We start from the raw sequence: 55,350 nt of genomic DNA on the forward strand, positions 1-55,350 counted from the left end.
CTGGCAGAACAGAACGAGGTCTGGCAGGAGCGGAAATACCTGGATATGGATGAATTCAACGAATGGGCAGCAGCCAGAAAAAACCCGCCCGAAGATAGCAAGGTAATTGCGATCAACGGGTGAGAGGAAGCGGATTTACTGAATCGAATTTACAGCAAATTTTGGACTTGACCATGGCAAGCCGCTACGCCGAACAGAACACATCCCGCATCAACCCCACCATTTTCAAGATTCTGGCGTCGCCAATACGGTAATAAACGTGGTTGGCTTCCTTTTGCGCAATCAGGATTCCCTTTGCGCGCAAAATACCCAGGTGCTGCGAAATATTGCTCTGCGTCGTGCCGACTTGCTCGACGATATCCTGCACGCTCAATGCCCCGGCAGACAACACGCACAGGATCTTCAGGCGCAACGGATGGGCGATGGCCTTCATCGAGGCGGCGGCAATGACAATATCTTCTGCTCTTTCAATTGGCTGTCTGGACATCTATTGACTCCCGGCGCACAGGCAAGGCGCATCCCTGTCGCGCAAAATCGGCTAAAATCACGCACCCGCTGAATCAGCAACGGCTGATATTCTGACAGCTTATCGAGAAACCCGGTATGACCCAAACTGCCCCACACCCGACCCACCCCGTTCTATTGCTCATCCTCGACGGCTTCGGCTATCGCGAAGACCCCGACTTCAACGCCGTCGCCCAAGCCCGCAAACCCAATTGGGACCGGCTGTGGCGCGAATACCCGCACACGCTGATCAAGACCTCCGCACTGGATGTCGGCCTGCCGCACGGGCAAATGGGCAATTCCGAGGTGGGCCACCTCAACATCGGCGCAGGACGCGTGGTGTACCAGGATCTGACCAAGATTGACCTGGCCATCGAGAACGGCAGTTTCTTCAAGAATCCCACCTTGTTGGCTGCCGCACAAACCGCGCTGGCACAAGGCTCGGCGCTGCACATCATGGGCCTGCTCTCGCCCGGCGGCGTGCACAGCCACGAGGCGCATATTCAGGCGATGCTGGAACTGGCCGCCGGTGTCGGTCTGAAAAAAGTCTTTCTGCACGCCTTCCTCGACGGGCGCGACACACCGCCGCGCAGTGCCGCCCAATCGCTGCAGGCCTTGCAGGACAAATGCGCACAACTCGGCACGGGGCGCATCGCCACGCTGGTCGGACGTTTTTATGTGATGGACCGCGACAACCGCTGGGGACGGGTGCAGGTTGCATATGACCTGCTGACCCAGGGCGCGGCACCCTTTGCCGCGGCCGATGCACTGCAAGGACTGGAGGCGGCTTATGCACGCGGCGAGAACGACGAGTTCGTGCAGGCGACGGTGATCGGCGATCCCGCCCCGATGCGCGATGGCGATGTCGTGGTATTCATGAACTTCCGTGCTGACCGCGCGCGCGAAATCACCCGCGCCCTGACCGACGAGAATTTCGCCGGTTTCACCCGCACCCGCTTCCCTAAATTGGCAAACTACACGACCCTGAGCAGCTATGGCGACGATTTCCATCTGCCCTGCGCCTACACCGCCGACGCCATCCACAACGGCTTTGGCGAATATCTTTCCAATCTGGGCTTGAAGCAGTTGCGCATCGCCGAGACGGAGAAATACGCGCATGTCACCTACTTCATGAACGGCGGCCGGGAACTGCCCTATCCCGGCGAAGACCGCACGCTCGTCCCTTCGCCCAAGGTGGCCACCTATGACCTGAAACCGGAAATGAGCGCGTTCGAGGTGACCGACAAGCTTGAGGCTGCGATTCGCAGCGGCCAGTACGCGGCGATCCTGTGCAATTACGCCAACGGCGACATGGTGGGACACAGCGGCATCATGGCAGCGGCGGTCAAAGCGGTCGAAGCGCTCGACACCTGCATCGGCCGCGTGGTAAGTACGATGCTGGCGTGCGGCGGCGAAGTCCTGATCACCGCCGATCACGGCAACGCGGAGCAGATGCTGGACCGCACCACGCAGCAGGCGCACACCGCGCACACCCTGAACCTCGTGCCGTTCCTGTATGTGGGGCGCAAGGCCACCATCGCCGCGCCGGGCACGGGCGCGCTGCAGGACGTCGCGCCGACCCTGCTGGCGATGATGGGACTGCCGCAACCCGCGGAAATGACCGGTAAACCGCTGGTTCGCTTCGAGTGACGGGAATGATGCGGACGCTGTTGCTGGCGCTGTGCTGTTTGGCCTGCAATGCGTTCGCTGCCGATCAGACCGATCTGGAAAAACTGCGCCAACGCATCCTCGCACTGCAGCACGACTTCGACAAATCAGCGGAATCAAAATCCGATGCGGCCGACGCCCTGCGCGATTCCGAGCGCGCGATCAGCGACCGCAATCGCGCCCTGGCCCGTCTGGAACAGCAGCAGCAGGCCGGCCGGCAGGTCTTGCAACGTTTGCAACGCAAAGGCGACCAGGCCCGGGAAAACGTCCGGCTGCAACAATCCCGCCTGGGCAAGCTGCTCTACCGGCAATACCTCAGCCGCACCGAAGAGGACTACCTCAAGCTGCTGCTCGGCGACGACGACCCGAACCGGCTTGCGCGCAATCTGCACTATCTCGGCTACATCGCGCGCGAACGCGGCCATGCCCTGCGCGCGCAGCAGGATGCCTTGAGCGCGTTGAAACAGGCGACCCGCGAAACCGAGGCACAGCAGGCCGAACTGGACGAACTACGCACGGCAGAACGCGCCGAATTGACGCAGCTGAAACGCGAGCAGGCCAATCACCAGCAAACCCTGCGCAGGATTTCGCTTCAGCTCAAACAGCAGCGGCGCGAGATCGGACGCCTGCAACGCAACGAGGCACGCCTGTCGCGCCTGTTGCAGGAGTTGTCCGGCGCCCTGCCCGAGACGGGCGGGGATGCTTTTCGCCGGGACAAGGGACACCTGCCGCTGCCGGTCGATGGCAAGGTATCGAACCAGTTCGGCAGCCGGCGCCCCGACAGCACCCTCTCCTGGACCGGCTGGTTCATCCGCGCCCGCGACCGGCAACCGGTGCAAACGATTGCGGCGGGCCGGGTGGTCTATGCCGACTGGCTGCGCGGCTTTGGCAATCTGCTCATCGTCGATCACGGCCAGGGTTACATGAGCCTGTATGGCAACAACCAGACCCTGTACAAACAAGTGGGCGACACCCTGCGCACCGGCGAACTGATTGCCGCCGTCGGCAACAGCGGCGGCAATGAGGATTCGGGTTTATACTTTGAACTGCGCTACAAGGGTCAGCCGCTCAACCCGACTAGCTGGATCAAACACCCTTGAGGAAAATCGAGATGAATCGTCGTATCAAAGAATTTAGCCTGATCGCCATCGGCCTGGCTGCCGGGGTCATGCTCAGCCTGAACTTTTCCGCGGTCGCGGAAAAGGAAGTTGCCCTGCCCCTGCCGGTCGAGGAATTGCGCGCATTTGCCGATGTGTTCGGGCGCATCAAGAGCGACTACGTGGAGCCGGTGAGCGACAAGAAACTCATCACGGAAGCGATCAACGGCATGCTGAGCGGGCTTGATCCGCATTCCGCCTATCTCGATGCCGAAGGGTTCAAGGAACTCCAGGTTGGCACACAGGGGGAGTTTGGCGGCCTCGGAATCGAGGTCGGCATGGAAGACGGCTTGGTCAAGGTCATTTCGCCGATCGAGGACACCCCCGCATTCAAGGCCGGCATCCAGAGCGGCGATCTCATCATCAAACTGGACGACACGCTGGTGAAGGGGCTCAGCCTGAATGATGCGGTGAAACAGATGCGCGGCAAACCGGGCAGCAGCATTCTGCTCACCGTGATCCGCAAGAATGCGCCGCAACCCCTGCAAATCCGCATCGTGCGCGCCGTCATCAAGGTGCAAAGCGTCAAGTCGAAACTGGCCGAACCGGGTTACGGCTTCGTGCGCATCACGCAATTCCAGGAACACACGGGCGAAAATCTGGCCACCGCACTGGCCAACCTGCGCAAGCAAAACAAGGAACCGCTGCAAGGCCTGGTGCTGGATCTGCGCAACGATCCGGGCGGTCTGCTCACCGGCGCCGTCGGCGTTGCGGCGGCCTTCCTGCCCAGGGATGCGCTGGTGGTCTATACCGAAGGGCGCACCGAAGATGCGAAGATGCGCCTGTTGGCCAGCCCCGAATATTATCTGCGCGGCAGCAAGGACGACTATCTGCACGGCCTTTCCGATGAATTCACCCGCGTGCCGATGGTGGTGCTGGTGAACGGCGGTTCCGCCTCCGCCTCCGAGATCGTGGCCGGCGCGTTGCAGGACCACAAGCGGGCAGTCATCCTCGGCACCCAGACGTTCGGCAAGGGTTCGGTGCAGACCATTCTGCCGCTCGGCAACAACACGGCGATCAAGCTCACCACCGCCCGCTATTACACGCCAAGCGGACGCTCCATCCAGGCCAAGGGCATCGTGCCCGACATCGTGGTGGAAGATCCGGCGACGGCTGCCATCGACAGTTCGCTGCGTTTGCGCGAAGCCGATCTGGCCAAACACCTGACCAACGGACAAACCGATACGGCGGACGACCAAAGCAGAAAACCGTTGCGCAAAACGCCGCCGCAAGAAAAGAATGGCAATGAAGACAAGCCTGAACTGGCCGAATTCGGCGCCAAAAACGATTACCAACTGAACCAGGCTTTGAATCTGTTGAAGGGAATGAGTATCTTGCGGGGGAATTGAGCGATGAATCCATTTGAACTGCACAAAACGCGCATTCTGAAGTTCATCTCGCCGGAGCAGGCCGAGCAGGCCCGCCAACTTCTGGTCGGACTAAACGATTTCACCGTCGAGTCGGGCCCCGAGGCCCATTGCCTGCGCATCCGCTACAGCGTCGAACAGTATTCTCTGGAGGGATTGCAAAAGGCGCTGACGCGGGAAGGTTTCACCCTTGAAACCAGCCCGTTCGACCGGATGAAACATGCGCTTTACCACTACTGCGAGGATGTGCAATATCACAACCTGAAAACGCCGGAGCCGCGCACCAAGAACAATTCACAGGAAGTGTTCATCAAGGCTTACGGCCAACAACAACATGGCGACCAAGTCGATGCCGCTGCGCTGAACGGGGAAGTCAAACCGTAGTTGGTTTCAGTCGGGCAGGGCGATCCGGTTGTCGGTGCTGAATTGGTAATCGCGGAAGATGTGTTCCGCACTCAACAGCTGGTAGCTGCCGTCTGGCAGTTTGCGCGAGGTGTCTTTCAGGCGGTAAGTGTACTGGCCGCAGGTCCAGCATTTGAAGTTGCGCATGTGGGTACACAGACAGGTTTTGTCGTACACCGCAATTTTCTTTTCGCCGGGATGCGCCGCCACTTCGCGGTTGTAGGCGTCGATGTAGTCGCAGCGACCGCTCGCATCCAGCAGGTACCCATACGATTCGCAACCCGGACGGATGCCGGAGCCGATGGAAGGGCTGTTCTTCAGCATGCGCATCGGGTAACCCGTGGGCGAGGTGCCGTTCACCTCAATGTCGCTCTCGCCGGCCTTGAAATATTCCTGCTGCACCTCGGGTGGCAGGCCGCATTCCTTGCTCACGGTGAAACGCGTCGCCACCTGCACCGCAGCCGCGCCCTCCTGCAAAAACGAAACCGCATCGCTGCCGGTAAAGATGCCGCCGGCGGGAATCACCGGAATGTCGAGTTTTTCTGCGCGCAGAAAAGCATGGACCTCGTTGACGATGGTGCGCAAGTCGTACTGCGCCCAGTCCATGCCAAAACCCAGATGCCCGCCCGCCAACGGCCCTTCCACCACCACGTAATCCGGCAAACGGCCGGTTTTCAGGTTCTTGCGCAGGAACAATTGCAACGCGCGCAGGGAAGACACAATGATGCCCAGCTTGGCATCGCGGAAACGCGGATGGTCTTCCATCAAGGCAAACGAACCCAGATGCAAGCCGGCCGCCAGCGTAATGCCGTCGATGCCGGCGCTGAGCGCCGCATGCATGCGCACGCGCAAGGTATCGCGCGGCGAATTCATGGTGAGCTTTTCCATGATGTTGATGAAAATCATGCCGGCGCCCTGCTTGCGCTCCATGGTCCGGCTGACGTGCAGACGGGTGGACTCGGCAATCTGGTCGAGGTCGAACTTGACGCTCGACTTGTCGGAATTGTCGATATTGGCCTTGTACTGCAACAGCTTGTCTTTGACGAAGTCGGTGTCATAGCGGCGATCGGACACGGTGGGCAACATCGCATCGGAAACGTGGCCGACCCCCCCCAGACGCGCCGCCTCCAGCGCCAGCTCGGCGGTGGAAATATCCACGCCCATGCCGCCGATCATGATCGGAACCAGTTCCTGCTTGCCCAGTTTCAGGCGAAAATCGTCAACTTTTTTTGTCATCTGCGCCCCTGCATGCGGGGTCTCCTCCTGAATGCACGCACCACCGCCCGGTAGGCGAATTCGGCAATATCGAGCTTCTATATTACCTTAGAGTAGCGCGCATGCTCCTGCTTTGTGCGCAGATACTTGTCGAAGACCATGCATATATTGCGGATTAGCATGCGTCCCTTCGGGGTCACCGTGATCCACTGCGGCGACAGTTCAAGCAGTCCTTCCCGCGCGTAATCTTCCAGTTCCGGCATTTCAGCGGCGAAGTACTGGTCGAAATCGATCAGATAGGCAATGTTGAACGATTGTTTGGACAGCTCGAAGTGACACATCAGGGCCTGGATGATCGCGCGCCGCACCAGGTCGTCCGCATTCAGCTCCAACCCGCGCATGATAGGCAGTTCGTTCCGTTCCAGCGCGTCATAGTAGTTTTCCAGGTCGCGATAATTCTGGCTATAGGTCGGCCCGATCTTGCCGATGGCACTGACGCCGAGCGCGACCAGATCGCAATCCGAGTGCGTCGAATACCCCTGGAAATTGCGGTGCAGCCGACCCTGCCGCTGCGCCACCGCCAGTTCGTCTTCCGGCTTGGCAAAGTGGTCCATGCCGATATAAACATAACCGGCGCCCGTCAGTTTGTTCACCGCCATGTTGAGGATGTCCAGCTTGACCTGCGGCGCGGGCAAGTCCTCCTCGTGGATCCGCCGTTGCGGCTTGAATACGGTCGGCATGTGCGCATAGTTGTAAATCGACAGCCGATCCGGATCGGCAGCGATCACGCGGTCGAGCGTGGTGCCGAACCCCTCCAGCGTCTGTTTCGGCAGCCCGTAGATCAGGTCGATGCTGATCGATTTGAAGCCGTTGACGCGCGCGGCGCGCATGACGCGCACCGTCTCCTCTTCGCTCTGGATGCGGTTCACCGCCCGCTGCACGGTGTCGTCAAAGTCCTGCACCCCGAGACTGATACGATTGAAACCGAGCTGCCCGAGCAGGGCAATGGTGTCGTCGGTCACCTTGCGCGGATCGATCTCGATGGAATACTCGCCGTCGTCGATGAGTTTGAAATGGCTGTGAATGGCCGCCATCACCTGGCGCAGCTCGTCGTCGCTCAAAAAAGTCGGGGTGCCGCCACCGAAGTGCAACTGCTCCACGACCTGCTGCGGCCCCAGCAACGCGGCCTGCATGGCCATTTCCTTGAGCAGATAGCGCACATATTCCGCCGATTTGCTGCGGTCTTTGGTGATGACCTTGTTGCAGGCACAGTAAAAGCACAGGGTATTGCAAAAAGGGATATGGATATACAGCGACAACGGGCGGCTGACCCCGCCAATCTCGCGCTTGGCCACCCAGTTCGCATAGCTTTCCGCATTGAAGGCTTCGACGAAACGATCTGCGGTCGGATACGAGGTGTAACGCGGCCCGTTCTTGTCCAGTCTGCGGATCAACTCCAGATCGACTTCGATATGTTTGCTCGTTTCGTTCATCCTGCTCTCCTTGAATACCCGCGCACTATGCCATTGCACTGCCGGACCAGCTTGATTTATGTCAAAATGATTCCAATCAACCCCAGAACCCATATGGCCTTGAACGATATCACGACCGCTGCGCCAGCCGCCTCCCTCTTCAGGGTGGCGTGCTCCAGTTGTAATCTGCGCGAACTTTGCCTGCCGGTGGATCTGTCGGACGCTGAAATGCACCGGCTGGAGTTGCTGAGCCATCGCAAACGCAACTACGCCTCCGGCGACTATCTGTATCGCAGCGGCGACTCTTTCAAGTCACTGTATGCGATCCGCAGCGGTTCCTTCAAGACCCGAATTCTGCACGAAGACGGGCGCGAACAAGTGACCGGATTCGTCATGCCGGGCGAAATCATTGGCCTGGAGGCGATCAGTACCGATATCCATACCTGCGAGGCGGTCGCGATGGAAACCGGCGAAGTCTGCGAGCTGCCTTTTTCCAAGCTGGAGGAACTCGGCCGCGAGATCCCCAGCCTGCAGCGCCATCTGCACAAAATCATGAGCCGCGAGATCGTGCGCGACCAGGGCATCATGCTGTTGTTGGGATCGATGCGCGCCGAAGAGCGCCTGGCCGCGTTTCTCCTCAATCTGTCCCAGCGCAATGCGGCCCACGGCATGTCCTCCACGCAACTCACCCTGCGCATGTCGCGCTTGGACATCGGCAGTTATCTCGGCCTGAAGCTGGAAACGGTCAGCCGCGCCTTCTCGCGTTTTCAGGATGACGGTCTGATTCGCGTCAAGGCGCGCTCCATCGAAATTCTCGCCTTGCCGCGTTTGCGCGAAATGATGGGGAAGACCTGACCCATTCCCTTCCCGCCGCAGAATCGGTATCCTGCGCCCCGCGTTTCGCCAATCACCCGGAGTCACACCCCCATGACACGATCCTATAACGCCACCCCGGACGAGATCACGCGCGCCAAGTGGCCGCATGAAATTTTCCTGATCAATCTGGTGTTCAACCACATCCTGGTGTTCGCCTCGACTTTCGGGGTTTTCAGCACCTTCCCGCTGATGGTGCTGATCGTGCCGATCCTGTCATTCGCCATCACCGGCTATATCGCCATCAAGGCGAGAAAGATCGCCGCCGGCAACGAAATCGCGTTCGTCAAGGCGCACTGGGTCGTCGCCGACAAACGCAACCAGCACTTCATGTGGCTGCTGGTCATCACCTGTATCGTAATCGGCGGCGGACTCATGCTGTCCAAGATGATGGGCTGGTCGAAAATCGCCACCCTTGCCCTGCTGGGCGGGGTCGGGCTGCTGCCGTTCATGGTGTCCTTGCTGATCCTGATCGTGCTGGGCAACGACTCGATGTATCAGGCGCGCCACAGCAAAATGCCCAAAGGCGCACCGCTTCCCCCACAAACCACCGTATAACCAAGATGACCACTGAAAGCAAAATCTATTGGGGCGTCGGCCTCATCTCCGTCACCCTTCTGCTGGGCGCTTTTCTCATCCCCGGCGACCGCCCGGACAAGACCGATCTTCCCTGGCATATCGAACATCCGAGCGCCGATTCGGTCAACGTCTTCGGCCTGACCCTGGGGGTTTCGACGCCGGCCGAAGCGGAACAGCGCTTCAAGGAACAGGCGGTTCCGAGCCTGTTCAAATCGCCGGCGGGAGAATTGACGGCGGAAGTCTTCTTCGAACAGGTCAACCTCGCCGGGCTGCGTTCGCGCGTGGTGGTGACGGTGGACATTGCGGCAGAGGATATTCGCAGAATGTACGAGCGCGGACTGCGCATTGCGGGGACGGGCAGCGGCAAGAAGATCACCCTGACGGCGGACGATGTGGCACAGGTCATGGCCACCCCGATCAGCAGCCTGACCTACCTGCCGGGCGTGCAGGTTGATGAGGCGCTATTCCTCAAGCGCTTCGGCAAGCCGAACCAGATCATCCGGGAAAACAAAAGCGGCGCCATGCACTGGCTCTACCCGCAGAACGGACTGGACATCACGTTGAGCGCGTCAGAAAAACCGTTGCTACAATACGTTCCACCGACCGAGTTTGACAAGCTGGTCAAGCCGTTGCTGGCAAACGGCGAAATCGTTACTCGGTAGTCTTTTCGCCCGCCTCCGGTTTTTTCGCCGGATGCGGCATCATCTCGTCATCGTCATCCATCAGGATGCGCTGGCCGCCGCCTTCCATGTCTTCGTACTGCCCCTTCTTGACCGCGATGATCAGGACGATCACGAACAGGATGCCGAAAAACATCATGCCGGGAATCAGACTGTAGATTACTTCCATGTTTTTCTCACTTGTTGAATAAGGTGCGGATCCGCGCCGCGTTGCCGATCACGATCAACGAGCTGATCGGCATGGTGATCGCCGCCACCAGCGGGCTCACTCTGGCCATCATCGCCAGCGGTACCATGATAAGGTTATACACGAAGGAAAGGCCGATATTCTGTTTGATGGTGCGCAGCGTCCGCCGCGAAAGTCGGGTCGCCTGCAGCACTTTCAGCAATTCGTTGTGCATCAGCACGATATCCGCGCTTTCCACCGACACATCCGTGCCGGAACCGAGGGCGATACCGACATCGGCACGAATCAGCGCCGGCGCGTCGTTCACACCGTCCCCCACCATCGCGACCACTTTGCCCTGCCGCTGCAGTTGCTGGATGACGCTGTCCTTGTCCTGCGGCATCACTTCCGCGATCACCTCCATCCCGCCCAACTGCCTGCCAATGGCTTCCGCCACCGGACGGCGGTCGCCGCTGAGCAGGGTCATGCCGATGCCGGCCGCGCGCAGGGCGTCCACCAGTGGCTGCGCATCCGCACGCAGGCAGTCGGAGATGCCGATGACCGCGACATGTTTTGCGTCCCGGGCGACATACACGCAACTGATCCCCTGCGCCTCCCACTGCCCGGCTTGCTGCTGCAACCCCTGATCCAGAACGATCCCGCCCTGGCGCAACCACTCCGCGCTGCCCAGACGCACCGCCTGCCCGGACACGCTGGCGGCGACGCCCAGCCCGGCCGTCGCCTCGAAATTATCCACCCGCAGCGCGCGGAATGCCTGCTGTTGCGCCTCGGCATACCCAACGATGGCGCGCGCCACGCCATGCTCGCTGAAACGCTCCGCTGCCGCGGCCACGCGCAGCACTTCTGCCGGGTCAGCCTGCGCCGCACAGTGCATCCCGGCCACGCCCAACTTGCCTTCGGTCAGCGTGCCGGTCTTGTCGAACACGAAGTGCGTCACCTTGGACAACGTCTCCAGCACCAGACCGTTCTTGACCAGGATGCCGTGCCTGGCCCCGAGGCCGGAGGCGACTGCAATCGACATCGGAGTCGCCATGCCCAGGGCACAGGGGCAGGTGATGATCAGCACCGAGGTTGCCGCCAGCAGGGCGATCTCGAAATCCTGCTGATTCCAGAAAATGAAGGTGGCGCTGGCGCACAACAGCGTGACCAGCACGAACCACGGCACGATGGTATCGGCCAGGCGCTGGATCGGCGCTTTGGAGGACTGCGCCTCCTCGACCAGCCGGATGATCTTCGACAGGGTCGTCTCCTGCAATTGCGCCCGCACCTCGACCAGCAGCGCACCCGTGGTATTGACGGTCCCAGCCGACACGGCAGACCCCGTCTCTTTGCCAACCGGCGCTGACTCTCCGCTCAACATGGACTCGTCCACCGCGCTGCGCCCTTCCAGCACCACGCCGTCAACCGGCACTGTATGCCCCGGCTTGACCAGCACCTGGTCGCCAGGCTTCACGCCGCGGATTGGCGTCAACTGTTCGACCCCATCGCGCACGACCAGGGCGACACGCGGCTGCAATTCCAGCAAGCGCTGGGTGGCCGACACCGCCTGATGGCGAAACATCCCTTCGAGATAGCGTCCGATCAGGATGACGAAGGTTAGATTGGTGACCGTATCAAAATAGACCTCGCCCTGCTGGTTGTTGGACAGCGTCACATAGAGCGAATAGGCGTAGGTCACGCTCAAGCCGAGCGCAATCGGCAAATCCATGGTGAGGTGGCCGGCACGCAGCCCGCCAGCCGCACCGCGGAAAAATGGATACGCCGAATACAGCAGGGTCGGAGTCGCCAGCACCAGGCCGATCCAGTGAAAGAACCCGCGAAACTCGTCCTGGTTCGCCCCGCTATAGAGCGCGATGGCGATCCACATCATGTTCATCGCGGCAAACCCGGCAAAGAACAGGCGGAACAGCAGGGCGCGGTTGGTCTTCTTGATCGCGCCTTCCGCGCTTTCGGGATCATAGGGCACTGCCGAATAGCCGATGCGTGCCAGCGCCTTGATCAGATCAGACAGTTTGTTCTTGCGGTTATCCCAGCGCAGGTGCAGGCGCTTGCCCGACAGGTTGACTTCGGCCGCCACAACGCCGGGGGTACGCTGCAGCCCGCGTTCGATCAGCCAGACACAGGCCGCACAATGGATACCCTCCACCAGCAGATTGATGTCGCGTATGTCGCCGGAACAGGTGGTGAACTCCTGCTGGACTTCGTCGAAATCGTAGATCTCGATATCCTTGGGCGGTTCCGGCGGCGGTGCCAGTAGCACTCCCTCCGGAGTACGCTGGTAATAACCCTGCAAGCCGGCTTCGTAGATTGCCGCACAGACGGACTGGCAGCCGAAACAGCAGAAACTGCGCGGCTGACCGTCAAGAGTCAGGTGAAAGTCGGTATCCGCCGGAATCGGCAGACCGCAATGGAAACAACCTGCTGAAGCGTGACTGCGGCTATGCGCCATTGCTGCCACGGATCATTGGGCTTCCAGCACCTTGAACCGGTCGGTATTCACCGAAAATTCGTCCGTGCCGCGCTGCAGGTGGATGTGCAGTTCCCAATAACCCTTGAGCGGAAACGTCACATAACCCTGGTAGTTTCCCGCCGACACTTCCTTGAACGGCGTGACGAAATCCAGATTCGCATCCGATGCCCGGTAGGCTTCGACCTCCATTTCGCCGCTGACCGGCTGATTGCTCCGGTCGGCCACACTGATCTGATACAGGGTCGGCTTGCCCTGCACCAGTTCCTTTGGCTTGTTGAGGGTCGTCTGCCAAGCCAGAGCCTGTTGCCGCCCCAGCTCACTCAACATTTGCGTATTGGTTTTGCGATCCTTGGTTTTGTATTCACGATCGACCAGGGTTGACTGGTGATGCGTGGCAAACCAGATGAATGACGCGTTGACACTCAACACCAGCAGGATCAGCACGAGCAATCCAAGTAACCACGGATTGCGCAGACCGGTTTTCTGATTTTGTGAAATCATGCCGATTCCTTACCGGTTGGGACCGTAGAATTTGCTGGTGTATTCAGCAAACACGTTGGGATCTTCGGCACTTTCGACGCGGAACTGGATCGGCACCACGTCCTTGGTGATGCTCTTGGCCGGTGCCTTGACGAAAATGGTAAAGGAAGTGCCCCTGCCGTGATGCGTGATGGGCTGGTTCTCCGCGCCGATGATGAGCTGGCCCGCGACGCCGCCTTCAGCGCTTACTTTGACATGCAGGTCATGATCGGTCTTGTTGAGTACCTTGAAATCGTATTTGTTCTGCACCGAGCCGTCACTCATTTGCACGAACAGCGGTTGCCGCTCATGCACGACTTTCAGTGTCATCGCACCCATATGTGTCAGCCCCCACACGATGCCGCCCAAGGCCAGCAGGATGATTGCGATATAAACCAGTGTGCGCGGATGCTGATACATCTCTTTTTTGGGCTTGCCCGATAGTTCATCCAGCGAAGCGTAACGAATCAACCCGCGCGGCTTGCCGATCTTGTCCATGACCACGTCGCAGGCATCGATGCACAAGCCGCAAGTGATGCAACCAAGTTGCTGCCCGTTACGAATGTCCACTCCGGTCGGGCATACCTGCACGCACTGGAAACAATCGATGCAATCGCCTTGAGGCGCCACAACCTCACCGCCGCGGCGGATCTTGCCGCGCGGCTCGCCGCGCGTGTAATCGTAGGTCGGCAGGATGGTTTGCGTATCGGTCATCACCCCCTGGATGCGGGCGTAGGGACACAACCAGAAACAGACCTGTTCGCGCATGAATCCGGCCAGGATATAAGTGCCCAGGAAGAACATAAGCAACACAACCCAGCCGACCAGCGGCAGTTGCAAATGCAGCAACTGGTTCCAGTAATCGAACGCATCCACAAACCAGATCGAGAAACTGATGCCGGTCAGCACGGCGATCAGCATCCAGATCAGGTGCTTCAACACTTTTTTCTTGAGTTTGTCGAAACTCCAGGGCGCTTCATCCAGTTTGCGGCGGGCGGTCGGGTTACCCTCGATCCTGTTCTCCAGCCAGGTGAACCAGTCGGTCCAGGCCGTCTGGAAACAGAAGTAGCCGCACCAGACGCGCGATGCCACCGAAGTTGCGGCGAACAGGGTCATCGCGGCCACCAGCAAGACCAGCGACAGCATCCAGATGTCCTGCGGCAGGACGGTCAGGTTAAAAAAATGGAACTGCCGGTGTTCGATGTCAAACAGGATTGCCTGCTTGTCATTCCACCGCAGATAGGGCAGAAAAAAGAAAGGCAGCCACAGCGCCAACTGTGCGCGGTCCTTGAAGGTACGGAAAAACCCGGGCATGCGCTTGGCGTGGATCGTCTGTCCGCCGGTATTGACGGTCCAGGTTTCGAATTCGTGGTAGAGGGTGGTAACTTCACCCATCTCTTTTTTTTCGCTTTGCTGATTCATCCTGCTCCCCCAATTGAACGCTGACTGTCGTTGCTTGAACTCTTCGACCGCCGAAGTTGTAATTCTAGCGCCTCGTAATGCGTTCTTCCGTGATTTTATGCACAAAAGAAAAGGAGGAGAGCAACGCTCCCCTCCCCTCGAACATACTTGCCGCTTATTTCTTGTCTTTATCCTTGGTTGCGTTACGGAAGGCCATGAACAGCAGCCACGCAATTACCAGGAACGCACCCACGACGCAGATGATCACGCCCCACAGCACCATATCATTATTCAAACTGTTCATCTTTGTTCTCCTCGCCTGAATTAGAGACACTGCACGCGGCATAGTGCCGCGCGCAGACAGACTGAATCAATTCGCTGCCCGGCCACCGCCAAACTTGTACACATACACGGCCAGCTTCTTGATCTGGGCATCGCTCAATTTTCCGGCAGCCTTGAAGGACGGCATCACGGCCACGCGGGTTTGCGGATCACCCGAGTTCACGCCGTATTTGATGGTCTTCTTGATGCCTTCAATCGAGCTGTCGAAACGCCATACGCTGTCGGTCAGGTTGGCAGAACCCATGGCCTGCATGCCCTTGCCGTCATCACCGTGGCAGCCGGTACAACCCTTCTCGGCGAACAGCGGGGTCGAGGTCGGCTTGCCTGCCGCAACGGCATTGGCCAGCGTGTCGATCTCGGCTTCGGACAGCATGTCCTTGTGTGCCAGCATCATGCCCTGACGCCCGCCCACGATGGTTTCGTGGATGGTGTCGATGGTGCCGCCATACAGCCAGTCATCGTCGTTCAGGATCGGCGCGAACAGCCCTTCCTTGTCATGCGTCCCCACCCCATTGGTTCCGTGGCACGCGGCGCAGTTGTCGCCGAACAGCACTTTACCGGAGCGCGTGACATATTCGGTCAGTTCGCTGTCGGCCAGAATGGCTGCCGGCGTCATGTCCTTCAGCTTGGCTTCATACTTGCCGCGCACTTCGTCCACGACGCTCTTGTCGGCTTCCATTTCAGCGATCGCCGTCCAGCCACCAATCCCTTTGAAGAAGGAACCGGTCGTGGAGAGCGGAATGGACGGATACCAGAGCCAGTACACCACCACCCAGATCGCGCTGACGGTCAGGCCCAGCATCCACCATTTCGGCGGCTGGTTGATAAAGTCGCCCAGATCGTCGTCCCAAACGTGCCCGGTAGTCGGCACGTCACCTGCATTGTGTTTGTCACTCATTATTTATCTCCCAATTTTAGGGTCATCGTCGTCCAGCGCCATGCGGCGCTGGGCCTCGAACTTTTCCTTGTTGGACGGCCGGAACACCATGACATAGGTGGCCACCATGCCCAGCGCCGCGACCAGCACGAAAAACACCCCGAGCCAGTCATTGAGCGTCATGGCCTGCACATCCATGCCAACGTATTCCAGCAGCTTAGTCACGGTAGTTCACGCCTTCCTCGAACTTGACATGATTGCCCAGTCCTTGCAGGTAAGTGATCAACGCGTCCATATCGCTCTTGCCTTCCAGCTCGGCCGCCGCACCGGCGATGTACGCGTCGGTATAGATCGTCTTCGGCACCGGGTTGAACGGCATCATGGTCATGACCTTCAGCGTCTGCACGGTCTTTTCCACGTTGACCGGCTTTTGCTCCAGCCAGAAGAAGTTCGGCATGACGGATTCGGGCACCACGTCGCGCGGATAGCGCAGGTGGCGGCGATGCCACTCATCCGAATACTTGCCGCCGACACGCGCCAGATCGGGACCGGTACGCTTGGAACCCCATTGGTAGGTGTGGTCGTACATCGACTCTTCCGCGATGGAGTAGTGACCGTAGCGATCCTTCTCGTCCCGGAACGGGCGGATCATCTGCGAGTGGCAGAGGAAGCAGCCTTCGCGGATGAATACGGCACGACCGGCAGTTTCCAGCGCGGTGTAAGGACGAACGCCATCACCCGGCTGCCAGTCCGCCAGGGTCTTGTGTGCCGAAGTGGCCGGATTCCAGATGATCTTGTCCATCGGGATGACATTGCCCTGCAGATCCTTGTGCTGCGTGTTGTTGCAGGTGGGATCGTTCTGGCACATCGCCGTGTTCGGCAGATAGAACAGCGGCACGATTTCGACGATACCGCCGATCGCCACGGCGATCGCTGTCAGGACAAACATCAGCAGGGTGCTGCGTTCAGCCTTGTCCTGAAATTTGGTCGAATAAAATTTGTCGTGATGATCTGACATGTTATTCACTCCCCTTATGCATTAGCCGCGACTGCGTTCGAGCTGCGCAGCGCGCTGGCAGTACGAACGGTCATCACGGTGTTGTAGAGACAGACCCAGGCACCCAGATTGAAGATCGCGCCGCCGATCGCACGCATCACATAGTACGGATGCATCGCGGAAACCGATTCAACAAAGGTGTAGGTCAGGGTGCCGAACTCGTCATAGTCGCGCCACATCAGGCCCTGCATGATGCCGGAGACCCACATCGCCACGACATAAACCACGGTGCCGATGGTGGCCAGCCAGAAGTGCACGTTCACCAGACCCTCGGAGTACATCTTCTCCACGCCCCACAGTTTTTTGACCATGTGGTACATCGCGCCGAAGGAAACCATGGCCATCCAGCCCAACGCGCCGGAGTGCACGTGACCCACTGTCCAGTCGGTGTAGTGCGACAAGGCATTCACGGTCTTGATCGACATCACCGGGCCTTCGAAGGTGGACATCGCGTAGAACGCGAGGGACACCACCAGAAAGCGCAGGACATAGTCGGTCCGCAACTTGTCCCAAGCCCCGGACAAGGTCATCATGCCGTTCATTGCACCGCCCCAGGACGGGATGATCATCGCCAGCGAAATCGCAGCGCCCAGCGAACCGGTCCAGTCAGGCAAAGCGGTGTATTGCAGGTGGTGCGCGCCGAGCCAGACGTAACCGAACGTCAGCGACCAGAAGTGCAGCACGGACAGACGGTAGGAGAACACCGGACGCTGTGCCTGTTTCGGCACGAAGTAATACATGATGCCGAGGAAGCCTGCGGTCAGGTAGAAGCCCACCGCGTTATGTCCCCACCACCATTGCACCATGGCATCCTGCACGCCGGAGAAGATGGAATAGGAAGTCGCCCAATCCACCGGAATGGCCAGGCTGTTCACCACATGCAGGTAGGTGATCATGATGATCATGCCCATGGTGAACCAGTTCGACACGTAGATGTGCGAGGTCTTGCGGATGCCGATGGTCATGATGTAGTTGAAGCCGTACATCAGCCACACCACCGCAATCGCGATATCCACCCACCAGGGCAATTCGGCGTATTCCTTGCCTTGAGACAGGCCCAGCGGCAGGGTAATGACGGCGGAAACGATGATCAGGTTCCAGCCGATGAAGGTTGCCCAGGCGAGACCGTTGCTCCACAGCTTGGTCGCACCCGTGCGTTGCACGATGTAGTAACCGGTTCCAAACAGCACGGAACCGCCAAATGCGAAGATCACCGCATTGGTATGCAGCGGACGCAGACGACCGAAGGTGATTTCGGGAATGTCAAAGTTTAAAAACGGGAACGCCAGTTCCGATGCCACATACACACCGATCAGCGTACCCACCACTGCATAGATGGCGGCGGCGATGGTGAACCAGCGCACAACCTCCATATCGTACTTTACTGCTGTCGCTTGATTAGCTTCCACAGTAGTCTCCTCCCCAGAGCGAAGTTAAAATCAATGCGCCGGTCACAACCAGGGAATCGGTCGTGTCAGGCGCACCCTATTTGCTACCCATTCCTAAAGCGCGGCAAATTGTCGCAGTGCGGCCGCGACAAGTAAAGCCTGAATTCGTTCCAATCGGCCCTATACCTTACTATTCCACTCGGAAAGAGTCCGTCAAAACGGTGGCGATACTAGGAAATAAAGTCCGGCTTTAATTTGACCTAGGTCAAATTAGCCGGTTAGCGGGGGGAAAACTCAAGGTGCGGGATGAACGGGTGGAGCGGGTGAAGGGGATCGAACCCTCGTCACTTGCTTGGGAAGCAAGAGCTCTACCATTGAGCTACACCCGCTTGGTGTAAAATGCGGCGCGCATTCTAACACGGACAAACGAATTGATAACGGTCAGCATCAACGGCGAGCCCCGCCAATTTCCGCAAGCCATCAGTGTTGCGGCTTTTATCGAGATGATGGGCTATGGCGGCAAGCGCATCGCCCTTGAACGCAATGGCGAGATCGTTCCGCGCAGCACCTTCGCCACGGCGCAACTGAACGATGGCGACAAACTCGAGATCGTGGTCGCGGTCGGCGGCGGTTAACAATTCATCAATGTGGGCCGGGTTACCCCGCAGGGGTTCTTGCACCCTTGGGGTAAAGCTGGCCCACAAATAATTCAGGAAAATTGGACATGAACGACAAACTCATCATCGCAGGTAAAAGCTACTCCTCCCGACTGCTGGTCGGCACCGGCAAATATAAAGACTTCGACGAAACGCGCGCCGCGCTGGATGCCAGCGGCGCGGAAATCGTCACGGTGGCGATCCGCCGCACCAATCTGGGCCAGAATCCGAATGAACCCAGCCTGCTCGATTCCGTACCGCCATCCAAGTTCACCTATCTGCCCAACACCGCAGGTTGCTATACCGCCGAAGATGCGGTGCGCACCCTGCGGCTGGCGCGCGAACTGCTGGACGGGCACAGCCTGGTGAAACTGGAAGTGCTGGGCGACCCGCAATCGCTGTATCCCAACGTGATCGAAACCCTCGCCGCCGCAAAAACCCTGGTAGCGGACGGTTTTCAGGTGATGGTCTATACCTCGGACGATCCCATCGTCGCCAAGCAACTGGAAGACATCGGCTGCGTCGCCATCATGCCGCTGGCCTCGCTGATCGGCTCCGGCATGGGCATCCTCAACCCGTGGAACCTGCAACTTGTCATGGAGCGTGTGAAAGTGCCGGTAATCGTCGATGCCGGCGTGGGCACAGCTTCGGATGCCGCCATCGCCATGGAACTTGGCTGCGACGGCGTGCTGATGAATACCGCCATCGCCGGCGCGCAGAATCCGGTACTGATGGCTTCGGCCATGAAGAAAGGCGTGGAAGCAGGACGCGAGGCCTTCCTTGCCGGACGCATGCCGAAGAAACTGTACAGCGCCAGCCCCAGTTCGCCGAGCACAGGGATCATCGCCCCGACGCGCAGATGATGAACGAGGCCGAAGACTTCAGCCAGCGGCATATCCGTAGCTTCGTGCTGCGCGCTGGCCGCGTTTCGGTCGCGCAACAGCGCGCCATCGACACCTGGTTGCCGCGCTACGGCATTCCTTATATTGCGCGTCCGCTCGATCTTGACCTGACTTTCGGGCGCAGTGCGCCCAAGATCCTCGAGATCGGCTTCGGCATGGGCGACAGCACCGCCACCATCGCCCAGGCTCATCCGGAAAACGACTATCTCGCACTGGAGGTGCATACGCCCGGCGTGGGCAATCTGCTCAAGCTGATCGACTCGGAAAATTTGAAGAATATCCGCATCATGCAGCACGACGCCGTGGAAGTGCTACGCGACATGATCGCGGACAACTCACTGGACGGCGTGCACATCTTCTTCCCGGACCCTTGGCACAAGGCGCGCCACAACAAGCGCCGCCTGATCCAGGCGCCGTTCATCGCAAGGCTGGTGCAGAAACTCAAGCCGGGCGGCTATCTCCACGCCGCCACAGATTGGCAGGACTATGCCGAGCAGGTGCTGCGTGTATTGAGCGAAGAACCGCTGCTGGCGAACACCGCCGCCGATTACGCGCCTCGCCCCGACTACCGCCCGCTGACCAAGTTCGAACAGCGCGGCTTGCGACTGGGACACGGCGTGTGGGATCTAGTCTTCCGGCGCAAGAAAGATTTGTAGCAGATCGTTGAGGAAGCGCCGGCCCATCTCGGTCGGCGCGATGTGCCCAGATCCCCGCGACAGCAACCCTTTCCGTTCCGCCTCTTCCAGTTCGCGCCGGATCAGCAGCAACGGCAAGCTGGTGCGCTCCTGAAACAGCGCCTCGTCGAAGCCGCCGTTCAGACGCAGCGCATTCATCATGAATTCGAACGCAAGATCGTCCTTGCCTAGTTGCTGTTCGCTCTGCACTGAAGCGCCTTTTCCAGCATGCTCCATGTAGGCCTGCGGCTGCTTGTAACGCGCCTGCCGGATGACCCGATTGTGGAAGCTCAACTTGCTGTGCGCACCCGCGCCGATGCCGAGGTAATCGCCGAACTGCCAGTAATTAAGGTTGTGGCGCGACCGTTTCTGCGGCTGCGCAAAGGCGGAAGTCTCGTAGTGCTCGTAGCCGTGCGCGGCCAGCATCTCCTCGATGTACTGCTGCATCTCGAAGCTCGCATCGTCGTCGGGCACTTGCGGCGGCTGGCGGGCGAACAGCGTGTTCGGCTCCAGCGTCAGATGGTAACAGGAAAGGTGCTGCGGCTTGAATTGCAGCGCGCTCTGCACATCCCGCACCGCCTGCTCCAGCGTCTGCTGCGGCAACGCATACATCAGATCGAGGTTGACGTTATCGAAGTGCCGCTGCGCGATATCAATGGCGCGTCTGGCTTCGTCAGCAGTATGGATGCGCCCCAGCGCTCGCAAGTGCGCATCGTTGAAGCTCTGGATGCCCAGCGACAGCCGGTTCACGCCTGCATCACGGAATGCGGCGAACTTGTCCGCCTCGACCGTGCCGGGATTAGCCTCCAGCGTGATCTCGGCATTGTGTTCAAGCGGCAGCAGCATGCGCACCTGGCGCAGGACTTCCGTGATGCCGTCGCCGCTCAGCAGGCTGGGCGTGCCGCCGCCAAAAAACACCGAATGGATTTTGCGGCCCCATATTTGCGGCAGCGACAGTTCGAGATCGCGCGCCAGCGCATCAATATATTCGCGCTCGGGCAACGTGCCGCGTGCTTCGTGCGAATTGAAGTCGCAATACGGACATTTGCGCACGCACCAGGGGATATGGATATAGAGAACAAGCGGCGGCGGCACCCGGAAAGCAACGGGCTGCTGATGCAGGCCGACGGGATGAAGCGGGTGGGTGCTCATGCGCCGGAGCGTGGACGGAGCTTTTGCAGCAGCGATTTCATCGCCTTGCCGCGATGGCTGATAGCGTGTTTTTCCTCGTGCGTCAGTTCTGCCGCCGTCTTGCCAAACTGCGGCAGCCAGAACATCGGATCGTAGCCAAAGCCGCCGGCGCCGCGTTCCTCCCGGAATACCTCGCCATGCCATTCGCCCTCGGCGATCAGCGGTTGCGGATCGTCGGCCGAACGCACCAGCACCAGCACGCAGTAATAGTGCGCACTGCGGTCGGTCACGCCCTGCATCTCGCGCAGCAGCTTTTCATTGTTGCGCGCATCCGATTTCGGGCTGTCGCCCGCGTAGCGCGCCGATTGCACCCCGGGCGCGCCGCCCAGCGCTTCGACGCAAATGCCGGAGTCGTCCGCCAGCGCGGGCAATCCGCTCTCGCGGCTGACATGGCGCGCCTTGGCCAGCGCGTTTTCGACGAAGGTGCAGTGCGGTTCCTCGGCCTCGCCGATGCCCAGCTGCGATTGCGTAAGCACTTCGATGCCGAGCGGCGCCAGCATCTGCTGAAACTCGCGCAGCTTGCCGGGATTGTTTGATGCAATAACCAGTTTCTTCATTCAAAACCTTGGGTGCTTTAGCCATTCAAGGCCGCGTGCTGTTTTTCGATCAGCTGCGCGATGCCGTTCTTCGCCAGTTCCAGCAGCGCATCCATCTCCTCGCGCGAAAAAGGATGACCTTCCGCCGTGCCCTGTACTTCGACGAAATGGCCGCTGCCCAGCATCACCACGTTCATGTCAGTATCGCAGGCGGAGTCTTCGAGATAATCGAGATCGAGTACCGGGGTGCCCTCAAAGATGCCGACCGAAATCGCGGCGACGGAATCGCGCAGGGGATTCTCTTTCACCAGTCCTTTTTGCATCAGCACGCCCACGGCGTCGTGCAGCGCGACGAAGGCCCCGGTGATGCTGGCGGTACGGGTGCCGCCGTCGGCCTGGATCACGTCGCAATCGAGCTGGATCGTGCGCTCGCCGAGCTTTTGCAAGTCCACCACGGCGCGCAGGCTGCGCCCGATCAGGCGCTGAATTTCCTGGGTGCGACCGGACTGCTTGCCCTTGGCCGCTTCGCGCGACATGCGGCTGCCGGTCGAACGCGGCAACATGCCGTATTCCGCGGTGACCCAGCCTTCGCCGCTGCCCTTCTTGTGCGGCGGCACTCGCTCTTCGACGCTGGCGGTGCAGATCACTTTCGTGTCGCCGCACTCGATCAGCACCGATCCTTCGGCGTGTTTGGTGTAATGGCGGGTGATGCGAATGGGGCGAAGCTGGTCTGGCTGACGCTGGCTGGGGCGCATGACGGGGATCTCGGGACGGTTCGAAAGGGACGCGATTATAACGCCGCTAGTCAATCGCCAGCGGCACACAAACCGGAATATCAGTGGAATGGGACAGTTCTGTCGCGCCCAGGCGTGCAGCGACGACGGTCGTATTGTCCGCACGCCCGGCCTCGCGCCGGACCGCCACGCCGATGAGTTCGTTCACGCCGTGCGCCAGGGAGGGTGCAGTGCGCAGCTTGATCAGCTCCGCTTCATCGAGCGGGCTCCAGAAGCCATCGCTGCAAAGCAACAGGGTATCGCCATCGCGCACCTCGGCGCTGGGCGAGACTTCCGCATAGAACATGTCCTCCACCCCACCCAGGCAGTTGGTAATCTTGTTGCGGTCCGGGTGGGTCTTCATCTCCTCCGGGCTGATGACTCCCCAGTCGGCCCATTGTTGCACCACGGAATGATCATGGCTGACCCTGGCGACCTTGCCATCCCGCAACTGGTAAAAACGCGAATCGCCCGCATGGGCGACCCAGACCAGGCCATCCTGCACCAGCGCCGCAACACAGGTCGTGCCGGGATTCCCGCCCAGTTTCTGTTCCAGCGCGTATTCGATGATCGCATCATGCGCGGCGCGCATGGTGGCGCGCAGGAATACCTCGGGCTCTTGCACGCGCCCCGCTTCCAGCCGGCTGAATGCGCGCATGAACGTGTAGATGGTCATTTGCGCGGCGAGCTCGCCATGCAGGTGACCGCCCATGCCGTCAGCCAGCAACAGCAACAACGCATCGTTGGTATAGGCATACCCGGCGCGGTCCTGGTTGTACTTGCGCGCGCCGATATGATTGGCCTGGTGGATGGTAAACTTCATTCTATTTTATTTTTTCTGCCGTATGCCGCGGTGCGCACCGCGGGTTCCCAGAGAAGACTGGCGCAATCGTAATATAATGCGCGCCGTTCAGCCCGTGTTTTTCAGCCCCATGGAGATTCGATGATTTACAGCATGACCGGTTATGCCGTGGCGGAGACCGAGCGCGATGTCGGTTCGCTCACCCTGGAATTGCGTGCGGTCAATCATCGCTATCTCGACCTGCAAATGCGCCTGCCGGACGAGTTGCGCAGCCATGAACCGGCGCTGCGCGAGGCCATCAGCGCCCAAATCACCCGCGGCAAAGTGGAGTGCCGGGTCAGCTACACCGCGCGCCAGTCGGCGCAACATCCGGCTCAGCTCAACCTGGATGTGGTACGTCAGCTGGGCGCATGGAATGCACAAATACGCACAATTCTGCCTGCTGCGGCTGAAATTGCAGTCATTGATGTGCTGCGCTGGAACGGCACCCTGGCAAGCCAGACCGCCAGCGGCGATACCCTGCGGGACGACCTGCTGGCTTTGTTGCAGCGGGTGTTGCGGGAATTCGCCGCCGCGCGCCAGCGCGAAGGGGAAAAACTCGCCGCTTTCCTGGAGCAACGGATCGCGCAGATCGAAACGCTACGCAGCACCGTCGCCCCGCGCATTCCGGGTGCCATCGCCGCCTACGAAGCAAAGTTGCGCAGCCGCCTGGAGGATGCGCTGGGCAGCGCGGATGACGAACGGGTGCGCCAGGAGATCACGCTGTACGCCAGCAAGATCGACGTCGATGAAGAACTTTCACGCCTCGCCGCCCATCTGGCCGAGGTCCGGCGCACGCTGGCACGCGGCGGCACCGTCGGCAAGCGACTCGACTTCCTGATGCAGGAATTGCATCGCGAGGCCAATACCCTCGGGGCGAAGTCGGTGGATGCCGAGGTCTCGCAATGCGCCATGGAAATCAAGCTGCTGATCGAACAGATGCGCGAGCAAGTGCAAAACATAGAATAGGAGAGAAAATGTCGGGCAGCCTTTTCGTCATCAGCGCACCTTCTGGCGCAGGCAAGACCAGCTTGGTCCGCGCCCTGCTCCAGACCAACCCACAGATCGACCTGTCGGTGTCCTACACCACCCGGCCACCGCGCGCGGGCGAGATCGACGGCAAGGATTACCATTTCGTCAGCCGAGAACACTTTCAGGCAATGTCCGCGCGCGGCGAATTCCTGGAGAGCGCCGAGGTGTACGGCAATCTTTACGGCACCTCCCGCGTCTGGATCGAGCAGGAAAATGCGCGCGACCGCGATATTCTGCTGGAGATCGACTGGCAGGGCGCAGCGCAGGTGCGCAAACTGTTCCCGGAATGCGTGTGCATTTTCATCCTGCCGCCCTCGCTGGAAAGCCTTGCGCAACGCCTGCAGGGACGCGGCAAGGATGCGCCGGAAATCATCGCCACCCGCTTGGCGGCAGCACGGGAGGACGTCTCTCATCTGGCCGATTTTGATTATGTTATTATCAACGCCGACCTTGATGAGGCGGCGCGTGAATTGAGTTGCATCGTGCTGGCCGCGCGTTTGCGCTGCGAAAAACAGAAGGTTCGCCAGCGCAGCCTCATCCACCAAATTCTGAATCCGGAGAAATAAATCATGGCACGCATTACCGTAGAAGATTGCATGGCGAACATTCCGAACCGTTTCGAGCTGACGCTGGCTGCGGCCTACCGCGCCCGCCAGTTGGCCAACGGCGCCAGTCACCTGGTCGAAATCAGCAAGGACAAGCCCACGGTGGTCGCCTTGCGCGAAATCAGCGAAGGCAAGGTCGGCGTGGAAATCCTCAATCGCGGCATGGCCTGAACCCCCGCATCGGCCCAACGCAACCTGGCGCGCGAAAGTTAGCCCATGTCGCAAGCCGATGCCGATGCTCTGCTACAGGAAGTTTCCGCGTATCTCAAACCGGAAGACGTGGCGCAAGTCAGGGCGGCCCTTGAGTTCAGCCGCGCCGCCCACGCCGGGCAGTTGCGCCAGTCGGGCGCTCCCTACGTTACCCATCCCATCGCCGTCGCGCGCATCCTCACCCCGCTGCATCTGGATGTGCACGCGATCAATGCCGCCCTGTTGCACGATGTCGTCGAAGACACCCCGGTCACCCTCGAACAAATAGCCGAACCCTTTGGCGCCACCGTAGCCGAGTTGGTGGAAGGCCTGAGCAAGATCGACAAGCTTGAGTTCGAAACCCAGGAAGATGCCCAGGCCGAGAATTTCCGCAAGATGCTGCTGGCCATGGCGCGCGATGTGCGCGTCATCCTGATCAAGCTCGCCGATCGGCTGCACAATGCACGCACGCTGGATTCGCTTCCCGCCGAGAAGAGTGCGCGCATCGCGCGCGAAACGATGGATATCTATGCCCCCATCGCCAACCGCCTCGGCCTGAACAATATCTATCAGGAACTGCAAGACCTCAGTTTCAAGTATCTTCACCCAAACCGCTACGCGGTATTGTCGAAGGCGCTCAAAGTGGCGCGCGGCAACCGGCGCGAAGTCGTGAGCAAGATTCTGGAAGCCATCAGCAAGCGTCTGGAATCCCACCAGATCAGGGCGGAAGTCAAAGGCAGGGAAAAACATCTGTACGGCATCTACCAGAAGATGCAGGCCAAATCCCTGGCCTTTGCGCAAGTACTGGACATCTACGGCTTCCGCATTCTGGTGGACGATGTTGCATCCTGCTACCTCGCACTGGGCGCATTGCACGGTCTGTACAAGCCCTTTCCCGGGAAATTCAAGGATTACATCGCTATCCCCAAAGCCAACGGCTACCAGTCCCTGCACACCACGCTGTTCGGCCCCTTCGGCACGCCCATCGAGGTTCAGATCCGCACGCACGAGATGAACAAATTGGCGGAAAGTGGCGTGGCTTCGCATTGGTTATACAAGGCTTCCGATGCCCAGATCAGCGACTTGCAGCAAAAGACCCACCAATGGCTGCAAGGCCTGCTCGGGAGTCTGGCGCAGAGCGGTGATTCGGCCGAGTTCCTCGAACATCTGAAAATCGACTTGTTCCCCGATGAAGTCTATGTCTTCTCGCCCAAAGGCAAGATATTCGCGCTGCCGCGCGGCGCGACCACGGTTGATTTCGCCTACTCCGTGCATACCGACATTGGCAACCGCTGTGTCGCCGCCAAGGTCAACGATGAATTGGTGCCGTTGCGCACGGAGTTGCGCAACGGGGACCGGGTCGAGATTGTCACTGCGGTGCAAATGCACCCCAACCCCGCCTGGCTGGGCTACGTTGCCACCAGCAAGGCGCGCGCCGAGATTCGCCATTCGCTGCGCACCCTGCACCTCAACGAGTCCGCACGACTTGGCGAACGACTGCTGGCACAGGCGCTCACTGCCATGGGCCTGCGTTTGCAAGACATGGATGAAGCCCACTGGGAAAAATTGCTGCGCGAAACCGGCGTCAAATCGCGTCAGGACATCTATGCCGATATTGGTCTCGGGCGGCGCCTGAATATGGTGGTTGCCAAACAACTCGCCCGTCAGGGCGACACCATTTCCAGCGATGCGCTGGGCAACGCCGTGGTCACGATCCAGGGCACCGAAGGCATGGCGGTCGAGTTTGCCAAGTGTTGCCGGCCGATTCCCGGCGACCCCATCATTGGCATCATCAAGAGCGGCCAGGGACTGGTGGTGCACACCCACGACTGTCCCACGCTCCGCCATGGTCGTGGCAACGAGCAATGGCTGGACGTCGTCTGGGACAAGAACATCACCCGCCTGTTCGAGGTCAGCCTGAAACTGGTCGTCGCCAACCAGCGCGGTGTTCTGGCCAAGGTCGCCGCTGCCATTGCCGATGCCGACTCCAATATCGAGAACGTGAACTTCAGCAGTGAAGGCGAATATACGGCAACCTATTTCACCCTTCAGGTCAGCAATCGTCTCCACCTGGCGACAATCATGCGCAATCTCCGCAAGATTCCAGAGGTCGTCCGCATCACCCGCCTGAAGAATTCGGGGTCGTAAAGTCGCCCTGCACTGCAGGGGCCGCATTCACGCTGCGAGTGTCCCGCCAAATCGCCGCAGCAGTGCCAGCATCGCGCTCGCCTTGTCTTTCGTTTCCTGATATTCGTCTTCGCAGCGCGAATCGGCAACGATTCCGCCTCCCGCCCAGCCGCGGATTTCGTCGCGCGCATAGACCAGGGTGCGGATGGCGATGTTGGTTTCCATGCAGCCGTCGTGACCGACATAACCGATGGCGCCGCAGTAGATTCCTCGTCGCTGCGGTTCCAGTTGTTCAATGATTTCCATCGCGCGCTGCTTGGGTGCGCCCGTGATCGACCCGCCGGGAAAACAATCGCGCAACAGATCCAGCGCGTGCCGGTCCGGGCGCAACTTTCCTGCCACCGTACTGACCAGATGATGCACGTTGGAAAAGCTCTCCACTGCAAACAGTTTGGGGGCATGCACCGAACCCGTGATGCAGTTTTTCCCCAGATCGTTGCGGAGAAGATCGACAATCATCAGATTCTCCGCCTGATCCTTGCCGTGTTCGCGCAGTTGCTGTGCCAAACTGCCGTCTTCCGCGGCATCATCGCTGCGCGGGCGCGTCCCTTTGATCGGCCGCGTCTCCACGCTGCCCTGCGTGACCTTCAAAAACAGTTCAGGTGAAACACACAGTACTTGCAACTGTGGCCAATCAAGGAATGCGGCGTAGGGGGCGGGACTCCTGCGGCGCAGATCAAGATACGCCGCAAATGCATCGCCGCTTGCCTGGGCAGCGTAGCGTTGGGCCAGGTTGACCTGATAGCAATCGCCCGCGTGCAGATAGTTGCGGATGGCCTCGAATGCCCTGCCATATTCTTCCGGATTCAGATTCGTCTTGATATCGCCGTGCACCCGGAATTCGTTTGCAATCTGTGTTTTCGCTCCAGCGCCACGAAGTCGTTGCAGAATCTGTGGTAGAACGCCTGCGGTCTGAGCATGGCGCTGGCGGGATAGCAGGCGCGCGGTGCATTTGCGGTGGTCGATAACGACTGCCCAATCGTAGATTCCCACCGCCATCTCCGGCACTTTTTCCGTATCTCGCGCGATTTGCGGAAGTTGCATGTACCGCCGTGCTAGGTCGTAGCCCCAGTACCCCAGTGCACCTCCGGCAAACGGGATTTCGGGGATCGGTGTTGCAAGCGCGCCCAGTTGCTCGCGTATCAGTTGCAACGGATCTTCCTCACTGCTCCAGTGCTTCGCCCCCTCCGCAATCACCGTTTCTTCACCTCGCGTCACCAGGGTGGCCACCGGCTGTGCAACCAGCACATCGTAGCGTCCGCGCCCGCCGCTATCCAACCATGCCGCCCAGGGCAAATCGCGCAGGGAAGCATAGTAAGTGCCAGCATCGGGATGATAGGGAAGCGAAGCCTGATACAGCATGAATGATAAAATCCGGCCTGATTAATTTGGAGCGTTACGCATGACCACCATCGTCGCCGTGAAAAAGAACGGCATCGTCGCCATCGCCGCTGACACACTCACCACGTTTGGCAATACGCGGCTGCCGGCTGAAAAAGATGCCTCGCATGACAAGATTTTACAGGTTGGCTTAAGTTATGTCGGTGTTTGCGGCAGCGCAGCGCATCATTTGGTCTTGTCCAGTCTGTTCGCCAAAATTCCCAACGTCCGCCTTGACAGCAAGGAGGCCATCTTTGAAACCTTTCGCAAACTGCATCCCGTTCTGAAGGAAGAATGTTTTCTGAACCCAAAGGAGGATGAGGAAGATCCTTATGAATCGAGCCAGATCACCGCGCTGATTGCGAATGCGAGTGGAATCTATGGCATCTACTCGATGCGCGAAGTGTTTGAATATACCCAGTACTGGGCAATCGGCTCCGGTCAGGAGTTCGCACTCGGCGCCATGCATCAGCGTTATCCCGCTCTCGACGATGCAGAAGAGATCGCGCGCGCCGGTGTTGCAACCGGGATTGCCTTCGACAAGAACAGCGCCTTGCCCATCACCGTGTACACGGTGAAATTGCTGAAAGGCAACGTCTGATCGCTGGCAGAATCTGGAAATTGGGGGCTTCACGCCAGGAACAAATTCTCTCGTGACGACAGCACCTCTGGCCTCTTCGCACCAGAATCAATTCCTTTGGCAAAGTGTGCCACTCGTCGAGCCGGAAACGTTATGACCAGCTCAAATATTTTTGAGTGAACAAAGCACCTTACCCTGATCGGGCATTGAAAAAACTGCCTGCCACCCAGCGATGTGAATCAGCCCCTACCTGCTTGCGACGAGATCGGGGCCGTTTTCACAGCCTCTCGCCAGCTTAATTCGGCTTGCTGATCCCAGGAGTCGGGAACGGCCAAGTCGCAGCCGGACGAATAGGCGCCGGAGCCGAAGGTGCAACCGCAGTCGGCGTTGCAGCCGGCTTGGTTACAACTGCCGGCTTGGCTACTGCCTTTTTCGCTACGGGTTTCTTCGCAACGGCCTTCTTGGCAGCCGGTTTCTTGGCTACTGCCTTTTTCGCTGCGGGTTTCTTCGCAACGGCCTTCTTGGCAGCCGGTTTCTTGGCTACTGCCTTTTTCGCTGCGGGTTTCTTCGCAACAGCCTTCTTGGCAGCCGGTTTCTTGGCTACTGCCTTTTTCGCTACGGGTTTCTTCGCAACGGCCTTCTTGGCAGCCGGCTTCTTGGCTACCGCCTTTTTCGCTACGGGTTTCTTCGCAACGGCCTTCTTGGCAGCCGGTTTCTTGGCTACTGCCTTCTTTGCTGCGGGTTTCTTGGCTACTGCCTTCTTTGCTGCGGGTTTCTTGGCTACTGCCTTCTTTGCTGCGGGTTTAGCTTTCTTTGCTGCGACCATTTCAACCTCCTTGTATGAAAGTTAATGAAGAACAACATCTACTACACCTCCAGCATACCCAGCGGCAGCATGCATGAAGCCCTTGCGAAAAAGGCTGCGAAAGCAGCCTTCTTCTAAACCTTTAATCCCACGATAACGCTCCCCCCGTTTGATACTCGGTTACCCGCGTCTCGAAGAAATTCTTTTCTTTCTTCAAATCGATCATTTCGGCCATCCACGGGAATGGATTCGTCGCGCCCGCGTAGAGTACATCAATCCCGATTTGTTGACAGCGACGATTCGCAATGAACCGTAAATATTCCTTGAACATACCGGCATTCAGACCGAGCACGCCGCGCGGCATGGTGTCCTCGGCATAGCGATACTCCAGCTCCACGCCCTTCTGGATCAGGCCGCGGATCTCTTCGCGGAATGCCGCCGTCCACAGCTGCGGATTCTCGTTCTTGATGGTATTGATGACATCCACGCCGAAGTTCAGGTGCATGGACTCGTCGCGCAGGATGTACTGGTATTGTTCGGCGGCACCGGTCATCTTGTTCTGGCGTCCCAGCGCCAGAATTTGCACAAAGCCGACATAGAAGAACAGGCCCTCCATGATGCAGGCAAACACGATCAGGCTGCGCAGCAGCTTCTGGTCGTTCTCCGGCGTGCCGGTCTTGAAATCCGGATTGGTCAGCACGTCAATGAAGGGCAGCAGAAACTCGTCCTTGGCGCGAATGCTGGGCACTTCGTGGTACATGTTGAAAATCTCGCCCTCGTCCAGCCCGAGACTTTCCACGATGTACTGGTAGGCATGCGTGTGGATCGCCTCCTCAAATGCCTGACGCAATAAATATTGGCGGCACTCCGGATTGGTGATGTGGCGATAAGTGCCCAGCGCGATATTGTTCGCAGCCAGACTGTCGGCGGTGGTAAAGAAACCCAGATTGCGCATCACCAGGCGACGCTCGTCTTCGTTCAGTCCGTTCGGATTCTTCCACAGGGCGATGTCGGCAGACATATTCACTTCTTGCGGCATCCAGTGGTTGGCACAGGCGGCCAGATACTTTTCCCACGCCCACTTGTACTTGAACGGCACCAGCTGGTTCACGTCGGCACTGCTGTTGATGATGCGCTTGTCCTCGACGCGGATCCGTCCGCTGGACGTCGAAGCGACGGTGTAAGCCTGTTGACTGACCGCAGCGGGCGGCAAGCCGCCCACAGGAGGGATGCACCCTGCCGGGGAAGTCGAGCCGGATGCAATTTCGTTTTCAAAGTTCAACATAAGAATTCCCTTTATTCAATGAGCGGAGCGGCATGCACATGGCAGCCGCCGCGTTCTTTCCACTTACTGGCAAGCTTCACACTCCGGGTTGTCAATGGAACAGAACTTTGTCTCTTCCACCACCGGAGCGGACATCTCGCCCACGTTGCCGTTATTCGACACCGCGTTCAGCGAACCGGCGCGCGAGGTCGATTTCTCGGCCGAGGTCGCCCCCAGGGTACGCAGGTAATAGGTGGTCTTGAGCCCCCGCAACCAAGCCAGCTTGTAAGTTTCGTCCAGCTTGCGCCCGGACACGCCGGACATATAAATGTTCAGCGACTGCGCCTGGTCGATCCATTTCTGGCGGCGCGCAGCCGCTTCGATCAGCCACTGCGGCTCGACCTCGAACGCGGTCGCATACAGATTGCGCAGTTCGACCGGAATGCGGTCGATCCTGGACAGGCTGCCGTCAAAATACTTGAGATCTGCAATCATCACCTCATCCCACAAGCCGAGCCGCTTCAGATCCATCACCAGATGCTCGTTGATCACGGTGAATTCGCCGGACAGGTTGGATTTGACGAAGAGGTTCTGGTAGGTCGGCTCGATACAGGCTGAAACCCCGATGATGTTGGAGATGGTCGCAGTCGGTGCGATCGCCACACAGTTCGAGTTGCGCATGCCGTGCAGGCGGATGCGCTCGCGTAGCGCGTCCCAATCCATGCTGGCCGACGTATCCACCTCGACATAGCCGCCGCGCTGCTCGCGCAACAGGTTCAGACTGTCCTGCGGCAGGATGCCCTGGTCCCACAAACTGCCACGATAGGAAGCATAGCGGCCACGTTCCTGCGCCAGTTCGGTGGAAGCCCAGTAGGCGTAGTAGCACACCGCCTCCATGGAGCGGTCGGCGAACTCGACCGCCGCCTCGGTGGCATACGGAATACGCAGGGTATGCAGGCAGTCCTGGAAACCCATGATGCCGAGACCGACCGGACGGTGCTTCAGATTGGCGTTACGCGCCTTGGCAACGGCGTAGTAGTTGATGTCGATCACGTTATCCAGCATGCGCATGGCAATGCTCACCGTGCGCTTCAACTTGTCGTGGTCAATCTGGCCATCGGCGGTCAGGTGCGCCGCCAGATTGACGGAACCGAGGTTGCACACGGCGATCTCATCTGCGGAGGTATTCAGCGTGATCTCGGTGCACAGGTTGGAGCTGTGCACCACGCCCACATGTTGCTGCGGCGAACGGATGTTGCAGGGATCCTTGAACGTGACCCAAGGGTGGCCAGTCTCGAACAGCATGGTCAGCATCTTGCGCCACAGGGTTTGCGCCGGAATCTTCCTGAACAGTTTAAGTTCGCCGCTGGCAACCTTGGCCTCGTAGCCCAGATACGCTTGTTCAAACTCCACGCCAAACTTGTCATGCAGATCGGGACAGGTCGAGGGCGAGAACAGCGTCCACTCGCCGCCTTCCATCACGCGCTTCATGAACAGATCCGGAATCCAGTTGGACGTGTTCATGTCGTGGGTACGGCGACGATCGTCGCCGGTGTTCTTGCGCAGTTCGAGGAACTCCTCGATGTCGAGGTGCCAGGTTTCCAGATAGGCGCACACCGCGCCCTTACGCTTGCCACCCTGGTTCACCGCCACGGCCGTATCGTTCACCACCTTGAGGAACGGCACCACGCCCTGCGACTTGCCGTTGGTGCCCTTGATGTGCGAACCCAGCGCGCGCACGTTGGTCCAGTCGTTGCCCAGACCGCCTGCGAACTTCGACAACAGCGCGTTTTCCTTCAGCGCCTCGTAGATGCCGTCCAGATCGTCCGCCACGGTGGTCAGGTAGCACGACGACAGTTGCGAACGGCGCGTGCCGGAATTGAACAGCGTCGGCGTCGAACTCATGAAATCGAAGCTGGACAACAGGCGGTAGAACTCGATGGCGCGCTCTTCGCGGTTGATCTCGTTCAGCGCCAGCCCCATGGCCACGCGCATGAAAAAGGCCTGCGGCAATTCGATGCGCCGGTCTTCCACATGCAGAAAATAGCGGTCATACAACGTTTGCAGGCCGAGATAGTTGAATTGCAGGTCGCGTTCTGCCTCCAGCGCCGCAGCCAGCCGCGGCAGATCGAAGTGTCCCAGCCGCTCGTCCAGCAATTCGGCTTCGATGCCGCGCTTGATGAATTTCGGGAAATACTCGGCATAGCGCGTCGCCATGTCCGCCTGGCTCACGCTTTCGCCCAGAATCTCGCAACAGATGTTGTTCAACAGCAGGCGTGCGGTCACGAAACTGTAGGCCGGATCCTGTTCGATCAGCGAACGCGCCGCAAGGATGGCGCATTTCCGCACCTCTTCGATCGCCACGCCGTCATACAGATCCTTCAGGGTGCCCTGCAGGATCTTGTCCGCATCCACCGCATCGCCCAACCCGGCACAGGCGGCGCGAATCTTCCCGGACAAGTCGGACACGTCCAGCGGGCGCGCGACGCCCGCTTCCGTCACATTCAACACAGGCGCCGCGACCGATGTGGTTTTCACGCGCTCGCGATTGCGCTGCTCACGGTACAACACATAGGCTCGCGCCACGTCGTGCTCGCCCGAACGCATCAAGGCCAGCTCGACCTGATCCTGGATGTCCTCGATGTGGAAAGTTCCACCATGCGGCTGACGGCGCAGCAGCGCGCCCACCACCTGTTCGGTCAGTTGCTCCACCAGCTCGCGCACGCGCGCGGACGCCGCCCCCTGTCCTCCATTGACCGCAATGAAGGCCTTGGTCAGGGCGATGGAAATTTTCGACGGCTCGAACGCTGCCACTGCGCCATTGCGGCGAATGATCTTGTATTGATCGAGCGATAAACCGGCAGGAGATGAGGAGGCGACAGACCCGGATGCGGCGCGGGCAACAACAGACAAAGACATAGCGGACGAACCTTCTTGCGCAGCATGCAGCATGCAATACCCCCTTTAATTTCAGGCGTTGCCGCGATTCCGCATCTCGGCAACTCAAAACAAAAACTACTACCTATAGTAGTTCGACGGCTGATTAGGGGCTAATTCTAGTAGGAGAAGAAATTTATGCAAGCAAAATTTTGGCCTATATATTTATAGTTGCTGGGAGCCCCCCCAACCCCAAATTTAAAACCCTCAAGAGAATTTTTCTGGAAATTACACCCTCAACTTACCAACTTCCATTTCATCTTTTCCCTTGCCCGCAGCGGCACGATTTGATGCTCTCCGAATCCAATCGTCGCAGGCACTTGCCACGCTTCCTTGCGCAAGATGATGGTTTCTTTGTTGCGCGGCAGGCCGTAGTAATCCGCACCGTAGAAACTGGCGAAGGCTTCCAGCTTGTCCAGCGCGCCCGCTGCTTCGAACGCTTCGGCATACAGCTCGATGGCGCTGTGCGCGGTGTAGCAGCCGGCGCAGCCGCAGGCGTTTTCTTTGGTGTGTTGCACATGCGGAGCGCTGTCGGTGCCGAGGAAGAATTTCTGGTTGCCGCTGGTGGCGGCTTGCACCAAGGCTGCGCGGTGCGTCTCGCGCTTGAGGATGGGCAGGCAGTAGAAGTGCGGGCGGATGCCGCCGGCCAGCATGGCGTTGCGGTTGTAGAGCAGGTGTTGCGGGGTGAGGGTGGCGGCAATAGTGTCGGGCGCGCTGATGACGAATTGTGCGGCATCCTGGGTGGTGATGTGTTCGAACACCACGCGCAGGTTCGGCAGGTCTTTCAGCAGCGGCTGCATCACGCGTTCGATAAACACGGCTTCGCGGTCAAAGATGTCGATGTCGGCGCTGGTCACTTCGCCGTGCACCAGCAGCGGCATTCCCAGCTTTTGCATTTCTTCCAGCGCGGTATAGGTGAGGCGCAAGTCGGTCACGCCCGCGTCGGAGTTGGTGGTCACCCCCGCCGGATACAGTTTCACCGCGTGGACAACGCCGCTGGCCTTGGCCTTTTTGATCTCGTCGGCAGAAGTGTTGTCGGTGAGGTACAGCGTCATCAGCGGTCCGAACTTCATGCCTTGCGGCAATGCTTGCAAGATGCGTTCGCGGTAGGCTGCGGCCTGCGCGGTGGTGGTGACGGGCGGGCGCAGGTTCGGCATGACGATGGCACGCGCGAATTGTCTGGCGGTGTCGGGCAATACGGATGCCATCAGGTCGCCATCGCGCAGATGCAGATGCCAGTCGTCGGGGCGGGTTAGGGTGAGTTGTTGCATGAAAGAATTCCGGCTGTGTGCTCAAGCGGAATTGTAACGTGCTTTTGTGGGTCGGGTTTTAACCCGACACTGGCAGCCAACATTCACGGCGCATTTGTCGGGATACCTCCCACGACACCCCGTTTCACTCGGCGTGCTTGCGCGCCTGTCCCGGAAAGAACCGACGCACCACCACAAAGAACACCGGTACCAGGAACAGGGCAAACACGGTGGCAGCCAGCATGCCGCCGATGACGCCGGTGCCAATGGCGCGACGACTTTCCGCGCCCGCGCCGGTGGAGATGGCCAGCGGTAACACACCGGCGATGAACGTGATGGAGGTCATCAGAATCGGACGCAGGCGCAGGCGGCAGGCTTCCAGCACCGCTGCCAGCCGTTCCCGCCCGTCGTCTTCGAGACGGCGCGCAAATTCGACGATCAGGATGGCATTCTTGGCGGCGAGCCCGATGATGGCGATCAGACCGACCTTGAAATACACGTCGTTGGGCAAGTCGCGCAGTTCCACCGCGAGCAGCGCGCCGAAGGCCCCCAGCGGCACCGCCAGCATCACCGCAAGCGGCACCGACCAGCTCTCATACAGCGCGGCCAGCACCAGAAACACCACCAGCAGCGACACCCCGAACAACAGCGGGGCCTGCCGGCTGGAGATTTTTTCCTCGGATGAGATGCCGGACCACTCGAAGCCGATTCCCGGCGGCAAATTGTGCGCGATGGTTTCCATCGCGTCGAGCGCCTCGCCGCTGGATACCCCCGGCGCGGTCGCACCGGAAATTTTCATGGCGGCCAATCCATTGTAGCGGTCGAGCTTGGCCGTGCCCGCCACCCATTTGACACGCACAAATTCGGACAGGCGCACCATCCGCCCGGCGCGGTTGCGTACCGCCGTGCGCAGCAATTCAGCCTCGCCCTTGCGCGTGGTTTCTTCCGCCTGCATTTGTACGCGCAGGACACGTCCCTGGCGCACAAAATCGTTGATATAGGACACCCCAAACAGGGCCTGCAAGGTGTCATTGAGGTCGGCCGTGCTCACCCCGAGAATCTCCAACTTGTCGCGGTCAATGTCGAGGAACAGTTGCGGCGCCGGCTCCTGGCCTTCCGGACGTACGGCCGTCAGCCGTGGATCGGCCATCGCCATGCCCAGCACCTGGTTGCGCGCGTCGAGCAACTTGTCGCGCCCCACGCCGCCGCGATCCTGCAGGCGAAAATCGAAGCCGCCAGCCGAGGCGAGCTCCGGAATCGGCGGCGGACTGATGGCAAACAGCATCGCCTGCTTCATCCTGGAAAACTGCATGTTGGCCTGGCGCACCAAGGTTTGTGCGGAATTTTCCGTGCCCGTTCGCCGCTCCCAGTCCTGCAGCCGGACGAAAGCGAGCGCCATGTTTTGGCCGCGGCCAAAAAAAGAAAATCCGAGCACGCCGACGACCTTGTCCACCTGTGGCTGCTGCAAAAAATACTGTTCCACCGACTCCAGCACCGCCTGCGTCCGTTCGCGCGTCGCGGCGGGCGGCAACTGAATGGCGGTAATGAGATAGCCCTGGTCTTCCTGTGGCAGGAAACTGCCCGGCAACTTGAGATAGGTCCAGACAGCGGCGGCCACAATCACGGCATAAATGAGCAGAGAGCGCAGCACGCGGCGCGTGGCATGCCCGACCCCGCCGACATACGCGGCGTTCAGGCGCTCAAACCAGCGATTGAACCGTCCATGCAGGCCGCGCTCCAGTCCGGTCGCGTCGTGTTTGAGCAGGCTGGCGCACAGAGCGGGCGTCAGCGACAGCGCGAAGAACGCGGAGAATGCCATGGTCACCACCAAGGTCACGGCAAACTGGCGGTAGATCGCGCCAGTGGAACCGTCGAAAAATGCCATCGGCACGAACACCGCCATCAGCACCAGCGTAATCGCCACGATGGCGCCGGTGATCTCGTCCATTGCCACCCGCGTTGCCTCGCGCGGCGACAGGTGGTTGCTGCGCAGGTTGCGCTCGACGTTTTCCACCACCACGATGGCATCATCCACCACGGTGCCGATCGCCAGCACCATCGCAAACAGCGTGAGCACGTTGATCGAAAATCCGAACACATACAGTCCGATCAAGCCGCCCATCAGTGATACCGGCACCACAATGGCGGGAATCAGGGTGGTGCGCCAGTTGCCGAGAAAAATGTACATGACCAGCACCACCAGGAGCCCCGCCTCCAGCAGGGTCTTCGCCACTTCGCGGATTGACAGCTCAATGAAGCGCGTCGTGTCGTAAGGCACCAGCCATTCCATGCCCTGCGGGAAATAGCGCGCCAGTTCCTGCATTTTGGCGCGCACGCCTTGCGCCGTCGCCAGGGCATTCGCCCCCGGCGTGGTGCGGATCGCCATGCCGGCAATGGGCTTGCTGTTGAGACGCGCGCTGCGGTCGTAATCCTGCGCGCCCAGTTCGATGCGGGCGATGTCCTTGAGACGCACGGTCGAGCCGTCCGGATTCGCGCGCAACACCACCTCGCCGAAGGCATCGGGCGTGTTGAGACGCCCGCGCGTCGTAATCACCGCATTGATTTCCTGACCGGGGGGCGCCGGCAACTGCCCCACCTCGCCCAGCGCCAGCAGGGTATTCTGCGCCCGCACCGCGCGGCTGACATCGGCCGGGGTGAGCGCATAGGCTTCCAGTTGCGCGGGCTTGAGCCAGATGCGCATCGAGTATTCGGTACCGAACAGCAGCACCTCACCCACACCCGGCACGCGCAACAGGGGCTCAAGCACGCTGGCGGTGGCATAGCTGCCCAGATCGACCGCGTTCAAGGCTTCGTCAGGCGAGGTCAGCGCCACCACCATGATGAAGTTGCGTCCGGCGCGGGTGACGGTGACACCGAGCCGCCGCACTTCATCCGGCAGGCGCGCCTCGACGCGCTTGATGCGATTCTGCGCCTCGACCGAGGCGAACTGGATGTCGGTGCCGGGACGGAAGGTCAGCGAGACCTGGCCGGAGCCGGTCTGCGAGCTGGAGCTCATGTAAAGCAGATTCTCGATACCGTTCATCTCCTGCTCGATGAGCTGCACCGCGCTCTGCTCCACCACTTGCGCCGACGCGCCGGGATAGGCGACGTTGACGTCCAGCGAGGGCGGCGCCACCGAAGGGTATTGCGCCACCGGCAGGGCGCGCAGCGCCAGCACCCCGGCGGCAGTGACGAGAATGGCAATGACCCAGGCGAAAATTGGGCGGTCAATAAAGAAACGCGACATGTTCAATTCCCCGGTTTCCGCTCGCCTTCCGGCGGCGGCGTGCTGCCTGCGGGTTTGGCCACGACCCGCGCGCCGGGACGCGCCTTTTGCAGGCCGCCCACGATGACCTGTTCGCCGCCCTTGAGACCGCTACTGACAATAAAATCCGCGCCCGCCATCCCCCCGGTGACGATGGGCTGCGCCAGCGCCGTGCCATCGGCCGCCACGACCATCACGAATTGCCCGTGCGGACCGGCTTGTACCGCACGCTGCGGTACCCGCAGAACATTGTCGGCGGTCGCTTGCGGAAAGCGCGCGCGAACAAACATGCCAGGCAGCAATTCACGCTTCGGATTGGGGAATACGGCGCGCAAGCCGACCGCGCCGGTCGATGTGTCCACCGCCATATCGGAGAAGAAAATTTTGCCGCGCTGCGGGTAGATTCCGCCATCCTCCAGCACCAGCTCAAGTTCGGTCGATTCGGCCTGGCGCAGAGCGCCCGCGCCGAGGGCGCGGCGCAGCCGCAACACATCCGCGCCGGGTTGCGTGAAATTGACATACACGCGATCGAGTTGTTCGAGGGTGGTCAGCAGGGTCGCGGCGCTCTTGCTGACCAGGGCGCCTTCCGTGACTTCCGCGCGCCCGACGTGGCCGCTGATCGGTGCCGGAACATGGGCGTATTGCACGTCTTCCTCGGCACGTATCCGGGCAGCTTCGGCCTGTTGGGCACGGCTGAATGCAAGATCGTATTCCTGCTGGCTGACCATGTTTTTTTCCAACAGGCGACGGAAGCGTTGCTCGGTATGGTTCGCCGCCAGTGCGTCCGCACGCGCGGCGGCCAGCGCGGCCATGAAGCTGCGCGCATCGATGCGGAACAGAGAGCTGCCGGCCTTGACATCGCTTCCTTCCCGGAACAGGCGCTGCTCGATCACGCCATCGACGCGGGCGCGCACCTGTGCGGTGCGATACGCCTGGACGCGGCCCGGCAAGTCCTGGGTGTAGGTCGCCTTGCCCGGCATGACCGTGATGACTTCAACTTCCGGCGGGGGCGGCATGCCGCCAGCCGGTGCAGCGGGTGCGGCCGTCTGCTCCTTGCCGCCGCAGGCGGACAACAGCAACAGCACAGCAAGCAGATTAAGGCGTGATTTCATGGTGTCGGTACAAAGTGGGGTCGGGACGGAATCGAGTTTAACAAAGGGGCGGGGAATGACAACCGCGTCGGCATCATGCCTGCTTGAGTGCCAATGCCCGCTGGTAGAGCACGTTCTTGCTCACGCCGGTGATCTGCACGGCCAGCCCGACTGCCTGCTTCAGCGGCAGCTCGCGCAACAAGGCGGCCAACACCCGTTCGGCCTCGGCCGCCGTCTCCTCGTTGCGCAGCGGGGCGGCCGCCACCAGCAGCACGAATTCGCCGCGCTGATTGTTCGGGTCGCTGTTGAGCCAGTCCATTGCCTCACCGAGTTTGCAAGTATGGATATGCTCGAACAGCTTGGTCAGTTCGCGCGCGAACACGATTTCGCGGTCATCCCCGAACACCGCGTGCAGGTCGGCGACGCACTCCAGGATGCGGTGCGGCGCTTCGTAGAACACCAGGGTGCAGGGATTTTCGTCCAGGGCTTGCAAGGCACTGCGGCGCGCCGCCGATTTGTTCGGCAGGAACCCGTAAAACAGGAAATGCGGCGCGGCGAGTCCGGAGACAGACAGGGCGGCAATTGCGGCCGAAGCACCGGGGATCGGGATGACGCGAAAACCTGCGGCGCGCACCGCCCCGACCAGTAAGGCGCCCGGGTCGCTGACGGCGGGCGTGCCCGCATCGGTGACCAGCGCCACGCTTTGTCCCTGCTGCAACAGGGCGATGATTTTTTCCGCGCCGGCCCGTTCGTTGTGCTGGTGCAGGGCGAGCAGCCTGGCGTCGCCGATGCCGTGGTGCTGCAACAGATGGCGCGTATTGCGCGTATCCTCCGCCGCCACGAACGCTACGCCGCCCAGCACATCCAGCGCGCGCAGCGTGATGTCACCCAGATTTCCAATCGGGGTGGCGACTACATATAATGCACACTCGATTTTTTGATTGGCTCTGATATGCAAACTCGGAATACCGGATTGAATGGGTTGCGCGGCGTGCTGGTCGCGGCACTATACGTGAGCGTATTTGGCTGCGCCACTCCGCCGGTTGCGCCGCCGCCCGCTGCGGCCCAACCCCCGGTGGTTGCCGCGCCGCCGTCCGCCGAACAACCCGCCGTCGAGTTGTCCACCGTCCCGCCGGCCGAAACGCCCGTGGTGCAGCCCGTATTGCCGGGCGTGACGGAAGGGGCGGGGCATCATATCGCGCTGATCCTGCCGCTGCGTTCCGCCGCATTCGGGCGCGCGGCCGAAGCGGTGCAGCGGGGCTTTCTCGCCGCCGCCTCGTTGCAGCCGGGCGAATTGCCGGTGCGCGTGTATGCCGCCAATGATGAAGCCTCGGAAGTGGCTGCGTTGTATCGGCAGGCCTTGCAGGAAGGCGCACTGGCCGTGGCCGGCCCGCTCACCCGCAACGGCGTCGCGGCGCTGGCCGAGAATACCGCGCTGCCCGTTCCCACCCTGGCGCTGAACATGCTCGACATGCCGCGTACCGACCCGTTGTATTTCTTCGGGTTGCCGCCGGAAAACGAAGTGCGCCAGATCGCGCAATGGGCCGCCCGGACGGGCATGCTGACTGCCACCGTAGTGCGCACCGATACGGCTTTTTCCCGTCGCCTGGGCGAGGCGTTCAGCGCGGCGTGGGAACAAGGCGGTGGCAGCCTGATGCCGGAGATCGTCTATCAGGGCGATCCGAGCGAGATCCGCACCTTGTCGGGGCAACCGGGCGAAATGGTGTTTCTGGCCGCCGAGACAGGCAAGGCGCGCCTGATGCGGCCCTACATCTATTCCGACATCCCGGTCTATACGATGTCGCAAGTGTTCACCGGCAACCAGGACAAGCTGCGCAACTTCGATCTGGCCGAGGTGCATTTCGTCGATATGCCCTGGGTGTTGCAGCCCGATCATCCGGCGGTGATGGTGTATCCGCGCGCCGACCCACCGCTGGCGCTGGAGATGGAGCGCCTATATGCGCTGGGGGTGGATGGCTACCGCATGTTGCAGGTGTTGTATCACCACGAAACCCTGAAGGCGCTGCCGCTGGATGGCGTGACCGGGAAGCTGTCGCTGGACGGACACATTATCCAGCGCGAGGCGATGCCGGCTGCAATGCGCGGCGGGCTGGGGGTTGCGCTGGAAAGCAGCAAGTCGTTTGTTGACGCGGCACCTTGAGGGTGAGAACGGGCGCGCAAGCTGAGCAGACTGCTGCGCAGTTTTTGCAACGGCAGGGCTTGCGCCTGCTGCAGACCAACTACCACTGCCGCTTTGGCGAGATTGATCTGATCCTGCAGGACGGCGCGACGCGGGTGTTTGTCGAGGTCAGATTGCGCAGCCACAGCGGTTTCGGCGGGGCGGCCGCCAGCATCGACGCGCGCAAACAACACAAACTCATTCTCACCGCGCAACATTATCTTTCCCGCCATTCGCCCGTGCCACCCTGCCGCTTCGATGCCGTGCTGTTGACCGATGCGGCAGACACGAACGGTGTCGAGTGGATCAAGGGCGCCTTCGAATTGGGTTAAAATTTGCCGCCGACGTTCAGATTCAACCGACATGACACTCACCAAACGCATTCGCACCCACTTCGATGACAGTGCCGCAGTCAAACTGCACAGCAAGACGGTGCTGGCCGAGCCCATCGCACGCGCCGCACAGGCCATGGTCGATTGCTTCATGCACGACGGCAAGGTCTTGGCCTGCGGCAACGGCGGCTCTGCCGCCGATTGCCAGCACTTCGCCGCCGAACTGATCAATCGCTTCGAAATCGAGCGCCCCGGTCTGCCCGCGGTCGCCCTCACTACCGACAGCTCGGTGCTCACCGCCATCGCCAACGATTACGATTACCGCCACATTTTCGCCAAACAGGTGCGGGCGCTGGGCATGCAGGGCGATGTGCTGATCGCGATTTCCACCAGCGGCAATTCGCCCAGTGTGGTCGAAGCCATCCATGCGGCGCACGAGCGCGGGATGCGGGTGGTGGCGCTGACCGGGAACGACGGCGGGCAAATTGCGCCACTGTTGCTCGAAAAAGATTTCAATCTGTGCGTCCCCGCGAAAAGAACGGCCCGCATCCAGGAAGTGCATCTGCTGACGTTGCATTGCCTGTGCGACGTCATCGATCACATTCTGCTGGGAGGGGAATGATGCGCCGGTGGATGGGACTGTGTGTGCTGGCGGGCAGCCTCCTCGGCTGTGCCCAGGTGAACCGGCTCGACGCACCCGCAGCGCACGAGCGGCGGAGCGACGCCGCACTGCAGGATGATCGCAACATCGAGTACACTGCCGCACAACGCATTGCAGAAAAGTACCGGCAGCATATCCGGGTCAACGTGACCAGTTTCAATCACTTCGTCTTGCTGACCGGACAGGTGCCGGATGAAATGACCAAGGCGGGCATCGAACGCATCGTTGCCGGAGTTGACCGGGTCAAGGGCATCGCCAACGAACTGGGTTTGGCGCGTGAAAATCAGGACGGTATCCGCACCAGCGATTCCGGGATCAGCGGGGATGTGCGCGCGCGCCTGCGGGCATATCCCGCCTTGCCACTCGACCACATCCGGGTGTATAGCGAAGCCGGCAGCGTCTATCTGTTGGGCATCGTCAAACGCGCGGAAGCCGATGCGGCATCGGCAATCGCCAGCACCACCTACGGCGTGCGCAAAGTGGTGCGCGTGTTTGAATATCTGGATTGATAAAGCGGTTTATTTTAGTTGGGGGAGAGCACAGTGCGCCTGTCTTGCATCATGTTAATCTTGTTGGCACCGGTAGCGTTGCAAGGCTGTTTTCCGGTCATCGCGGTCGGCGCCGGGTCCGGCACAATGATGGCGACGGATCGCCGCACCAGCGGCACCTATGTCGAGGACGAAGCCATTGAAAACAAGGCGCTGCTCAAAATCGGCGAGCAATACAAGGAAAAAGTGCATCTCAATGTCACCAGCTTCAACCGCACCGTGCTGCTGACCGGCGAAGTGCCGAACGAGTTGGTCAAGGTGGAGATCGGCAAACACGTGGCCGCAATCGATAATGTGCGCAAGGTTGTTAACGAATTGGGGATTGGCGAACCCTCCACCCTGACTTCGCGCAGTAACGACACCCTCCTCACCTCAAAGGTTAAATTTGGTTTCTTGAACAACAAGCGTTTTCGCGCGACCGACATCAAAATAGTGACTGAAAATGAAGTAGTCTATCTGCTCGGTCTGGTGAAACGCGCGGAAGCGGATGCCGCGGCAGAGAGTGCCCGCACCACCTCCGGCATAAAAAAAGTGGTGCGCGTATTCGAGTATCTGGACTGATGAGACTTCCTCCTCCCGTTTTTGAAACCAAAATTTGCGCCGGTGCCGGTTTGGCCGCACGCATCGCGGCCTTGCCGCGTCCGCAGGTATTCACCAACGGTTGCTTCGACGTGCTGCACCGCGGCCATGTCACCTATCTGGCACAGGCGCGCGCGCTGGGCGCTGCGCTCATCGTCGGCGTCAACAGCGACGCCTCGGTGAAGCGTCAGGGCAAGGGCGACGACCGTCCGATCAACAACGAGGCCGACCGTATGGCCGTGCTGGCCGCGCTGGAATCGGTCAGCCTGGTGGTAAAGTTCGACGAAGATACGCCGCTCAATCTGATTCTCGCCTGCAAGCCGGACACGCTGGTCAAAGGCGGCGACTGGCAACCCGCGAACATCGTCGGCAGCAGGGAAGTGCTGGCCTGGGGCGGTGCTGTACACAGCATTCCTTTCCTGCACGAACGTTCCACAACCGCCTTATTAAAAAAGATACGCTCACTATGATTCCGACCGAAATCACGCTTCACCAAAAAACAAAGACACTGGAAATCGCTTTCGACGATGGTGCGCATTACACGCTGCCCGCCGAATTCCTGCGCGTGTATTCGCCCTCGGCCGAGGTGCGCGGCCATGGCAAGGGACAGGAGACCCTGCAGGTCGGCAAGCGCAATGTTGGCATCAGCGAAGTCGAGCCGGTCGGCCAATATGCGCTCAAGATCGGTTTCGACGATGGCCACGACACCGGGCTGTACTCGTGGGAATATCTGCACGAGCTGGGACAGTATCAGGATGCGATGTGGCACGATTATTTGACCAAGCTGGAAGCTGCGGGCGCGAGCCGGGACAAATGACATCAACAGTGCCCTCTCCACGTGGGAGAGGGCTGGGGTGACAGAGGCTTGGGGAAAAACCGGCCCCCACCCCAACCCTCCCCCGACGGGAGAGGGAGTAAAAGCAAAGGAGCCTCACCATGAGCAAAACCCACTTCGGATTTGAGACGGTTGACGAGAGCGAAAAGGCCAAGAAGGTCGCCGGCGTGTTCACCTCCGTCGCCAGCAAATACGACCTCATGAACGACCTGATGTCGGTCGGCTTGCATCGCGTGTGGAAACCGTTCGCGGTCGGCCTTGCGAACGTGCACGAAGGTCAGCGCGTGCTGGACGTGGCGGGCGGGTCCGGCGACCTGACCAAACTATTTCTGAAGAAGGTCGGGCGCAGCGGACAGGTCATCCTCACCGACATCAACAACGCCATGCTGCGCGTCGGCCGCGACCGCATGATCGACAACGGCACGCCGACCCCCACCGCGCAATGCGATGCCGAGAAGCTACCCTTCCCGGACAACTATTTCGATTGCGTCAGCATCGCCTTTGGCCTGCGCAACGTTACGCATAAAGAGGCCGCGCTGCGCGAGATGCGCCGCGTGCTCAAACCGGGCGGCCGCCTCATCGTGCTGGAATTCTCCAAGGTCGCCAAACCGCTGGAAAAGATGTACGACCTGTATTCCTTCAAGCTCCTCCCCAAGATGGGCGAACTCATCGCCAACGACGCCGACAGCTACCGCTACCTGGCCGAATCCATCCGCATGCATCCGGGCCAGGAAGCGTTAAAACAGATGATGGTGGATGCCGGGCTGGAGCGCGTCGAGTATTTCAATATGACGGGTGGAGTGGTGGCGGTGCATCGGGGGTACAAGCTGTAATCCCCGAACACCCGTTACAAGCCCAACTCGCCCCACATCGCATCCACCTTCGCCTTCACCGCAGCATCCATCACGATGGGCGTACCCCATTCGCGCTGAGTCTCGCCGGGGAACTTGTTGGTGGCATCCAGCCCCATCTTGCCGCCCAGACCTGAAACAGGCGAAGCGAAATCCAGATAGTCAATGGGCGTGTTCTCCACCAGCAAGGTGTCGCGTACCGGGTCCATGCGCGTGGTGATCGCCCAGATGACTTCCTGCCAGTCGCGCACATCGATGTCGTCGTCCACCACGATGATGAACTTGGTGTACATGAACTGGCGCAGGAAACTCCAGATGCCGAACATCACGCGCTTGGCGTGTCCCGGATATTGCTTTCTGATGCTGACCACCGCCATGCGGTACGAGCAGCCTTCCGGCGGCAAATAAAAGTCGGTGATTTCGGGAAACTGTTTTTGCAGCAGCGGCACGAATACTTCGTTCAGCGCCACGCCCAGCATGGCTGGCTCGTCGGGCGGTTTGCCCGTGTATGTGCTGTGATAGATTGGATTAGAACGCATGGTGATGCGTTCGATGGTAAAGACGGGAAATTTATCCTGCTCATTGTAGTAGCCGGTGTGGTCGCCGTAAGGACCTTCGAGCGCCATCTCATCAGGATGAATTACACCCTCCAGCACGATCTCGGCGGAAGCGGGCACTTGCAAGTCGCTGCCAATGCACTTCACCAGTTCGGTCTTGCTGCCGCGCAACAATCCGGCAAATTGATATTCTGAAAGTGAATCGGGAACCGGCGTGACTGCACCCAGGATTGTTGCGGGATCGGCGCCGATCACCACTGCAAGCGGAAACGGTTGCCCCGGATGCTTTTCGCAATGATCGCGATAGTCCAGCGCGCCGCCACGATGCGCCAGCCAGCGCATGATGACCTTGTTCGGACCAATGACCTGCTGGCGATAGATGCCCAGGTTCTGGCGCGGCTTGTTGGGCCCGCGCGTGACCACCAATCCCCAGGTGATGAGCGGCGCGACGTCGCCGGGCCAGCAGTGCTGGATGGGCAGTTTCGCCAGATCGACTTCCGCGCCTTCCCACACCACCTCCTGGCACGGCGCGGAAGAGACGACCTTCGGCGACAGGGTAAGCACCTGCTTGAGGATCGGCCATTTCTCCCACGCATCCCGCAACCCTTTGGGCGGTTCCGGTTCCTTCAGGTAGGCGAGCAGCTTGCCCACCTCGCGCAAAGCGGCAGTGGATTCCTCGCCCATGACCAGTGCCACGCGGCGCGGCGTGCCAAACAGGTTGGCGAGCACCGGCATCGTGTGGCCCACCACGTTCTCGAACAGCAGCGCCGGCCCCTGCGCGCGCAACACGCGATCGCAGATTTCGGTCATCTCCAGATGGGCGGAGACAGGCGCAGTGATGCGCTTGAGTTCGCCCATGCTTTCCAGTTGTGCGATGAAGTCGCGCAGGTCGTGATATTTCATTGATAGAAGCTTTCTTCGCCCGCGGGGCGAGTCTTGAACCGTTTGTGCAACCAGAAATACTGTTCCGGCATTTCCAGCACGCGCTGCTCGATGAATTCGTTCATGCGCCGCGCATCGGCGATGTCATCGCCGCTTGGATAATTCTTCCATGCCGGATAAAAAGTCAGTACATAGCCTTCACCGCCGGGCAGCACACGGGTGATGCTCGGCACAACCTTCGCGCCGGTCATCTGCGCGATGCGCGGCAGCGAAGTCATGGTGGCAGCGGGCACGCCGAAGAACGGAATGAATGCGCCGTCGCGCACCCCCTGATCCTGATCCGGCAAATAAAAGAACGGGCGGTTTTCGCGCATCCCCTTGAGGATGGGACGCAGCCCCTGCTGGCGCGAATACAGTTGCTGGTGGCGAAACCGGCTGCGTTTTCGTACCAGTAATTCGGTGAGATAGCCGCTCCGCTGGTTGGCATACATGCTAATCGCATCCACCCGTTGCGCAATCCACTGCCCGGCCACATCGATCCCGACAAAATGCGGCGCCAGCAGTATTGCCGGAGCGCCGGCGACGGCCGTGAAGTGTTCGATGCCCTCGACACGAATCAGCGCATTGATGCGCGCCGGACTTGACCACCACAAAATGCTGCGCTCGATCAGGCCGCGCATGAACATTTTGAAGTGTGCCCGCACCAGTTGTTGGCGCGCCGCGTCGCCCATCTCGGGGAAACAGTGCTTGAGGTTGATCTCCCCCACCCGGCGCCGCGCGCGGGCAAAGGGATAAAGCAGGATGCCGAGACCGTTGCCGATGGCGACGATGATCCGAAACGGCAGGAAATGGATGAGCCATAGAATGAACACAGTCAAACGTGCCGCCATCACGACTCACCATCCGCGTCCGGCGGCAGCGCGCCGCGCGGCACCTTGTAACGGTTATAGCTCCACAGATATTGCGCCGGCAATTTGCTGATCGCCTGTTCCAGTGCGACGTTCATCTGTTGCGGGATCGAGCCGGCCGGGTCGAACTGCAGTGGCGAGAAATGCAGCTCGTATCCCGCGCCGTGCGGCAAACGCTCGCCCACACACATGAATACGGCGGGATGGCTCATTTCGATCAGGCGTCCAACCAGGGTCATCGTGTAGGCGGGACGACCAAAGAACGGCGTCCACTCGCCTTCACCGTTACCCGGGGCCTGGTCCGGCAACACCCCAATAACGCCGCCCTGCTTCAAGGTTTTGAACACCTGGCGCACGCCACCCAGGTCGGCACCGACCAGCTTGATCTGGCCGCGCGCGCGCCCCAGGTGCATCAGGCGATCCAGCGATGCCCAGCGCGGTGCGCGATACATGATGGTCATCGGCATATGGGCGCCGATGTACAGACTCACCACTTCAAAACACCCCAGATGCGGGGTGAGCATGATGATGCCGTCCCCTTTGCGCTGCGCCGCCTCGACATCTTCCCAACCGTGGCACGCCTTGACGCTGGCGAGCACTTGCAACAAAGGCCGTCGCCATATCCACGCCAATTCCAGCCCGCCCTTGCCCACTTCACGAATACTGGCGTGCAATAGCCTGCGGTACCCCACTTCGGTCTGCGCCAATCCGGACTGGCGCAGATTCGTGCGCAAATGCGCCGCATAGCGCGCAGAAAACATATAGGTCAATCCGCCAATTATCCCGCCCAGCCAGTGCAGCATGCGCAAAGGCATGCGCGCCAGTACGTCAAAGAGTAAACCCATATGAAAAACCCGTTAAGTTTGAGATCGGCGCGAATTTGTTATACTGCGCGCCCATTTAATCATTGAAGCAGCAAGCGGAGCGCCATGAGCGAATATTTTTTTACATCCGAGTCCGTGTCCGAGGGCCATCCGGACAAGGTCGCCGACCAAATCTCCGACGCCATCGTGGACGCGATTCTAGCGCAGGACAGGCATTCCCGTATCGCTGCCGAGACCCTGTGCAACACCGGACTGGTCGTGCTGGCGGGCGAGATCACCACCGCCGCCAACGTCGATTACATCCAGGTCGCGCGCGACACCATCAAGCGCATCGGCTACGATAACACCGAATACGGCATCGACTACAAAGGCTGCGCCGTGCTGGTGGCCTATGACAAGCAGAGCCCGGACATCGCCCAGGGCGTGAACAAGGCATACGACGACGGTCTCGACCAGGGCGCCGGCGACCAGGGTCTGATGTTCGGCTACGCCTGCCGCGAGACCGACGTGCTGATGCCGCTGCCGATCCACCTGTCGCACCGCATCGTCGAACGCCAGGCGCAACTGCGCCACGACGGACGTTTGCCCTGGCTGCGTCCCGACGCGAAATCGCAAGTCACCATCAAATACGTGGACGGCGTGCCAGACCGCATCGACACCGTGGTGCTCTCCACCCAGCACGCGCCAGAAATGACGCTGGAACAGATCCGCGAAGCGGCCATCGAAGAAATCATCAAGCCGGTGCTGCCCAAGGAACTGATCAAGGACGAGATCAAATATCTGGTGAACCCGACCGGGCGTTTCGTGGTCGGCGGCCCGCAGGGCGACTGCGGCCTGACCGGACGCAAGATCATCGTCGATACCTACGGCGGCGCGGCCCCGCACGGTGGCGGCGCGTTCTCCGGCAAGGACCCGTCCAAGGTGGACCGCTCCGCTGCCTACGCCGGCCGTTATGTGGCGAAGAACATCGTCGCCGCCGGTCTGGCCGACAAGTGCCTGATCCAGATCTCCTATGCCATCGGCGTGGCCCGTCCCACCAGCGTGATGGTCACCACTTACGGCACCGGCAAGATTTCCGACGAGAAGATTGCCGAGCTGGTGCAGAAGCATTTCGACCTGCGCCCGAAAGGTATCGTGCAGATGCTCGACCTGCTGCGCCCGATCTACCAGAAGACGGCCGCCTACGGCCACTTTGGCCGCGAGGAACCGGAATTCAAGTGGGAAAACACAGACAAAGCAGCCGCGCTTCGCGCGGATGCCGGGCTGTAAGCCCGCCCCCGCAGGGTGGTCTGTGTTTCGGCGAAGGCTAACATCGCTTGCGATGTTAAGGTGCAAAGTACCGGCCGAAGCCAAAACACAGACAAGGCCGCAGCTTTGAGGGCTGACGCAGGCTTATAGGCAATCCTTGTGTGGGTCGGACTTTAGTCCGACATGTCGGGTTGAAACCCGGCCTACATTTCGTATCACCCACCCCGCCGAGGGGCGCTGCAGCAGTCACCGCGTTGGTGAACCTGTCAGGCTCGGCGGAAGTGGTTCAACCGTAGCAACGGCGCCCATTCATTAACTTATCAAATGAATGGAGTGCATCATGTCTAAAGACTACGTCATCGCCGACATCAATCTGGCCTCGTGGGGACGCAAGGAAATCGCCATCGCCGAGCATGAGATGCCCGGCCTGATGGCCATCCGCGAGGAATTCGCCAAGACCCAACCGCTGAAGGGCGCGCGCATCACCGGCTCGCTGCACATGACCATCCAGACCGCCGTGCTGATCGAGACGCTGACCGCGCTCGGTGCGCAAGTGCGTTGGGCATCGTGCAACATCTTCTCCACGCAAGACCACGCCGCAGCCGCCATCGCGGCGGGGGGGACACCCGTGTTTGCCGTCAAAGGCGAAACGCTAACTGAATACTGGGACTACACCCACCGCATCTTCGAGTGGGCGGATGGCGGTTATTCCAACATGATCCTGGACGACGGCGGCGACGCCACCCTGCTGCTGCACCTCGGTGCACGCGCCGAGAAGGATGCGTCCCTCATCAGCAAGCCGAGCTCCGAAGAAGAGACCTGCCTGTTCGCGGCCATCAAGGCCAAACTGGCCGCCGATCCGAAGTGGTACTCCACCCGTCTGGCGCAGATCAAGGGCGTGACCGAGGAGACCACCACCGGCGTGCACCGCCTGTACCAGATGCACCAGCGCGGCGAACTGAAGTTCCCCGGCATCAACGTGAACGACTCCGTCACCAAGTCCAAGTTCGACAACCTGTACGGCTGCCGCGAATCGCTGGTGGACGGCATCAAGCGCGCCACCGACGTGATGATCGCGGGCAAGATCGCGGTGATCTGCGGTTACGGCGATGTGGGCAAGGGCTCGGCTCAGGCGATGCGCGCGCTGTCGGCGCAGGTGTGGGTCACCGAGATCGACCCAATCTGCGCGCTGCAGGCCGCGATGGAAGGCTACCGCGTGGTCACCATGGAATACGCCGCCGACAAGGCCGACATCTTCGTCACCACCACCGGCAACTTCCACGTCATCACCCATGACCACATGGTGAAGATGAAGAACAACGCCATCGTCTGCAACATCGGCCACTTCGACAACGAGATCGATGTCGCCTCGCTGGAGCAATACCAGTGGGAAGAGATCAAGCCGCAGGTCGATCACATCATCTTCCCGGATGGCCATCGCATTATTCTGCTGGCCCAGGGGCGTCTGGTGAACCTCGGTTGCGGCACCGGCCATCCGTCTTACGTGATGTCCTCTTCCTTCGCCAACCAAACCATCGCCCAGATCGAGCTATGGACAGAACGCGACTCCGGCAAGTACCCCGTCGGCGTTTATACCTTGCCCAAACATCTGGACGAGAAGGTCGCGCGCCTGCAGCTGAAGACGCTGAACGCGCAACTGACCGAGCTGACCGACCAGCAGGCGGCTTACATCAACGTGCCGAAGGAAGGTCCTTACAAGGCCGACCACTATCGTTATTGATTGCGTCCGTCATTCCCCGTGCAGCCTGAATGCACGCCGGCATGTCGGACTGAAGTCCGACCCACAAAACCCGCCCGCATCCTGTGGGGCGGGTTTTAACCCGACGCTGTTTCAGCGGGTCTTGCTGCACAGGGAACGTCGGCACCGTATTTGGTACACTCAAAGCATGCTTCCAAGACTACTGCTCATCTGGACCTTGAATTCGCTGGCGTTGATCGCGGTGGCGAGCTTCGTGCCGGGCATCCACGTGGATGGATTCATGGCGGCGTTTATTGCCGCTTTTGTGCTGGGTCTGGTCAACACGCTGATCCGCCCGGTCTTTCTGGTGCTGACATTGCCGGTCACCGTGCTGACGCTGGGACTGTTCATTTTCGTCATCAACGGTCTGATGTTCTGGTTTGCGGGTTCGATCTTGAAAGGATTCGTTGTCGACAGCTTCTGGCACGGAGTCATGGGCGCCGTTCTTTACAGCATTTTTTCCTGGGCGCTGTCCGCAGCCGCCGCACAAATTGCGAGGAAACATGGCCAATACACCAATAAGCTTTGAATTCTTTCCGCCGCAGACGCCGGAAGGTTCCGACAAATTAACCGATGTGCGCAAGCGGCTGGCGGTGCTCAAGCCGGAGTTTTTCTCCTGCACCTTTGGCGCGGGCGGTACAACACAAGACCGCACCCTGGATACCATCAAGCTGATCCACGCCGAAGGGCATCAGGCTGCCCCTCACCTTTCCTGTGTGGGCTCGACACGCGAGAACATCCGCGCCCTGCTGTTCGCCTACAAGGAAATGGGCATCCGGCGCATCGTTGCCTTGCGCGGGGATATGCCCTCCGGCATGGGCAGCATCGGTGAATTCCATTACGCCAATGAACTGGTGTCATTCATCCGCGCCCAGACCGGCGCGCACTTCCACATCGAAGTCGCCGCCTATCCCGAGTTCCACCCGCAGGCAAACTCGGCGCGCGAGGACATGCTCAACTTCAAACACAAGATCAGCGCGGGCGCCAACTCGGCCATCACCCAATATTTCTACAACGCGGATGGCTACTTCCGCTTCGTGGACGAGACGCGCAAGCTGGGTGTCACCGCGCCGATTGTGCCGGGCATCATGCCCATCGTGCGCTACTCGCAACTGGCACGCTTCTCCGACACCTGCGGCGCGGAAATCCCGCGCTGGATGCGCAAGACCATGGAAGGTTTCGGCGACGATGTGGAGTCGGTGCAGGCCTTCGGCCGCGATGTGGTCACCGCACTGTGCGAGAAACTCATCGCGGGCGGCGCACCCGGACTCCATTTCTACACGCTGAACCAGGCCGATGCCTCGCTGGAAATCTTGAAGCGGCTGGGGTACCGTGGGAGGTAGCCGAATATCCAGGGTCAAGCCCCCACAGCAACAGGTCAGGCGAAACTCTCGGCGATGTCAGAGAATAGAAACGGGAGCCGAAGCTCCCGTTCTTGTTTGCCGCAGAACCGTTGCTTACGCAGCAGTTTTGCGGGCAGGCAGTTTTTAGTTCCGACATCACGCCTGCGTTTGCAGGCATGAGTCTGCACTGAAAACTCAGCCCGCCTTGCGGGCAGGCAGTTTTTCCTTGATCCGTGCCGATTTGCCGGAACGGTCGCGCAGGTAGTACAGCTTGGCGCGGCGCACGTCGCCGCGGCGCTTCAGTTCGATACTGGCGATGCTGGGCGAATAGGTCTGGAAGGTACGTTCCACGCCTTCGCCGGAGGATACCTTGCGCACGATGAAGCTGGAGTTCAGCCCCTTGTTGCGCTTGGCGATCACCACGCCTTCGAAAGATTGCACGCGCTTGCGCTCGCCTTCGATCACGTTCACGCCGACCACGACGGTGTCGCCGGGGCCGAATTCGGGAATGGTCTTGCCCAGGCGGGCGATTTCTTCTTTTTCGAGAATGCCGATCAGATTCATTTTGTTTCCTCTTCTTGTGCTGAAGCTTGTTCCTGCTGGTACTGAGCCAGTAGCCGAGCTTCCTGTTTAGTCAACTGGCGATGTGCCAGCAAATCCGGACGACGTTCCGCAGTCCTGCCTAATGCCTGCTTCAATCGCCACTTCTCTATCTCGGCGTGGTGCCCGGACAGCAACACTTCCGGAACGCCCTCGCCGTTATAAACCTCGGGCCGCGTGTAGTGCGGACAATCCAGCAGACCTTGCACGAAAGAATCCTGCTGCGCCGATGCCTCGTCACCCAATACCCCGGGTATCTGCCGCACCACGCTGTCCATCACCACCATCGCCGCCAACTCGCCACCGGACAACACATAGTCCCCGATGGAAAGCTCTTCATCCACCTGGCTGCGCAACAGGCGCTCATCCACGCCTTCGTAACGACTCGCCAGCAAGATCAATCCTTCGTCCCGCGCCAGCAGTTCCATCACCACGTCGTGGGTGAGCGGCCTGCCTTGCGGCGAGAGGTGGATCACCCGACTCTTCTTCGCTCCGCTGGCGACCTGCGCTGCTTTCGCTGCGCGGATCGCCTTTTCCAGCGGTTCCGCCAACATCACCATCCCGGGACCGCCGCCGTAGGGACGGTCGTCGATGGTGCGGTAGTTGTCGGTTGTAAAATCGCGCGGATTCCACGCTTGCAACTCGAACTTGCCCAGTTCTACCGCCTTGCGCGTCACCCCAAACCGGGTGATCGCGTCAAACATTTCGGGGAACAGGGTGATTACATCAAATCGCATGGCGATCCATCATTTGAGGTAATCCGCCTGCCAGTCCACCCGGATTGTCCTGTTCTGCAAATCGACCTGCCGAATCACGCTGGCGATGAACGGGATCAGGGTTTCACCGCTCGCCGCTTTGACCACCAGCACATCGTTGGCACCGGTCTCCAGCAGCGAGTCCACCGTGCCGAAGGCATGTCCCTCCAAGT

At 60.2% G+C, this 55,350-nt stretch carries 57 protein-coding genes, 1 tRNA gene and 1 riboswitch (1 of these 59 only partly in view); of the genes, 27 read left to right on the forward strand and 31 right to left on the reverse strand.

Annotated elements, in window-relative coordinates; genetic code table 11:
- Positions 1–184: 184 nt before the first annotated feature.
- Positions 185–487 (reverse strand): ArsR/SmtB family transcription factor, encoded by a 303-nt coding sequence (locus tag ACKTSJ_RS04715; RefSeq protein WP_407897888.1) that lies wholly within the window; start codon positions 485–487, stop codon positions 185–187.
- A 116-nt stretch (positions 488–603) separates the two neighbouring features.
- Here ACKTSJ_RS04715 and gpmI point away from each other — a divergent pair, with 116 nt between their 5' ends.
- The 4 genes from gpmI to ACKTSJ_RS04735 are packed head-to-tail and all read left to right on the forward strand — an operon-like array spanning position 604 to position 5,080.
- Complete coding sequence (gene gpmI, locus ACKTSJ_RS04720) at positions 604–2,154, forward strand: 2,3-bisphosphoglycerate-independent phosphoglycerate mutase (RefSeq protein ID WP_407897890.1); 1,551 nt, start codon at positions 604–606, stop codon at positions 2,152–2,154.
- 5 nt (positions 2,155–2,159) lie between these two features.
- Positions 2,160–3,272 (forward strand): murein hydrolase activator EnvC family protein, encoded by a 1,113-nt coding sequence (locus ACKTSJ_RS04725; RefSeq protein ID WP_407897892.1) that lies wholly within the window; start codon positions 2,160–2,162, stop codon positions 3,270–3,272.
- A gap of 11 nt (positions 3,273–3,283) precedes the next feature.
- Positions 3,284–4,678, forward strand: a complete 1,395-nt coding sequence (locus tag ACKTSJ_RS04730; RefSeq protein ID WP_407897894.1) for a S41 family peptidase — start codon at positions 3,284–3,286, stop codon at positions 4,676–4,678.
- A 3-nt stretch (positions 4,679–4,681) separates the two neighbouring features.
- Positions 4,682–5,080, forward strand: a complete 399-nt coding sequence (locus ACKTSJ_RS04735; protein ID WP_407897896.1) for a hypothetical protein — start codon at positions 4,682–4,684, stop codon at positions 5,078–5,080.
- Between the two features lie 6 nt (positions 5,081–5,086).
- Here ACKTSJ_RS04735 and ACKTSJ_RS04740 read toward each other — a convergent pair whose 3' ends face one another.
- Positions 5,087–6,334, reverse strand: coding sequence for a nitronate monooxygenase (locus ACKTSJ_RS04740; RefSeq protein WP_407897898.1), 1,248 nt, complete (start codon positions 6,332–6,334; stop codon positions 5,087–5,089).
- 77 nt (positions 6,335–6,411) lie between these two features.
- The gene (gene hemN, locus ACKTSJ_RS04745) at positions 6,412–7,806 is read right to left on the reverse strand and encodes an oxygen-independent coproporphyrinogen III oxidase (protein WP_407897900.1); all 1,395 of its coding nucleotides are present in this window, start codon (positions 7,804–7,806) and stop codon (positions 6,412–6,414) included.
- A gap of 93 nt (positions 7,807–7,899) precedes the next feature.
- On the opposite strand from hemN, the gene fnr reads away from it, so the two are divergent.
- The 3 genes from fnr (at position 7,900) to ACKTSJ_RS04760 (ending at position 9,899) form a co-directional block, all read left to right on the forward strand.
- Positions 7,900–8,640 carry a fumarate/nitrate reduction transcriptional regulator Fnr gene (gene fnr / locus ACKTSJ_RS04750; RefSeq protein WP_407897902.1) on the forward strand — a complete coding sequence of 247 codons (741 nt, stop codon included), beginning with the start codon at positions 7,900–7,902 and terminating at the stop codon, positions 8,638–8,640.
- 72 nt (positions 8,641–8,712) lie between these two features.
- A complete protein-coding gene (locus ACKTSJ_RS04755; protein WP_407897903.1) occupies positions 8,713–9,216 on the forward strand; it encodes a hypothetical protein in 504 nt (167 codons plus the stop codon).
- Positions 9,217–9,221: 5 nt separating this feature from the next.
- Positions 9,222–9,899, forward strand: a complete 678-nt coding sequence (locus ACKTSJ_RS04760; protein ID WP_407897905.1) for a hypothetical protein — start codon at positions 9,222–9,224, stop codon at positions 9,897–9,899.
- On the opposite strand, the gene ccoS is transcribed toward ACKTSJ_RS04760, so the two are convergent.
- The 10 genes from ccoS to ACKTSJ_RS04810 all read right to left on the reverse strand — a co-directional run bounded on the left by ccoS (position 9,889) and on the right by ACKTSJ_RS04810 (position 18,547).
- Positions 9,889–10,086 carry a cbb3-type cytochrome oxidase assembly protein CcoS gene (ccoS, locus tag ACKTSJ_RS04765; RefSeq protein ID WP_407897907.1) on the reverse strand — a complete coding sequence of 66 codons (198 nt, stop codon included), beginning with the start codon at positions 10,084–10,086 and terminating at the stop codon, positions 9,889–9,891. The genes ACKTSJ_RS04760 and ccoS overlap by 11 nt on opposite strands.
- Positions 10,087–10,093: 7 nt before the next feature.
- Positions 10,094–12,553 carry a heavy metal translocating P-type ATPase gene (locus tag ACKTSJ_RS04770; protein WP_407897909.1) on the reverse strand — a complete coding sequence of 820 codons (2,460 nt, stop codon included), beginning with the start codon at positions 12,551–12,553 and terminating at the stop codon, positions 10,094–10,096.
- 12 nt (positions 12,554–12,565) lie between these two features.
- A complete protein-coding gene (locus ACKTSJ_RS04775; RefSeq protein ID WP_407897911.1) occupies positions 12,566–13,075 on the reverse strand; it encodes a FixH family protein in 510 nt (169 codons plus the stop codon).
- Positions 13,076–13,084: 9 nt separating this feature from the next.
- Positions 13,085–14,515: a cytochrome c oxidase accessory protein CcoG gene (gene ccoG, locus ACKTSJ_RS04780; RefSeq protein WP_407897913.1), complete on the reverse strand. Its 1,431-nt coding sequence runs from the start codon at positions 14,513–14,515 to the stop codon at positions 13,085–13,087.
- A gap of 154 nt (positions 14,516–14,669) precedes the next feature.
- Complete coding sequence (locus ACKTSJ_RS04785) at positions 14,670–14,798, reverse strand: hypothetical protein (RefSeq protein WP_407897915.1); 129 nt, start codon at positions 14,796–14,798, stop codon at positions 14,670–14,672.
- A gap of 66 nt (positions 14,799–14,864) precedes the next feature.
- Positions 14,865–15,734: a cytochrome-c oxidase, cbb3-type subunit III gene (gene ccoP, locus ACKTSJ_RS04790; RefSeq protein WP_407897917.1), complete on the reverse strand. Its 870-nt coding sequence runs from the start codon at positions 15,732–15,734 to the stop codon at positions 14,865–14,867.
- A 3-nt stretch (positions 15,735–15,737) separates the two neighbouring features.
- Positions 15,738–15,938 carry a cbb3-type cytochrome oxidase subunit 3 gene (locus tag ACKTSJ_RS04795; protein ID WP_407897919.1) on the reverse strand — a complete coding sequence of 67 codons (201 nt, stop codon included), beginning with the start codon at positions 15,936–15,938 and terminating at the stop codon, positions 15,738–15,740.
- Positions 15,931–16,731 (reverse strand): cytochrome-c oxidase, cbb3-type subunit II, encoded by an 801-nt coding sequence (gene ccoO / locus ACKTSJ_RS04800; protein ID WP_407897921.1) that lies wholly within the window; start codon positions 16,729–16,731, stop codon positions 15,931–15,933. The genes ACKTSJ_RS04795 and ccoO overlap by 8 nt, the downstream gene beginning before the upstream one ends.
- A 14-nt stretch (positions 16,732–16,745) precedes the next feature.
- Positions 16,746–18,179, reverse strand: coding sequence for a cytochrome-c oxidase, cbb3-type subunit I (ccoN, locus tag ACKTSJ_RS04805; RefSeq protein ID WP_407897923.1), 1,434 nt, complete (start codon positions 18,177–18,179; stop codon positions 16,746–16,748).
- Between the two features lie 294 nt (positions 18,180–18,473).
- Positions 18,474–18,547: transfer RNA gene (locus ACKTSJ_RS04810), tRNA-Gly, on the reverse strand.
- A 42-nt stretch (positions 18,548–18,589) separates the two neighbouring features.
- Here ACKTSJ_RS04810 and thiS point away from each other — a divergent pair.
- The 3 genes from thiS (at position 18,590) to trmB (ending at position 20,372) form a co-directional block, all read left to right on the forward strand.
- Positions 18,590–18,793 carry a sulfur carrier protein ThiS gene (gene thiS, locus ACKTSJ_RS04815; RefSeq protein WP_407897925.1) on the forward strand — a complete coding sequence of 68 codons (204 nt, stop codon included), beginning with the start codon at positions 18,590–18,592 and terminating at the stop codon, positions 18,791–18,793.
- Between the two features lie 89 nt (positions 18,794–18,882).
- Positions 18,883–19,677, forward strand: coding sequence for a thiazole synthase (locus ACKTSJ_RS04820; protein WP_407897927.1), 795 nt, complete (start codon positions 18,883–18,885; stop codon positions 19,675–19,677).
- Positions 19,677–20,372 carry a tRNA (guanosine(46)-N7)-methyltransferase TrmB gene (gene trmB, locus ACKTSJ_RS04825; RefSeq protein ID WP_407897929.1) on the forward strand — a complete coding sequence of 232 codons (696 nt, stop codon included), beginning with the start codon at positions 19,677–19,679 and terminating at the stop codon, positions 20,370–20,372. The genes ACKTSJ_RS04820 and trmB overlap by 1 nt, the downstream gene beginning before the upstream one ends.
- On the opposite strand, the gene hemW is transcribed toward trmB, so the two are convergent.
- Genes hemW through ACKTSJ_RS04845 form a run of 4 tightly spaced genes read right to left on the reverse strand, consistent with a single transcriptional unit; the run spans position 20,343 to position 23,713 of the window.
- Positions 20,343–21,542, reverse strand: a complete 1,200-nt coding sequence (hemW, locus tag ACKTSJ_RS04830; RefSeq protein ID WP_407897931.1) for a radical SAM family heme chaperone HemW — start codon at positions 21,540–21,542, stop codon at positions 20,343–20,345. The genes trmB and hemW overlap by 30 nt on opposite strands.
- The gene (gene rdgB, locus ACKTSJ_RS04835; RefSeq protein ID WP_407897933.1) at positions 21,539–22,138 is read right to left on the reverse strand and encodes an RdgB/HAM1 family non-canonical purine NTP pyrophosphatase; all 600 of its coding nucleotides are present in this window, start codon (positions 22,136–22,138) and stop codon (positions 21,539–21,541) included. The genes hemW and rdgB overlap by 4 nt, the downstream gene beginning before the upstream one ends.
- Before the next feature lie 17 nt (positions 22,139–22,155).
- The gene (rph, locus tag ACKTSJ_RS04840) at positions 22,156–22,872 is read right to left on the reverse strand and encodes a ribonuclease PH (protein WP_407897935.1); all 717 of its coding nucleotides are present in this window, start codon (positions 22,870–22,872) and stop codon (positions 22,156–22,158) included.
- A 46-nt stretch (positions 22,873–22,918) separates the two neighbouring features.
- Positions 22,919–23,713 (reverse strand): PP2C family protein-serine/threonine phosphatase, encoded by a 795-nt coding sequence (locus tag ACKTSJ_RS04845; protein WP_407897937.1) that lies wholly within the window; start codon positions 23,711–23,713, stop codon positions 22,919–22,921.
- A 120-nt stretch (positions 23,714–23,833) separates the two neighbouring features.
- Between ACKTSJ_RS04845 and ACKTSJ_RS04850 the strand changes: the two genes are divergently transcribed.
- From ACKTSJ_RS04850 to ACKTSJ_RS04865, 4 genes are read left to right on the forward strand one after another with little or no spacing between them, the layout of a single operon-like run.
- On the forward strand, positions 23,834–24,700 hold the full coding sequence (locus ACKTSJ_RS04850) for a YicC/YloC family endoribonuclease (RefSeq protein WP_407897938.1): 867 nt from the start codon (positions 23,834–23,836) through the stop codon (positions 24,698–24,700).
- An 8-nt stretch (positions 24,701–24,708) separates the two neighbouring features.
- Positions 24,709–25,329, forward strand: a complete 621-nt coding sequence (gmk, locus tag ACKTSJ_RS04855) for a guanylate kinase (RefSeq protein ID WP_407897940.1) — start codon at positions 24,709–24,711, stop codon at positions 25,327–25,329.
- Between the two features lie 3 nt (positions 25,330–25,332).
- Positions 25,333–25,539 (forward strand): DNA-directed RNA polymerase subunit omega, encoded by a 207-nt coding sequence (gene rpoZ, locus ACKTSJ_RS04860; RefSeq protein ID WP_407897942.1) that lies wholly within the window; start codon positions 25,333–25,335, stop codon positions 25,537–25,539.
- A 45-nt stretch (positions 25,540–25,584) separates the two neighbouring features.
- The gene (locus ACKTSJ_RS04865; protein ID WP_407897944.1) at positions 25,585–27,705 is read left to right on the forward strand and encodes a RelA/SpoT family protein; all 2,121 of its coding nucleotides are present in this window, start codon (positions 25,585–25,587) and stop codon (positions 27,703–27,705) included.
- 27 nt (positions 27,706–27,732) lie between these two features.
- On the opposite strand, the gene pabB is transcribed toward ACKTSJ_RS04865, so the two are convergent.
- On the reverse strand, positions 27,733–29,106 hold the full coding sequence (gene pabB / locus ACKTSJ_RS04870) for an aminodeoxychorismate synthase component I (protein ID WP_407897946.1): 1,374 nt from the start codon (positions 29,104–29,106) through the stop codon (positions 27,733–27,735).
- A gap of 40 nt (positions 29,107–29,146) precedes the next feature.
- Here pabB and ACKTSJ_RS04875 point away from each other — a divergent pair, with 40 nt between their 5' ends.
- Positions 29,147–29,725 carry an MFS transporter gene (locus ACKTSJ_RS04875; protein ID WP_407897948.1) on the forward strand — a complete coding sequence of 193 codons (579 nt, stop codon included), beginning with the start codon at positions 29,147–29,149 and terminating at the stop codon, positions 29,723–29,725.
- Positions 29,726–29,999: 274 nt separating this feature from the next.
- Here ACKTSJ_RS04875 and ACKTSJ_RS04880 read toward each other — a convergent pair whose 3' ends face one another.
- The 7 genes from ACKTSJ_RS04880 to rsmI form a co-directional block, all read right to left on the reverse strand.
- On the reverse strand, positions 30,000–30,530 hold the full coding sequence (locus tag ACKTSJ_RS04880; RefSeq protein WP_407897949.1) for a histone H1-like DNA-binding protein: 531 nt from the start codon (positions 30,528–30,530) through the stop codon (positions 30,000–30,002).
- A gap of 121 nt (positions 30,531–30,651) precedes the next feature.
- Entirely contained in the window at positions 30,652–31,794 is a 1,143-nt protein-coding gene (locus ACKTSJ_RS04885) for a ribonucleotide-diphosphate reductase subunit beta (protein WP_407897951.1), read from the reverse strand.
- Between the two features lie 63 nt (positions 31,795–31,857).
- On the reverse strand, positions 31,858–34,692 hold the full coding sequence (locus ACKTSJ_RS04890) for a ribonucleoside-diphosphate reductase subunit alpha (RefSeq protein WP_407897953.1): 2,835 nt from the start codon (positions 34,690–34,692) through the stop codon (positions 31,858–31,860).
- 254 nt (positions 34,693–34,946) lie between these two features.
- Positions 34,947–35,981, reverse strand: a complete 1,035-nt coding sequence (pyrC, locus tag ACKTSJ_RS04895; protein ID WP_407897955.1) for a dihydroorotase — start codon at positions 35,979–35,981, stop codon at positions 34,947–34,949.
- 124 nt (positions 35,982–36,105) lie between these two features.
- Positions 36,106–39,207, reverse strand: coding sequence for an efflux RND transporter permease subunit (locus ACKTSJ_RS04900; RefSeq protein ID WP_407897957.1), 3,102 nt, complete (start codon positions 39,205–39,207; stop codon positions 36,106–36,108).
- 2 nt (positions 39,208–39,209) lie between these two features.
- A complete protein-coding gene (locus ACKTSJ_RS04905) occupies positions 39,210–40,337 on the reverse strand; it encodes an efflux RND transporter periplasmic adaptor subunit (protein WP_407897959.1) in 1,128 nt (375 codons plus the stop codon).
- A 73-nt stretch (positions 40,338–40,410) separates the two neighbouring features.
- Positions 40,411–41,274 (reverse strand): 16S rRNA (cytidine(1402)-2'-O)-methyltransferase, encoded by an 864-nt coding sequence (gene rsmI / locus ACKTSJ_RS04910; RefSeq protein WP_407897961.1) that lies wholly within the window; start codon positions 41,272–41,274, stop codon positions 40,411–40,413.
- Here rsmI and ACKTSJ_RS04915 point away from each other — a divergent pair.
- The 8 genes from ACKTSJ_RS04915 (at position 41,269) to ubiE (ending at position 46,283) form a co-directional block, all read left to right on the forward strand.
- Positions 41,269–42,477, forward strand: a complete 1,209-nt coding sequence (locus tag ACKTSJ_RS04915) for a penicillin-binding protein activator (RefSeq protein WP_407897963.1) — start codon at positions 41,269–41,271, stop codon at positions 42,475–42,477. The two genes, rsmI and ACKTSJ_RS04915, sit on opposite strands and share 6 nt — an antisense overlap.
- Positions 42,478–42,479: 2 nt before the next feature.
- Positions 42,480–42,827, forward strand: coding sequence for a YraN family protein (locus ACKTSJ_RS04920; protein ID WP_407898055.1), 348 nt, complete (start codon positions 42,480–42,482; stop codon positions 42,825–42,827).
- Between the two features lie 31 nt (positions 42,828–42,858).
- Positions 42,859–43,449 carry a phosphoheptose isomerase gene (locus tag ACKTSJ_RS04925; protein WP_407897965.1) on the forward strand — a complete coding sequence of 197 codons (591 nt, stop codon included), beginning with the start codon at positions 42,859–42,861 and terminating at the stop codon, positions 43,447–43,449.
- Complete coding sequence (locus ACKTSJ_RS04930) at positions 43,446–43,997, forward strand: BON domain-containing protein (protein WP_407897967.1); 552 nt, start codon at positions 43,446–43,448, stop codon at positions 43,995–43,997. The genes ACKTSJ_RS04925 and ACKTSJ_RS04930 overlap by 4 nt, the downstream gene beginning before the upstream one ends.
- Positions 43,998–44,048: 51 nt before the next feature.
- Positions 44,049–44,597, forward strand: a complete 549-nt coding sequence (locus ACKTSJ_RS04935) for a BON domain-containing protein (RefSeq protein WP_407897969.1) — start codon at positions 44,049–44,051, stop codon at positions 44,595–44,597.
- Positions 44,597–45,085: a D-glycero-beta-D-manno-heptose 1-phosphate adenylyltransferase gene (gene rfaE2 / locus ACKTSJ_RS04940; RefSeq protein ID WP_407897971.1), complete on the forward strand. Its 489-nt coding sequence runs from the start codon at positions 44,597–44,599 to the stop codon at positions 45,083–45,085. Before ACKTSJ_RS04935 ends, rfaE2 begins: the two co-directional genes overlap by 1 nt.
- Entirely contained in the window at positions 45,082–45,432 is a 351-nt protein-coding gene (locus tag ACKTSJ_RS04945) for a gamma-butyrobetaine hydroxylase-like domain-containing protein (protein ID WP_407897973.1), read from the forward strand. Before rfaE2 ends, ACKTSJ_RS04945 begins: the two co-directional genes overlap by 4 nt.
- 119 nt (positions 45,433–45,551) lie before the next feature.
- On the forward strand, positions 45,552–46,283 hold the full coding sequence (ubiE, locus tag ACKTSJ_RS04950) for a bifunctional demethylmenaquinone methyltransferase/2-methoxy-6-polyprenyl-1,4-benzoquinol methylase UbiE (protein ID WP_407897975.1): 732 nt from the start codon (positions 45,552–45,554) through the stop codon (positions 46,281–46,283).
- A gap of 14 nt (positions 46,284–46,297) precedes the next feature.
- Here the strand turns inward: ubiE and ubiD are convergent, their stop codons facing one another.
- Genes ubiD through ACKTSJ_RS04965 form a run of 3 tightly spaced genes read right to left on the reverse strand, consistent with a single transcriptional unit; the run spans position 46,298 to position 49,493 of the window.
- Entirely contained in the window at positions 46,298–47,761 is a 1,464-nt protein-coding gene (gene ubiD / locus ACKTSJ_RS04955; protein ID WP_407897976.1) for a 4-hydroxy-3-polyprenylbenzoate decarboxylase, read from the reverse strand.
- The gene (locus ACKTSJ_RS04960) at positions 47,758–48,630 is read right to left on the reverse strand and encodes a lipid A biosynthesis acyltransferase (RefSeq protein ID WP_407897978.1); all 873 of its coding nucleotides are present in this window, start codon (positions 48,628–48,630) and stop codon (positions 47,758–47,760) included. The genes ubiD and ACKTSJ_RS04960 overlap by 4 nt, the downstream gene beginning before the upstream one ends.
- On the reverse strand, positions 48,630–49,493 hold the full coding sequence (locus tag ACKTSJ_RS04965; RefSeq protein WP_407897980.1) for a lysophospholipid acyltransferase family protein: 864 nt from the start codon (positions 49,491–49,493) through the stop codon (positions 48,630–48,632). Before ACKTSJ_RS04965 ends, ACKTSJ_RS04960 begins: the two co-directional genes overlap by 1 nt.
- An 84-nt stretch (positions 49,494–49,577) precedes the next feature.
- On the opposite strand from ACKTSJ_RS04965, the gene metK reads away from it, so the two are divergent.
- The 4 genes from metK to metF all read left to right on the forward strand — a co-directional run bounded on the left by metK (position 49,578) and on the right by metF (position 53,822).
- A complete protein-coding gene (gene metK, locus ACKTSJ_RS04970; RefSeq protein ID WP_407897982.1) occupies positions 49,578–50,741 on the forward strand; it encodes a methionine adenosyltransferase in 1,164 nt (387 codons plus the stop codon).
- Positions 50,742–50,943: 202 nt separating this feature from the next.
- A riboswitch (S-adenosyl-L-homocysteine riboswitch) is annotated at positions 50,944–51,034 on the forward strand.
- 26 nt (positions 51,035–51,060) lie between these two features.
- Positions 51,061–52,461 (forward strand): adenosylhomocysteinase, encoded by a 1,401-nt coding sequence (ahcY, locus tag ACKTSJ_RS04975; RefSeq protein ID WP_407897984.1) that lies wholly within the window; start codon positions 51,061–51,063, stop codon positions 52,459–52,461.
- A gap of 166 nt (positions 52,462–52,627) precedes the next feature.
- On the forward strand, positions 52,628–53,008 hold the full coding sequence (locus ACKTSJ_RS04980; protein WP_407898057.1) for a phage holin family protein: 381 nt from the start codon (positions 52,628–52,630) through the stop codon (positions 53,006–53,008).
- Entirely contained in the window at positions 52,983–53,822 is an 840-nt protein-coding gene (gene metF / locus ACKTSJ_RS04985) for a methylenetetrahydrofolate reductase [NAD(P)H] (RefSeq protein WP_407897986.1), read from the forward strand. Before ACKTSJ_RS04980 ends, metF begins: the two co-directional genes overlap by 26 nt.
- 195 nt (positions 53,823–54,017) lie before the next feature.
- On the opposite strand, the gene rplS is transcribed toward metF, so the two are convergent.
- The 3 genes in view from rplS to rimM are tightly spaced (at most 9 nt apart) and all read right to left on the reverse strand, a layout consistent with a single transcriptional unit that may run on beyond the window.
- Entirely contained in the window at positions 54,018–54,386 is a 369-nt protein-coding gene (gene rplS, locus ACKTSJ_RS04990) for a 50S ribosomal protein L19 (RefSeq protein WP_407897988.1), read from the reverse strand.
- Positions 54,383–55,159, reverse strand: coding sequence for a tRNA (guanosine(37)-N1)-methyltransferase TrmD (trmD, locus tag ACKTSJ_RS04995; protein WP_407897990.1), 777 nt, complete (start codon positions 55,157–55,159; stop codon positions 54,383–54,385). The genes rplS and trmD overlap by 4 nt, the downstream gene beginning before the upstream one ends.
- A gap of 9 nt (positions 55,160–55,168) precedes the next feature.
- Positions 55,169–55,350, reverse strand: the final stretch of a protein-coding gene (rimM, locus tag ACKTSJ_RS05000) for a ribosome maturation factor RimM (protein WP_407897992.1). 316 nt of this gene lie beyond the right edge of the window; 182 of the gene's 498 nt are visible here — the last part of the coding sequence; the start codon falls outside the window, past its right edge — the gene reads right to left on this strand; its stop codon occupies positions 55,169–55,171.

Source organism: Ferrigenium sp. UT5 (assembly GCF_045866295.1).
Taxonomy (GTDB): Bacteria; Pseudomonadota; Gammaproteobacteria; order Burkholderiales; family Gallionellaceae; genus Sideroxyarcus.

Bases quoted from the DNA above. Each gene is read 5' to 3' on its own strand.
- ACKTSJ_RS04715 (WP_407897888.1), bottom strand. From the start codon at position 487: ATGTCCAGACAGCCAATTGAAAGAGCAGAAGATATTGTCATTGCCGCC.
- gpmI (WP_407897890.1), top strand. From the start codon at position 604: ATGACCCAAACTGCCCCACACCCGACCCACCCCGTTCTATTGCTCATC.
- ACKTSJ_RS04725 (WP_407897892.1), top strand. From the start codon at position 2,160: ATGATGCGGACGCTGTTGCTGGCGCTGTGCTGTTTGGCCTGCAATGCG.
- ACKTSJ_RS04730 (WP_407897894.1), top strand. From the start codon at position 3,284: ATGAATCGTCGTATCAAAGAATTTAGCCTGATCGCCATCGGCCTGGCT.
- ACKTSJ_RS04735 (WP_407897896.1), top strand. From the start codon at position 4,682: ATGAATCCATTTGAACTGCACAAAACGCGCATTCTGAAGTTCATCTCG.
- ACKTSJ_RS04740 (WP_407897898.1), bottom strand. From the start codon at position 6,334: ATGACAAAAAAAGTTGACGATTTTCGCCTGAAACTGGGCAAGCAGGAA.
- hemN (WP_407897900.1), bottom strand. From the start codon at position 7,806: ATGAACGAAACGAGCAAACATATCGAAGTCGATCTGGAGTTGATCCGC.
- fnr (WP_407897902.1), top strand. From the start codon at position 7,900: ATGGCCTTGAACGATATCACGACCGCTGCGCCAGCCGCCTCCCTCTTC.
- ACKTSJ_RS04755 (WP_407897903.1), top strand. From the start codon at position 8,713: ATGACACGATCCTATAACGCCACCCCGGACGAGATCACGCGCGCCAAG.
- ACKTSJ_RS04760 (WP_407897905.1), top strand. From the start codon at position 9,222: ATGACCACTGAAAGCAAAATCTATTGGGGCGTCGGCCTCATCTCCGTC.
- ccoS (WP_407897907.1), bottom strand. From the start codon at position 10,086: ATGGAAGTAATCTACAGTCTGATTCCCGGCATGATGTTTTTCGGCATC.
- ACKTSJ_RS04770 (WP_407897909.1), bottom strand. From the start codon at position 12,553: ATGGCGCATAGCCGCAGTCACGCTTCAGCAGGTTGTTTCCATTGCGGT.
- ACKTSJ_RS04775 (WP_407897911.1), bottom strand. From the start codon at position 13,075: ATGATTTCACAAAATCAGAAAACCGGTCTGCGCAATCCGTGGTTACTT.
- ccoG (WP_407897913.1), bottom strand. From the start codon at position 14,515: ATGAATCAGCAAAGCGAAAAAAAAGAGATGGGTGAAGTTACCACCCTC.
- ACKTSJ_RS04785 (WP_407897915.1), bottom strand. From the start codon at position 14,798: ATGAACAGTTTGAATAATGATATGGTGCTGTGGGGCGTGATCATCTGC.
- ccoP (WP_407897917.1), bottom strand. From the start codon at position 15,734: ATGAGTGACAAACACAATGCAGGTGACGTGCCGACTACCGGGCACGTT.
- ccoO (WP_407897921.1), bottom strand. From the start codon at position 16,731: ATGTCAGATCATCACGACAAATTTTATTCGACCAAATTTCAGGACAAG.
- ACKTSJ_RS04820 (WP_407897927.1), top strand. From the start codon at position 18,883: ATGAACGACAAACTCATCATCGCAGGTAAAAGCTACTCCTCCCGACTG.
- trmB (WP_407897929.1), top strand. From the start codon at position 19,677: ATGAACGAGGCCGAAGACTTCAGCCAGCGGCATATCCGTAGCTTCGTG.
- hemW (WP_407897931.1), bottom strand. From the start codon at position 21,542: ATGAGCACCCACCCGCTTCATCCCGTCGGCCTGCATCAGCAGCCCGTT.
- rdgB (WP_407897933.1), bottom strand. From the start codon at position 22,138: ATGAAGAAACTGGTTATTGCATCAAACAATCCCGGCAAGCTGCGCGAG.
- rph (WP_407897935.1), bottom strand. From the start codon at position 22,872: ATGCGCCCCAGCCAGCGTCAGCCAGACCAGCTTCGCCCCATTCGCATC.
- ACKTSJ_RS04845 (WP_407897937.1), bottom strand. From the start codon at position 23,713: ATGAAGTTTACCATCCACCAGGCCAATCATATCGGCGCGCGCAAGTAC.
- ACKTSJ_RS04850 (WP_407897938.1), top strand. From the start codon at position 23,834: ATGATTTACAGCATGACCGGTTATGCCGTGGCGGAGACCGAGCGCGAT.
- gmk (WP_407897940.1), top strand. From the start codon at position 24,709: ATGTCGGGCAGCCTTTTCGTCATCAGCGCACCTTCTGGCGCAGGCAAG.
- rpoZ (WP_407897942.1), top strand. From the start codon at position 25,333: ATGGCACGCATTACCGTAGAAGATTGCATGGCGAACATTCCGAACCGT.
- ACKTSJ_RS04865 (WP_407897944.1), top strand. From the start codon at position 25,585: ATGTCGCAAGCCGATGCCGATGCTCTGCTACAGGAAGTTTCCGCGTAT.
- pabB (WP_407897946.1), bottom strand. From the start codon at position 29,106: ATGCTGTATCAGGCTTCGCTTCCCTATCATCCCGATGCTGGCACTTAC.
- ACKTSJ_RS04875 (WP_407897948.1), top strand. From the start codon at position 29,147: ATGACCACCATCGTCGCCGTGAAAAAGAACGGCATCGTCGCCATCGCC.
- ACKTSJ_RS04880 (WP_407897949.1), bottom strand. From the start codon at position 30,530: ATGGTCGCAGCAAAGAAAGCTAAACCCGCAGCAAAGAAGGCAGTAGCC.
- ACKTSJ_RS04885 (WP_407897951.1), bottom strand. From the start codon at position 31,794: ATGTTGAACTTTGAAAACGAAATTGCATCCGGCTCGACTTCCCCGGCA.
- ACKTSJ_RS04890 (WP_407897953.1), bottom strand. From the start codon at position 34,692: ATGTCTTTGTCTGTTGTTGCCCGCGCCGCATCCGGGTCTGTCGCCTCC.
- pyrC (WP_407897955.1), bottom strand. From the start codon at position 35,981: ATGCAACAACTCACCCTAACCCGCCCCGACGACTGGCATCTGCATCTG.
- ACKTSJ_RS04900 (WP_407897957.1), bottom strand. From the start codon at position 39,207: ATGTCGCGTTTCTTTATTGACCGCCCAATTTTCGCCTGGGTCATTGCC.
- ACKTSJ_RS04905 (WP_407897959.1), bottom strand. From the start codon at position 40,337: ATGAAATCACGCCTTAATCTGCTTGCTGTGCTGTTGCTGTTGTCCGCC.
- ACKTSJ_RS04915 (WP_407897963.1), top strand. From the start codon at position 41,269: ATGCAAACTCGGAATACCGGATTGAATGGGTTGCGCGGCGTGCTGGTC.
- ACKTSJ_RS04925 (WP_407897965.1), top strand. From the start codon at position 42,859: ATGACACTCACCAAACGCATTCGCACCCACTTCGATGACAGTGCCGCA.
- ACKTSJ_RS04930 (WP_407897967.1), top strand. From the start codon at position 43,446: ATGATGCGCCGGTGGATGGGACTGTGTGTGCTGGCGGGCAGCCTCCTC.
- ACKTSJ_RS04935 (WP_407897969.1), top strand. From the start codon at position 44,049: ATGTTAATCTTGTTGGCACCGGTAGCGTTGCAAGGCTGTTTTCCGGTC.
- rfaE2 (WP_407897971.1), top strand. From the start codon at position 44,597: ATGAGACTTCCTCCTCCCGTTTTTGAAACCAAAATTTGCGCCGGTGCC.
- ACKTSJ_RS04945 (WP_407897973.1), top strand. From the start codon at position 45,082: ATGATTCCGACCGAAATCACGCTTCACCAAAAAACAAAGACACTGGAA.
- ubiE (WP_407897975.1), top strand. From the start codon at position 45,552: ATGAGCAAAACCCACTTCGGATTTGAGACGGTTGACGAGAGCGAAAAG.
- ubiD (WP_407897976.1), bottom strand. From the start codon at position 47,761: ATGAAATATCACGACCTGCGCGACTTCATCGCACAACTGGAAAGCATG.
- ACKTSJ_RS04960 (WP_407897978.1), bottom strand. From the start codon at position 48,630: ATGGCGGCACGTTTGACTGTGTTCATTCTATGGCTCATCCATTTCCTG.
- ACKTSJ_RS04965 (WP_407897980.1), bottom strand. From the start codon at position 49,493: ATGGGTTTACTCTTTGACGTACTGGCGCGCATGCCTTTGCGCATGCTG.
- metK (WP_407897982.1), top strand. From the start codon at position 49,578: ATGAGCGAATATTTTTTTACATCCGAGTCCGTGTCCGAGGGCCATCCG.
- ahcY (WP_407897984.1), top strand. From the start codon at position 51,061: ATGTCTAAAGACTACGTCATCGCCGACATCAATCTGGCCTCGTGGGGA.
- ACKTSJ_RS04980 (WP_407898057.1), top strand. From the start codon at position 52,628: ATGCTTCCAAGACTACTGCTCATCTGGACCTTGAATTCGCTGGCGTTG.
- metF (WP_407897986.1), top strand. From the start codon at position 52,983: ATGGCCAATACACCAATAAGCTTTGAATTCTTTCCGCCGCAGACGCCG.
- rplS (WP_407897988.1), bottom strand. From the start codon at position 54,386: ATGAATCTGATCGGCATTCTCGAAAAAGAAGAAATCGCCCGCCTGGGC.
- trmD (WP_407897990.1), bottom strand. From the start codon at position 55,159: ATGCGATTTGATGTAATCACCCTGTTCCCCGAAATGTTTGACGCGATC.